At 69.8% G+C, this 56331-nt stretch carries 51 protein-coding genes and 1 pseudogene (2 of these 52 only partly in view); 23 read left to right on the top strand and 29 right to left on the bottom strand.

From position 1 onward, the window contains the following. On the top strand, positions 1-3906 hold the 3' portion of the coding sequence (locus ACFYZ8_RS21425; RefSeq protein ID WP_388537640.1) for an AAA family ATPase. Its footprint begins 84 nt before the window's first position; only the last 3906 of its 3990 coding nucleotides appear in the window; the start codon falls outside the window, past its left edge; it ends in the stop codon at positions 3904-3906. Positions 3907-4093: 187 nt separating this feature from the next. Beyond that, entirely contained in the window at positions 4094-4831 is a 738-nt protein-coding gene (locus ACFYZ8_RS21430; RefSeq protein WP_359034118.1) for a glycosyltransferase family 2 protein, read from the top strand. A gap of 20 nt (positions 4832-4851) precedes the next feature. On the opposite strand, the gene ACFYZ8_RS21435 is transcribed toward ACFYZ8_RS21430, so the two are convergent. Next, a complete protein-coding gene (locus ACFYZ8_RS21435; protein ID WP_388537642.1) occupies positions 4852-6087 on the bottom strand; it encodes an amidohydrolase family protein in 1236 nt (411 codons plus the stop codon). A gap of 240 nt (positions 6088-6327) precedes the next feature. Here ACFYZ8_RS21435 and ACFYZ8_RS21440 point away from each other — a divergent pair, with 240 nt between their 5' ends. From ACFYZ8_RS21440 to ACFYZ8_RS21455, 4 genes are all read left to right on the top strand, one after another. Next, positions 6328-6666: a hypothetical protein gene (locus ACFYZ8_RS21440; RefSeq protein ID WP_388537644.1), complete on the top strand. Its 339-nt coding sequence runs from the start codon at positions 6328-6330 to the stop codon at positions 6664-6666. Between the two features lie 56 nt (positions 6667-6722). After that, positions 6723-8981 (top strand): hypothetical protein, encoded by a 2259-nt coding sequence (locus ACFYZ8_RS21445; protein WP_388537646.1) that lies wholly within the window; start codon positions 6723-6725, stop codon positions 8979-8981. Positions 8982-9286: 305 nt separating this feature from the next. Further along, positions 9287-9628: a hypothetical protein gene (locus ACFYZ8_RS21450; protein WP_388537648.1), complete on the top strand. Its 342-nt coding sequence runs from the start codon at positions 9287-9289 to the stop codon at positions 9626-9628. A gap of 76 nt (positions 9629-9704) precedes the next feature. Then, entirely contained in the window at positions 9705-10907 is a 1203-nt protein-coding gene (locus ACFYZ8_RS21455; RefSeq protein ID WP_388537650.1) for a hypothetical protein, read from the top strand. 197 nt (positions 10908-11104) lie between these two features. On the opposite strand, the gene ACFYZ8_RS21460 is transcribed toward ACFYZ8_RS21455, so the two are convergent. Beyond that, positions 11105-11383, bottom strand: coding sequence for a GntR family transcriptional regulator (locus ACFYZ8_RS21460; RefSeq protein WP_359034106.1), 279 nt, complete (start codon positions 11381-11383; stop codon positions 11105-11107). 161 nt (positions 11384-11544) lie between these two features. On the opposite strand from ACFYZ8_RS21460, the gene ACFYZ8_RS21465 reads away from it, so the two are divergent. Continuing rightward, complete coding sequence (locus ACFYZ8_RS21465; protein WP_388537652.1) at positions 11545-11904, top strand: hypothetical protein; 360 nt, start codon at positions 11545-11547, stop codon at positions 11902-11904. A 461-nt stretch (positions 11905-12365) separates the two neighbouring features. Here the strand turns inward: ACFYZ8_RS21465 and ACFYZ8_RS21470 are convergent, their stop codons facing one another. The 5 genes from ACFYZ8_RS21470 to ACFYZ8_RS21490 all read right to left on the bottom strand — a co-directional run bounded on the left by ACFYZ8_RS21470 (position 12366) and on the right by ACFYZ8_RS21490 (position 17617). After that, positions 12366-13706 carry a S8 family serine peptidase gene (locus tag ACFYZ8_RS21470; protein WP_388537654.1) on the bottom strand — a complete coding sequence of 447 codons (1341 nt, stop codon included), beginning with the start codon at positions 13704-13706 and terminating at the stop codon, positions 12366-12368. Between the two features lie 86 nt (positions 13707-13792). Then, positions 13793-15202, bottom strand: a complete 1410-nt coding sequence (locus tag ACFYZ8_RS21475; protein WP_389050074.1) for a hypothetical protein — start codon at positions 15200-15202, stop codon at positions 13793-13795. A 50-nt stretch (positions 15203-15252) separates the two neighbouring features. Next, the gene (locus ACFYZ8_RS21480) at positions 15253-15567 is read right to left on the bottom strand and encodes a hypothetical protein (protein WP_359034098.1); all 315 of its coding nucleotides are present in this window, start codon (positions 15565-15567) and stop codon (positions 15253-15255) included. A gap of 224 nt (positions 15568-15791) precedes the next feature. Continuing rightward, on the bottom strand, positions 15792-16595 hold the full coding sequence (locus ACFYZ8_RS21485; RefSeq protein WP_388537658.1) for a TIGR03943 family putative permease subunit: 804 nt from the start codon (positions 16593-16595) through the stop codon (positions 15792-15794). Then, a complete protein-coding gene (locus ACFYZ8_RS21490) occupies positions 16592-17617 on the bottom strand; it encodes a permease (protein ID WP_388537660.1) in 1026 nt (341 codons plus the stop codon). Before ACFYZ8_RS21490 ends, ACFYZ8_RS21485 begins: the two co-directional genes overlap by 4 nt. Positions 17618-17836: 219 nt before the next feature. Between ACFYZ8_RS21490 and ACFYZ8_RS21495 the strand changes: the two genes are divergently transcribed. Further along, positions 17837-19675, top strand: a complete 1839-nt coding sequence (locus ACFYZ8_RS21495; RefSeq protein ID WP_388537761.1) for an NAD-binding protein — start codon at positions 17837-17839, stop codon at positions 19673-19675. Positions 19676-19797: 122 nt separating this feature from the next. Here the strand turns inward: ACFYZ8_RS21495 and ACFYZ8_RS21500 are convergent, their stop codons facing one another. Beyond that, on the bottom strand, positions 19798-21612 hold the full coding sequence (locus ACFYZ8_RS21500) for a prolyl oligopeptidase family serine peptidase (protein WP_388537662.1): 1815 nt from the start codon (positions 21610-21612) through the stop codon (positions 19798-19800). Between the two features lie 150 nt (positions 21613-21762). On the opposite strand from ACFYZ8_RS21500, the gene ACFYZ8_RS21505 reads away from it, so the two are divergent. After that, positions 21763-22137 (top strand): nuclear transport factor 2 family protein, encoded by a 375-nt coding sequence (locus tag ACFYZ8_RS21505; RefSeq protein WP_359034091.1) that lies wholly within the window; start codon positions 21763-21765, stop codon positions 22135-22137. A gap of 166 nt (positions 22138-22303) precedes the next feature. Continuing rightward, positions 22304-23155 carry an SURF1 family protein gene (locus ACFYZ8_RS21510; RefSeq protein ID WP_388537664.1) on the top strand — a complete coding sequence of 284 codons (852 nt, stop codon included), beginning with the start codon at positions 22304-22306 and terminating at the stop codon, positions 23153-23155. Between the two features lie 39 nt (positions 23156-23194). Here ACFYZ8_RS21510 and ACFYZ8_RS21515 read toward each other — a convergent pair whose 3' ends face one another. The 4 genes from ACFYZ8_RS21515 to ACFYZ8_RS21530 form a co-directional block, all read right to left on the bottom strand. After that, the gene (locus tag ACFYZ8_RS21515; RefSeq protein WP_388537666.1) at positions 23195-24223 is read right to left on the bottom strand and encodes a hypothetical protein; all 1029 of its coding nucleotides are present in this window, start codon (positions 24221-24223) and stop codon (positions 23195-23197) included. 131 nt (positions 24224-24354) lie between these two features. After that, on the bottom strand, positions 24355-24930 hold the full coding sequence (locus ACFYZ8_RS21520; protein WP_355749191.1) for a SigE family RNA polymerase sigma factor: 576 nt from the start codon (positions 24928-24930) through the stop codon (positions 24355-24357). Positions 24931-25386: 456 nt separating this feature from the next. Next, positions 25387-26439, bottom strand: coding sequence for an aspartate-semialdehyde dehydrogenase (locus tag ACFYZ8_RS21525; protein ID WP_388537668.1), 1053 nt, complete (start codon positions 26437-26439; stop codon positions 25387-25389). After that, the gene (locus tag ACFYZ8_RS21530) at positions 26436-27713 is read right to left on the bottom strand and encodes an aspartate kinase (RefSeq protein WP_355749197.1); all 1278 of its coding nucleotides are present in this window, start codon (positions 27711-27713) and stop codon (positions 26436-26438) included. Before ACFYZ8_RS21530 ends, ACFYZ8_RS21525 begins: the two co-directional genes overlap by 4 nt. A 203-nt stretch (positions 27714-27916) precedes the next feature. On the opposite strand from ACFYZ8_RS21530, the gene ACFYZ8_RS21535 reads away from it, so the two are divergent. Both ACFYZ8_RS21535 and ACFYZ8_RS21540 read left to right on the top strand, forming a co-directional pair. Further along, entirely contained in the window at positions 27917-28603 is a 687-nt protein-coding gene (locus tag ACFYZ8_RS21535) for a response regulator transcription factor (protein ID WP_359034082.1), read from the top strand. After that, complete coding sequence (locus ACFYZ8_RS21540; RefSeq protein ID WP_359034080.1) at positions 28600-29940, top strand: HAMP domain-containing sensor histidine kinase; 1341 nt, start codon at positions 28600-28602, stop codon at positions 29938-29940. The genes ACFYZ8_RS21535 and ACFYZ8_RS21540 overlap by 4 nt, the downstream gene beginning before the upstream one ends. On the opposite strand, the gene ACFYZ8_RS21545 is transcribed toward ACFYZ8_RS21540, so the two are convergent. The 6 genes from ACFYZ8_RS21545 to ACFYZ8_RS21570 all read right to left on the bottom strand — a co-directional run bounded on the left by ACFYZ8_RS21545 (position 29906) and on the right by ACFYZ8_RS21570 (position 33052). Beyond that, positions 29906-30406: an SgcJ/EcaC family oxidoreductase gene (locus ACFYZ8_RS21545; RefSeq protein ID WP_359034078.1), complete on the bottom strand. Its 501-nt coding sequence runs from the start codon at positions 30404-30406 to the stop codon at positions 29906-29908. The genes ACFYZ8_RS21540 and ACFYZ8_RS21545 overlap by 35 nt on opposite strands. A gap of 173 nt (positions 30407-30579) precedes the next feature. Further along, a complete protein-coding gene (locus tag ACFYZ8_RS21550; protein ID WP_359034075.1) occupies positions 30580-30831 on the bottom strand; it encodes a helix-turn-helix domain-containing protein in 252 nt (83 codons plus the stop codon). Beyond that, positions 30828-31244, bottom strand: coding sequence for an SsgA family sporulation/cell division regulator (locus ACFYZ8_RS21555; RefSeq protein ID WP_359034073.1), 417 nt, complete (start codon positions 31242-31244; stop codon positions 30828-30830). The genes ACFYZ8_RS21550 and ACFYZ8_RS21555 overlap by 4 nt, the downstream gene beginning before the upstream one ends. A 123-nt stretch (positions 31245-31367) precedes the next feature. Continuing rightward, positions 31368-32024, bottom strand: a complete 657-nt coding sequence (locus ACFYZ8_RS21560; protein ID WP_359034071.1) for a DUF5063 domain-containing protein — start codon at positions 32022-32024, stop codon at positions 31368-31370. Beyond that, entirely contained in the window at positions 32017-32616 is a 600-nt protein-coding gene (recR, locus tag ACFYZ8_RS21565; protein WP_007383602.1) for a recombination mediator RecR, read from the bottom strand. Before recR ends, ACFYZ8_RS21560 begins: the two co-directional genes overlap by 8 nt. An 88-nt stretch (positions 32617-32704) precedes the next feature. Next, entirely contained in the window at positions 32705-33052 is a 348-nt protein-coding gene (locus ACFYZ8_RS21570; RefSeq protein ID WP_028809102.1) for a YbaB/EbfC family nucleoid-associated protein, read from the bottom strand. 253 nt (positions 33053-33305) lie between these two features. On the opposite strand from ACFYZ8_RS21570, the gene ACFYZ8_RS21575 reads away from it, so the two are divergent. Beyond that, positions 33306-34031: an SLATT domain-containing protein gene (locus ACFYZ8_RS21575; RefSeq protein ID WP_359034068.1), complete on the top strand. Its 726-nt coding sequence runs from the start codon at positions 33306-33308 to the stop codon at positions 34029-34031. Positions 34032-34061: 30 nt separating this feature from the next. On the opposite strand, the gene ACFYZ8_RS21580 is transcribed toward ACFYZ8_RS21575, so the two are convergent. Beyond that, positions 34062-35624 (bottom strand): substrate-binding domain-containing protein, encoded by a 1563-nt coding sequence (locus tag ACFYZ8_RS21580; RefSeq protein WP_388537671.1) that lies wholly within the window; start codon positions 35622-35624, stop codon positions 34062-34064. 129 nt (positions 35625-35753) lie between these two features. Further along, positions 35754-36011, bottom strand: coding sequence for a hypothetical protein (locus ACFYZ8_RS21585; RefSeq protein ID WP_359034064.1), 258 nt, complete (start codon positions 36009-36011; stop codon positions 35754-35756). Positions 36012-36554: 543 nt separating this feature from the next. Here ACFYZ8_RS21585 and ACFYZ8_RS21590 point away from each other — a divergent pair. The 3 genes and pseudogenes from ACFYZ8_RS21590 to ACFYZ8_RS21600 all read left to right on the top strand — a co-directional run bounded on the left by ACFYZ8_RS21590 (position 36555) and on the right by ACFYZ8_RS21600 (position 37838). Next, positions 36555-36713 (top strand): DUF397 domain-containing protein, encoded by a 159-nt coding sequence (locus tag ACFYZ8_RS21590; protein ID WP_388537764.1) that lies wholly within the window; start codon positions 36555-36557, stop codon positions 36711-36713. Positions 36714-36787: 74 nt separating this feature from the next. Then, positions 36788-37132, top strand: coding sequence for a hypothetical protein (locus tag ACFYZ8_RS21595; protein ID WP_388537673.1), 345 nt, complete (start codon positions 36788-36790; stop codon positions 37130-37132). A gap of 7 nt (positions 37133-37139) precedes the next feature. Continuing rightward, positions 37140-37838: pseudogene (locus tag ACFYZ8_RS21600) on the top strand (transposase family protein). A gap of 85 nt (positions 37839-37923) precedes the next feature. Here the strand turns inward: ACFYZ8_RS21600 and ACFYZ8_RS21605 are convergent. Next, positions 37924-38847: a helix-turn-helix domain-containing protein gene (locus ACFYZ8_RS21605; protein ID WP_388537675.1), complete on the bottom strand. Its 924-nt coding sequence runs from the start codon at positions 38845-38847 to the stop codon at positions 37924-37926. Positions 38848-39116: 269 nt separating this feature from the next. Between ACFYZ8_RS21605 and ACFYZ8_RS21610 the strand changes: the two genes are divergently transcribed. The 3 genes from ACFYZ8_RS21610 (at position 39117) to ACFYZ8_RS21620 (ending at position 42035) form a co-directional block, all read left to right on the top strand. Continuing rightward, a complete protein-coding gene (locus ACFYZ8_RS21610) occupies positions 39117-40472 on the top strand; it encodes an aspartate aminotransferase family protein (protein WP_388537677.1) in 1356 nt (451 codons plus the stop codon). A 91-nt stretch (positions 40473-40563) separates the two neighbouring features. Further along, on the top strand, positions 40564-41265 hold the full coding sequence (locus tag ACFYZ8_RS21615) for a GntR family transcriptional regulator (RefSeq protein ID WP_388537679.1): 702 nt from the start codon (positions 40564-40566) through the stop codon (positions 41263-41265). Between the two features lie 119 nt (positions 41266-41384). After that, positions 41385-42035: a hypothetical protein gene (locus ACFYZ8_RS21620; protein ID WP_359034054.1), complete on the top strand. Its 651-nt coding sequence runs from the start codon at positions 41385-41387 to the stop codon at positions 42033-42035. A gap of 4 nt (positions 42036-42039) precedes the next feature. Here the strand turns inward: ACFYZ8_RS21620 and ACFYZ8_RS21625 are convergent, their stop codons facing one another. From ACFYZ8_RS21625 to ACFYZ8_RS21645, 5 genes are all read right to left on the bottom strand, one after another. After that, on the bottom strand, positions 42040-42333 hold the full coding sequence (locus tag ACFYZ8_RS21625) for a hypothetical protein (RefSeq protein WP_306978460.1): 294 nt from the start codon (positions 42331-42333) through the stop codon (positions 42040-42042). Between the two features lie 121 nt (positions 42334-42454). After that, positions 42455-43798 (bottom strand): HupE/UreJ family protein, encoded by a 1344-nt coding sequence (locus tag ACFYZ8_RS21630; RefSeq protein WP_388537681.1) that lies wholly within the window; start codon positions 43796-43798, stop codon positions 42455-42457. Then, positions 43795-45078 (bottom strand): DUF3500 domain-containing protein, encoded by a 1284-nt coding sequence (locus ACFYZ8_RS21635; RefSeq protein ID WP_388537682.1) that lies wholly within the window; start codon positions 45076-45078, stop codon positions 43795-43797. Before ACFYZ8_RS21635 ends, ACFYZ8_RS21630 begins: the two co-directional genes overlap by 4 nt. Before the next feature lie 199 nt (positions 45079-45277). Further along, positions 45278-47089 carry a bifunctional metallophosphatase/5'-nucleotidase gene (locus tag ACFYZ8_RS21640; RefSeq protein ID WP_388537684.1) on the bottom strand — a complete coding sequence of 604 codons (1812 nt, stop codon included), beginning with the start codon at positions 47087-47089 and terminating at the stop codon, positions 45278-45280. A gap of 169 nt (positions 47090-47258) precedes the next feature. Further along, the gene (locus ACFYZ8_RS21645; protein WP_356595437.1) at positions 47259-48542 is read right to left on the bottom strand and encodes an adenylosuccinate synthase; all 1284 of its coding nucleotides are present in this window, start codon (positions 48540-48542) and stop codon (positions 47259-47261) included. A 188-nt stretch (positions 48543-48730) separates the two neighbouring features. On the opposite strand from ACFYZ8_RS21645, the gene ACFYZ8_RS21650 reads away from it, so the two are divergent. After that, positions 48731-49576 (top strand): diacylglycerol kinase, encoded by an 846-nt coding sequence (locus ACFYZ8_RS21650; protein ID WP_359034043.1) that lies wholly within the window; start codon positions 48731-48733, stop codon positions 49574-49576. On the opposite strand, the gene eutC is transcribed toward ACFYZ8_RS21650, so the two are convergent. Together eutC and ACFYZ8_RS21660 are read right to left on the bottom strand one after the other, a co-directional pair. Further along, positions 49560-50348, bottom strand: coding sequence for an ethanolamine ammonia-lyase subunit EutC (gene eutC, locus ACFYZ8_RS21655; protein WP_359034040.1), 789 nt, complete (start codon positions 50346-50348; stop codon positions 49560-49562). The two genes, ACFYZ8_RS21650 and eutC, sit on opposite strands and share 17 nt — an antisense overlap. After that, a complete protein-coding gene (locus tag ACFYZ8_RS21660) occupies positions 50345-51730 on the bottom strand; it encodes an ethanolamine ammonia-lyase subunit EutB (protein ID WP_359034038.1) in 1386 nt (461 codons plus the stop codon). The genes eutC and ACFYZ8_RS21660 overlap by 4 nt, the downstream gene beginning before the upstream one ends. 148 nt (positions 51731-51878) lie before the next feature. Here ACFYZ8_RS21660 and ACFYZ8_RS21665 point away from each other — a divergent pair, with 148 nt between their 5' ends. After that, the gene (locus ACFYZ8_RS21665) at positions 51879-53387 is read left to right on the top strand and encodes an APC family permease (RefSeq protein WP_359034036.1); all 1509 of its coding nucleotides are present in this window, start codon (positions 51879-51881) and stop codon (positions 53385-53387) included. Here ACFYZ8_RS21665 and ACFYZ8_RS21670 read toward each other — a convergent pair. Beyond that, positions 53384-53875 carry a MarR family transcriptional regulator gene (locus ACFYZ8_RS21670; RefSeq protein WP_359034034.1) on the bottom strand — a complete coding sequence of 164 codons (492 nt, stop codon included), beginning with the start codon at positions 53873-53875 and terminating at the stop codon, positions 53384-53386. The genes ACFYZ8_RS21665 and ACFYZ8_RS21670 overlap by 4 nt on opposite strands. A 74-nt stretch (positions 53876-53949) precedes the next feature. Between ACFYZ8_RS21670 and ACFYZ8_RS21675 the strand changes: the two genes are divergently transcribed. Beyond that, positions 53950-54846: an ATP-binding cassette domain-containing protein gene (locus ACFYZ8_RS21675; RefSeq protein ID WP_388537687.1), complete on the top strand. Its 897-nt coding sequence runs from the start codon at positions 53950-53952 to the stop codon at positions 54844-54846. After that, positions 54843-56331, top strand: the 5' portion of a protein-coding gene (locus ACFYZ8_RS21680) for an ABC transporter permease (RefSeq protein WP_388537689.1). It continues 80 nt past the right edge of the window; the window shows 1489 of its 1569 coding nt (coding positions 1-1489); it begins with the start codon at positions 54843-54845; the stop codon falls past the right edge of the window. Before ACFYZ8_RS21675 ends, ACFYZ8_RS21680 begins: the two co-directional genes overlap by 4 nt.

Genomic DNA, 56331 nt, shown 5'->3' on the forward strand with positions numbered 1-56331 from the left:
CGGGTCTCCGAGGGAGTCGGCCGACTCCAGCGTGTGGACGAGCGCGGTCGGCCCGTCCGGGTGTCCGCGCAGCGGATCAGCGACTGGCGGCGGGCCCGGAACGTGCCCGCTCAGTTCACCGCTCTCGCGGCCGTGCTGCACATCCTCATTCCCGAAGCCCGGCGGATCAGTCCCACCCCCGTCTCGGCCGGTCTGTACGACCTGGCCCAGTGGCAGCGGCTGTGGGAGCGCGCGCTGGCGCCGGACGAGGACGAAGGCCCCCAGCCGGAGGCCCCCGCCGGGGTCTGCCCGTACCGGGGTCTGGCCTCCTACCGGCAGGAGGACGCCCGATGGTTCTTCGGCCGGGAACGGAGCACGGAGACCCTCCTCGGGCTGCTCGCCTCCGCGACCGGCACCGGCGGCCTCGTGATGCTCGTGGGGGCCTCGGGCGCGGGCAAGTCCTCGTTGCTCAACGCCGGTCTGGTGACCGCCCTCAAGGAGGGCGCGCTCGACGGTGACGGCGGGGCGGGCGGCCGTACGATCCTCCAGCTCGTGCCGGGCGCCGATCCGCTCACGGAACTGACCGCCCGGATACCCGAGCTGGAGCCCGTCGTCTCCGCCGCGCGGGCCGAGGGGCCGGACATCGACCATCCCCCCGAATTCGCGGACGCCGTCCGGGAAGCGGTCTCCTCGTGGGCTCAGCGCGAGGCGGCCGCCGCCCGGCCCGTCGTGATCGTCGACCAGTTCGAGGAGGCGTTCACGCTCTGCGCGGACGAGACGGTCCGGCGTACCTTCGTCCGGCTGCTGCACGCCGCGTGCACACCGGCCGACCCGGGGAAGCCCGCGCCCGCCCTGGTCCTCCTCGGCATCCGCGCCGACTTCTACGAGCGCTGCCTGGACCATCCCGAGCTGGCCGACGCGCTCCAGCACCGGCACATGGTGCTCGGGCCGCTCACCGTAGGGGAACTGCGCGAGGCCGTGACCGGCCCGGCCCGGGCCGTGGGCCTGGAGCTGGAGCCGGGCCTCGCGGAGCTGATCCTGCGCGAGGTCGGCGCCGACGGTCCGCGCGGTGGGGGCGCCTCCCCTGCCTTCCGGACCAGGGGGGAGCACGACGCGGGCGTACTGCCGCTGCTCTCGCACGCCCTGCTCGCGACCTGGCAGCGGCGCAAGGCGGGCCGGTTGACCGTGGCCGGCTACCGCGCGGCCGGGGGTATCCAGGGCGCGGTGGCGGCGACCGCCGAGCGGGCCTGGTCGGGGCTGGACCCGGCGGCGCGCACGGCGGCCCGGCTGCTCCTGCTGCGCCTGGTGCGCCTCGGCGAGGACACCCAGGCCACCCGCCGACGCGGCATCCGGCGCCAGCTGGCCGCCGAGTCGACGGACCCCGACAAGACCGAGGAGTCCCTCGAGGCGCTGGTGCGCGCCCGGCTGGTGACGCTGGACGCGGAGACGGTGGAGATCACCCACGAGGCGCTGCTGACGGCGTGGCCGCGGCTGCGCGAGTGGATCGACGAGGACCGCAGCGACCATCTGCTGCGCCAGCGCATCGAGGAGGACGGCCGCTTCTGGGAGGGCTCGAACCGCGACACCTCGCTGCTGTACCGGGGCTCACGGCTGGAACAGGCGCGCGCCTGGGCGAAGTCCGCCGGGGACACCTATCTGACCCGCAGCGCGGTGGAGTTCCTGGCGGCCTCGGTCCGGCTGCGCCGGCGTACCGTCCTGATCGCCCGGGGCGCGGTGTCGGCGCTGGTCGTCCTCGCGATGGTGGCCGTGGGTTCGGCGGTGGTGGCCTGGCAGCAGCGCAACGACGCCGTGTTCGAGCAGGTCGTCGCGGAGGCGGACCGCGTCCAGTACACGGACCCCTCGCTGTCCGCCCGGATCGACCTGGTCGCGCACGACCTCAGGCCCGACGACGAGGGCACCAACACCCGGCTGATCTCCATCGTCAACGCGCCCCTGGCCACCCCGCTCACCGGCCACACCGGAGCCGTCTACCTCACCTCGTTCAGCCCGGACGGCAAGCTCCTCGCCACCGCGAGCTACGACCGGACCGTACGGCTGTGGGACGTCGCCGACCGCAGTCACCCCAAGCCGCTGGGCGCACCCCTCGCCGGCGGCACGAGCTGGGTGAGCAGCGCGGTCTTCAGCCCGGACGGCAGGACACTGGCCAGTGCCGGCGACGACGGGCGGATCCGGCTCTGGGACCTGAGGGACCCCCGGCGCCCCACCCCTCTCGGCGCTCCCCTGACCGGCCATCGTGGCACGATCTACCTGATCGCGTTCAGCCCGGACGGGCGCACCCTGGCCTCCGCCGGTGAGGACAGGACCGTACGCCTGTGGGACATGCGTGACCGGGAACGGCCTCCCACCGAACTCACGGGTGCCGGGGCCGCCGTGCGGTCCGTGGCGTGGAGCCCCGACGGGCGCACGCTGGCCGCGGGGGGCGACGACACCACGGTCCGGCTGTGGAACGTCACCGACCCGCGTCGTCCGCAGCGGTACGGGACCCCGCTGAGCGGCCACACCGCCCTGGTGCACTCCGTCGCCTTCAGCCCGGACGGCCGGACCCTGGCCAGTGGCAGCGCCGACGACACCGTACGGCTGTGGGACGTGAGCGACCCCGGGCGGCCGAGCGCGATCGGCTCGGCCCTCACCGGTCACACCGGTCCCATCTGGTCCGTGGCCTTCAACTCCGCCGGGACCATGCTCGCCGCCGCCAGCGCGGACAGCACGGCGAGCCTGTGGAACGTGACCGACCCGGCGTACCCCTCGCAGATCGGCGAGCCCCTCGCCGGGAGCAGCGGTGAGATGTACGCGCTGGGCTTCAGCCCCGACGGCCGGACGCTCGCCACCGGCAGCGGCGACAGCAAGGTGCGGCTGTGGTCGATCCCGACGGGAGACGTGGTGGGCGGCAGCGGGGCGTTCCGGCGGGACGGCAAGGTGCTGGCCACGGCCGGGCGGGACGGCCGTATCCGGCTGTGGAACGTGGCGGACCCGGCCCGGCCCGTGGCCCTCGGCCGGCCGTTCACCCCCGAGACCCGCTCCCCGGACTCCCAGGTGCTGTTCTCCCCCGACGGCCGCACCCTCGCCGTGCTCACCACCGGCCGGGTCCACCTGTGGAACGTCAGCGACCCGGCCCACCCCGTGCCCTACGGTCCTGAACTCGTCCTGCGCTCCCGGTTCATGGGCCCGGCGGCACTGGCGTTCAGCCCGGACGGGCGCACCCTGGCCACCGCGTACGACGACCGCAGCCTCCAGCTGTGGGACGTCACCGACCCGGCCCACCCGGCCTCCCACGGCCCGATCGCCGGACACAAGGGGTACATCGACGCCCTCGTCTTCAGCCCGGACGGCCGGACCCTGGCCAGTGGCAGCGCGGACGGCACGATCCGGCTGTGGAAGGTGACGGACCCGGCCCGTCCGGCCCCGCTCGGCAAGCCCCTCACCGGACACACCGGGCCCGTCAACGTGCTGGTCTTCAGCCCGGACGGGCACACCCTGGCCAGTGGCGGCGACGACGACACGGTCCGGCTGTGGAACGTGGCCGACCCCGCGCACGCCGCACGGACGGGCGCCGCGCTCACCGGGCACACCGAGGCGGTCGTGTCGCTGACGTACAGCAGCGACGGCTCCACCCTGGCCAGCGGCGGCAACGACAACACGGTCCGGCTCTGGGACGTGGCCGACCCGGCCGCGGCCGCCCCGATAGGGCAGTCGATGAGCCCCAGCGCCAAGACCGGCAGCTTCCTCTCCTACAGCCCCGACAGCCGCATGCTCGGGGTCTCCAGCGGCGCGGACACCGTCCGGCTGTGGGACCTGGACGTCGACGACGCGATCAGCCGCATCTGCGCCACGACCTCGAACGTCCTGACCCGCCAGGCATGGAAGGAGTACCTGCCGCGGCTCTCGTACGATCCTCCGTGCGACTGAGGCGTATGACGTGATCCCGCTCACAACTTCTCCCCGCAGCGGAGGAGTCCGCTCCCGTCGTTCCTGCGGCCTTGTTACTGTTGGCCATAGCCCGACCGCTGGTGCATCCCCCGTCGCCAGCGGTCGGGTTTTTTCGTGCACCGTTCGGGCTTCAGTCCGTGCATGGTTCACGCATTAGGGTGAGGCGGTGCGCATCACGATCATCACGGCCGTCCATGCCCCGTCCGCCCGTTTCCTTCCGGAGGCCTACGCCTCGGTGCGCGCCCAGGAACTGCCCGGCGGCTGGGAGTGGCGCTGGGTGATACAGGAGGACGGCCAGACGGACGAGGTACGCCCGTACGTCCCCGACGACCCCCGTGTGACCTTCCGTCAGGGCCGCGCCGGCGGGCCCGGCGTCGCCCGGACCGTCGCACTCGCGCACGCGACGGGGCCGTACGTGAAGGTGCTGGACGCCGACGACCTGCTCACTCCGGGCGCGCTCGCCCGGGACCTGGCCGTGCTGGAGGCCGATCCCGCGCTCGGCTGGGTGACCTGCCGCGCCCTGGACCGGCTCCCCGACGGCTCCACGGTCGGCTTCCCCGGCGACCCGGACGAGGGCCTCCTCCCGCCCGGCGCGCTGCTCGCGCACTGGAAGGCCCACGCCCTCCCGCTGGTCGTCCCGGGAACCCTCTTCGTCCGCCGTGAGCTGCTGCTCGCCCTCGGCGGCTGGATGGCCCTGCCCGCCTCCGAGGACACCGGCCTGCTGCTGGCCCTGGACGCGGTGAGCCGCGGCTGGTTCATCGCCGAGCCCGGTCTCCTCTACCGGAAGTGGGAGGGCCAGGTGACCGGGCAGGCGGCGCATGTGGACACGGCGGAGCGGGCGGCCCGAATAGCCGTGACGGAGGCGCGGGCGCGGGCGCTGGCCGCCCTCGACTGGAGCCACTGACACGGCTGCCGGGCGCCGGACTACCTGTCGAAATCGAGGTCCAGCATCCGGATCGCGTTCCCCCGCAGCAGCTTGTAGGTCACCTCCGCGGACAGCCCGGCCACATGCTCCTCGGCGACCTTCTTGGTGTGCGGCCAGGTCGAGTCGACGTGCGGGTAGTCGGTCTCGAAGGTCGCGTTGTCGACGCCGACGGTCTCGATGGCCTCGATGCCGTGCCGGTCGCGGAAGAAGCAGCAGAAGATCTGCCGGTAGTAGTACGTCGACGGCGGTTCCGGGATCAGGTCCTTGACCCCGCCCCAGGCCCGGTGCTCCTCCCAGACGTCGTCGGCGCGTTCCAGGGCGTACGGGATCCAGCCCATCTGGCCCTCGCTGTACGCCAGTTTGAGCCGCGGGAACTTCACCAGGACCCCGGAGAACAGGAAGTCCATCATCGAGGCCATGGCGTTGTTGAAGCTCAGCGACGCCTGCACGGCGGGCGGCGCGTCCGGCGAGGCGGCCGGCATCTGCGAACTGCTGCCGATGTGCATGTTGACGACCGTCCCGGTCTCCTCGCACGCGGCGAAGAACGGGTCCCAGTAGCCGGAGTGGATCGACGGCAGCCCCAGATAGGTCGGGATCTCGCTGAACGTGACGGCCCTGACGCCCCGTTGGGCGTTGCGCCGGATCTCCTGGACGGCCAGCCCGACGTCCCACAGCGGAATGAGACACAGCGGGATCAGCCGGCCGCCGCTGTCCCCGCACCACTCCTCGACCATCCAGTCGTTGTAGGCCCGCACACAGGCGAGCCCGACCTCCTTGTCCTTGGCCTCGGCGAAGGTCTGCCCGCAGAAACGGGGGAAGGTAGGGAAGCACAGGGAGGCCTCGACATGGTTGATGTCCATGTCCTCCAGCCGCGCCTTGGGATCCCAGCAGCCCCGCCGCATCTGCTCGCGGGTGATCCCGTCGAGGGTCATCTCGTCCCGCGAGAACCCGACGGCCGCGATGATCCGCTTGTACGGGAAGAGCTCGCCCTCGTACTCCCACCAGTCCGTGAGCTGCCCTTCCGGATCGGTGGTGAACCGGTACTTCCCGCCGACGTACGCGAGGTCCCCGATACCGGCGGTGAGCGGTTTCGGCCCCCTGTCCCGGTACTTCGCCGGGAGCCAGGTCTCGAAGAGGTGCGCGGGTTCGATCACGTGATCGTCCACGCTGATGACTTTGGGGATGTCCCTGGTGCCCGGTCCGGGTCCGGTCCCGCTCTCGGTGGTGACGGCCATTGCCTGCCCCTTAGCCGGTATCTGATGGGTCGTCAGATCGAAGGCTAGGGGGAGGGGGGTGGGACGGCAAGAGAGGGAGGCTTTCCGGCGGGGTCGACACTCCACACGGAAGGCGATGAACGCCTGGGGCGGCGTCGTGACGCGGTGATAGTTTTTGCTTACTGATCGTTGGTTCACGTGCTCGCACGCCAACAGATTCCGCGCTTCGCGGGGCGGACATGGACACATGGGGAGTGGGGTATGTCGGGCGGAACGGACATCGACGATCCGGCGGCGTTGAACCGTGCAGGCAGCGGCTCGAGCGAAATGGCGGGCCGGACACGTACCACCGGCGCGTACCCGGTGGACGAAACCCGGTCGGCGTCCCGGGACTTCGGCGGCGGCAGCTGGGACGGCGGGCTGGGCGAGGCGCTCGGCGGGCTGGCGGAGACATGGTCGAGTCAGGTCTCGTCGCTGGCCGGAAAATGCGACAGCCTCTCCCGGCAGTGCGGCGGCTCGGGCCTGCTGTTCCAGAGCACCGAGGCGGCCAACACGCAAACCATGCGCTCCGTGTCCGGCGAGTCGTCGCCCTTCGGGTAATCCGGCTCAGCCACCCACCGCACCGCCTGAATCGACACGGGGGATTCACCACAGCCATGCCGACCTACGAGCAGCTCTACCACCTCAGCCTCAGCAACCTCAAAGCGGCAGCGGACCGTTGGCAGGAGACGGCCACGAAGTTCCAGGGCCTGCACACCGCGTTCGGTGACGAGGTCGCCCGGCCGTTCAAGCAGGCGGGCTGGAGGCAGCCGGTGCTGACGGCGGCCAAGGCGGAGAGCGACGTACGCGCCACCCACCAGGAGTTCGAGGACGCCCAGAAGGAGGCGGAGGGCATCGCCGGTGTCCTCACCACCCTGCACAGCGCGCTGCAGAAGGCGAAGAGCGACCTCCACGTGCTGGCCGACGTCGAGGCCAAGAAGCAGGACCTCCACGTCGATGCCACCGGTGTGGTCACCCCGCGCAACGACCTCTCCCACGGCGCCGCCCGCCACGACCCCGACGGCCAGGCCCTCATCCGCGAGCAGCAGCAGGCCTGCGACGCCCTGGTCAGCCGTATCGAAGCGGTCCTCCAGCAGGCCGCCGACGCCGACGAGAGCGCCTGCTGGGCGCTGCGCCGCGATCTGGGCGGCCGTTCGGACGACTTCAACTCCAAGGTCGTCACGTCCCTCGACGCCGCCGACGCCACCCACGCGGCCGAGCTGATGAAGAAGGGCGCCGAGCTCACCGACACCGAACTGACCGAGCTGAACCACCTGTTGAAGGCCAACCGGGGAGACGCGGAGTTCTCCACCGACTTCTACCAGCAGCTCGGCCAGAAGGGCAGCCTCCAGCTCTACGGCCAACTCGCCCTGCAGACCTCCGACGCGAGCGACGAACGCAAGGAGCTGCTAAGGGAGATGCAGCGCAACATGGGCAACACCCTGGCCACCGCGACCGACCCGGACAAGAAGCCACACCTGTCCGCGCAGTGGGCCGCGGAGTTCCGCAAGCTCGGCACGCAGCACGTCAAGCTGTACCCCGACAGCATGAGCGAGGGCCCCTACGGCTACCAGCTCCTCGGCGGCATCCTTCGCTACGGCACCTACGACTCGAGCTTCCTCACCCCCATCGCGGAACACGTCACCCAACTCCACGCCGACAACCCGATGTTCTTCGCGAACACCAAGGCCGACTTCGGCGACTCCATGTACGGCTTCAACCCCTCGGGCAAGAACGGCGCCGGCTACGACCCGATGAACAGCGTCCTGGAGGCACTGGGGCACAGCCCGCAGGCCGCCGTCGACTACTTCTCGCCGCCCATGGAGGCCTACGCCGAGAACGGCACCCACAAGGGCGAGCTGTCCGAGATCGACGGTGCCACCAATTACCTGGACTACCTCACGAGCAAGGACTACGACTCCTTCCCCGACATCACCGGCCACGACCCCGACGCCGCGCAGAAGTCCATGAACGACTTCCCCGACTCCTTGGGCCACGCCCTCGAATCCGCGGTCTCCGGCCAGCTGTACGACGAGCACGGGGAACCTGTGACGGGACACTCGGCGGAACAGGCCACGCTCATGCACCAGGTGGTCGACAAGTTCGGCAGTGACCCGTCCCTGATCAGCGAGAAGGACAACGGACCACTGGCGCCGCTGGCCGACAGCCTGGGGAACATGACGGCCGAGTACATGTACGACGTGCAGAAGGCGCTGGCCGGCGACAGCTCCAACGTTCCGACCAACGGCGTGGACGCCGGACTGAAGGACCTCAACAACGGCGACCTGTCAGTCTTCCTGGGAGCAGTCGGCAAGGACCCCGACGCCTACGGTGCCATCAGCAACGCCCAACAGACAGTCACCACCCAGCTCATCAGAGACACCCTGGCCGACCATTCCAGTGGCGATACCAGGACGAGGGCCGTCGAAACGATGGTGGCCCCGGGCGCACTGCTCAGCGGGATCATGGAAGAGTCCCGCTCGCAGGCCGTCTACGTCGAAGGAATCGCCAAGGACGAGGATTTCAACAAGAGTCTCGCTACCGCCGACAAATGGGTCGGACGAATGATCGACGTGGGGGCGAGCAAGTTCCCCGTCGCCGGAGATGCCATCGGTTGGGTCACGGAGGACATCCGCGAAGCGACCGTAGAGCACTTCACGCGCGATTCGGGAGATGAATTGAGCGACAAGGAAATGCGCCAGCTGGAGCTGCAGAGAGAAACCGGCGCCCAAGCGGCGAAGGCGGCGGCCCTGACAGCAGCTCAAGAAGCGGGCCTCGGTTCAGATGAGACAAGCCGACTCGCGGACGCCGTGTACGACCAGGCCAACAAGAGTTACAGCGATGGCCGCAGCCGCGCTGACGGTATCGACAGCTGATCGAGGTGTGCCGCGTGAGCAGTTCCAGCAGCGCCCAGTTTTCTCGCCGTTCAGGTCACCGAGGGGCTTGGTCAGCAGTCGTTGCACTCGGCCTGGTCGCAGCGGCTGGCGTCGGGTGGTGGGTATGGCAGTCATCCGGGGAACCGGCTGTCTCGGTGCCGGCGAAAGTTTGCGGAGGTTCGGTTTCAGGGAGTCCGGTTTCTTCCATACTCCCCAAAAGCGGATCCGAGTTCAAGGAGAAGTATCGGAGCTTCGGCAGCGCAAGCGCTGATACCACAGGATCATGCTTCCTGCGCGGAGGGGGGATGACCATCGAAATCAATTATGGAGTGCGCCTCGGCAGCGAGTTCAGCGAGGCGACCATTGAGAAGATGGCGACCGCGGCTGGCAGGTCCCCTTTGTCGGTAGGCAGGGCGAAGGGGTACGTGAGTGACACTGGCGGCGTGCTCTTCGTGTCCTGCCCATCCGAGGAGGACCCCAAGTCTCTCGTCAGAATCGAGGCATATTACTTGCACCATCCGAATGACGTGCAAAGCGCTTGGCGCAAGCCCTTCCAGGATCTGACGGTTTCAGCGGCTCGCTACGTCGCCCAGGATGCCTTGAAGTGCGAAGGCGCCGAGAATCTAGGCCGCGACGGAAATGAGTGACGTTGTCCAGAACTGCCCGGTGAACGCCGAAGGGAGAGCGGCGAGGATCCCGGACCGTGTACGCAAGTCGGTCAACGTGCTGCTGTGCGTGGTCGCCGTAGCAGGGATCGGGGTGAGTGGCACTGTCCTGTGGCAGAACCTGAATGCCCGGCACCAGATCAACGAGGCCTGCGCGGGACTCGTTCCGGCGGGGCGCGTACTCGCACTCTCACCGGCGGGCGGCACCATCTCGCACCGGGTGGCCGACGAAGGCACGATCGAACTCGATGCCGGACTGCCGCAGGACTGCGAGATCTTCAGTACGGAGGCCGGGGAGAATCAGGGGTCGTCCAGCGGCGAACGCTGGTTCTTCACGGGCGCGGTGGGTGTCCTGCCCTCGCCCGACCCCTACGTGCCCGAAGAGCCTGTGGAGTTCCTCATCACCCCGTACTCCCACCACACGTACCCCGTCGAACCGCTCGGCGGAGGAATGGCCGGCATGGTCACTGCCTCCAGCGTCACCGTGCAACTCCCCTGCACAGCAGTGACGTCGTATGGCGAGCCGGTCAAGGCCCTGTGGGCGCGGGCCTCGCTGATGGATCCCGGCCCGGCGTTCACCGAGAACGGTCAGATGACCTCGCACGACCGGAACGTCCTTGCCGAAACGGCCGTAATCACCGCCAACAACTTCGCGGAACATTTGGGCTGCGACGACCGGCTACCCGAACCTCCGCGGAACATCCCCGCTCTGAAAGAGGGCCCAACCGCGGCGACTCGTGCTGACGGCACCTGCGGGTGGTATCGCGAGAGCGGCTTCACGCACCAGGAAGACCTTCCGGACCAGGTGCTGGAGAGTCGCACGGACGACAAGGTGTGGGACGAGGAATGCGCTCTCGTGTTCAGCAAGGCCCGTGCGAGCGACGTCTGGCAGTCCCAAGTTGACCATGGCAAGGACGTCGACAGCGTCGAGCAGCCATCGCGCCCGGGAGAGTGGTGGGTCGCGTACCACACCTACTCCGGCGAGGCTGCGAAGAACGTCAACCTGCCCACCGACTACGACGGTCTCCCGTTCGTCGCCGAGCAGGGCAAGGCTGGCCGCAGTGACAAAGCGGCCTGGTGGGCTTCCTCGGTCTGTGACGGCAAACCACAGGTCCACACGATGTCCGTCGCCTACGGCTACAACAAACTGATGCCACCCGCGCTGGAGAAGATGTTCCACGCGTACGTCACCGACGTCGTCGAGCGTCGCGGTTGCACGGACGCCAAGTTTCCCTCCCACTCGACATTCCGCGCCGACTGAGCCTGAAGCGTGGCGGGCGGACTGGTTCTGGCGCGAGATCGCCTCCGCGGACACACATGCGCTGGGCTGCAATTGTCCCGCTCGGCTCCTCGCCTCGATGTGCTCGGCCTCGGCGTGTGGATGAGCCAGGACCACCTGCCGGTTGTGGAGCCGGGCCCCTCTTGCGGTGCGCTTGAGTCCGTTGAGGGGTGTGGCCGTCAGTCGCCGGACGAATCGTCTTCGGGAACGTCGACGGGGACCGCGATGACGAACACGCCCTTGCCCTGCACCCCTTGAACGATTCCCTCGGCCTGCAGCGCATCGATGGCGGACTTGATGGTTCGGCGGCTGACCACTCCACCGGTTTCCTGTTCCAGTTCATGGTGAGAGGGAATGCGCCGACCGACCGGGATCTCCCCGCGTCGGATGCGCTCACGCAGGGCTGACGCGAGCTGCATGTACATCGGGGTGATGCTCTCCCGCTCGATCTCTATCATGCCCTGGAGCGTAAAAGGCCACCTCAGGACATCATAGGCCGACTTATCACGTGAGAAGACGTACCAAGACGTACCAAGTTGTCGTACAGTCGGTACCGACAGAAGACCCCCGCGACGGTGGGCGCCGTCCGGGGGCACGGCCACCAGCCTCTGAGGAGCTGATGACAGTGAGCATTATCCATGCGCTGCTGCGCTGGATCCTGGACACATGCGCGCCCGGTACCGGCACGCGGAGGGCGGGTGCGCGCCCGGTCGTGCCGGTTTCCGCCGTCGATCCGGCGATGCCTGGCCGCCTCGCGGTGCAGCTGCCCGCCCACCGCTCGCCGTACGGACTGTCCACTCCGCTGGACGGCCGGACGGCGGCCTCTGTTCGCCCGTATGTGCTCGCGGCGGAGTGGGCTTGTCAGGTACGGGAGCATGAGCGGGCGCGGCAGGCGCGGCGTCGGGTGGCCCTGGTCCTCGCGGCCGACTTCGGCATCGACCTCGACCGTCACGTCATCGGTGCGGTAGGGGCTGCGTGATGGGAACGCGAAACGAGCGGGCCGACGAGGGATCATCCCCGGAACAGGATCTGGTGGCACCGAAGACACCACAAGCGGGAGCCCGTAAGCCAGTACGGATGTGTGTCCGCTGTCATGTGACCACCGAGACCCCGGTCGTGGTGGCCGTGGTGCACCAGAACTCCGGGCCTGGCTTCGTCGTGTACGCGTGCCGGGCATGCGCTCCGCACTGCCCGCCACAGCCGGACGCCCTCACCGCAATCCCGCCGTCCCGTCGGCCCCGGGGCGAGCGGTGAGCGCGCCGCCTGTCGATACACCAAGTGCCCCGTATTGCGGGACGTCCCAGGCTCCTCGCGACTGACCGCTGAGCCCATCGGGAGTTCAGCTGCCGTCGAACGTCCGGGCCTCATGTATCAACTCGCCCCTGCTCTCACACTCCTCTGAGTACGGAGAGCAGGGGCTGACGAGCCAGCACCTGGCAGTTACTGCTGCGGCGGCCACTGGCCGTGGGGCGGGGTGGGCGGCTGCTGGTACGGATTCTGCTGCGGCGGGACAGGCTGCTGCTGGTACGGGTACTGCTGCGGCGGGACGGGCTGCTGGCCGTACTGCGGGTAGCCTGCCGGGCCGCCGGGGCCGCCGTTGTTGTTGTTCTTGTTGCGCCGGGAACGCTTGACCATCAGGAACACGACGAGGGCGAGCACAGTCAGGGCCACGACGCCGGCGATGACGAGAAACAGCATCTGCTTCTGGTCTGCCTGTTCGGCCTCTGCTGCGTAGTCGGCGTCGGACTTGCTACCAGCGCTCGGAGCGGCGGAGGGGCTCGCATTCGCAGACGCCGACGTCGGAGCCTTGAGGGGGCCGTACTTCGAGCCCGCAGGGATGTCTTCCGTCAGGGCGGCGAGCGGGCGGATTTCACCGTAGCCGTACTTCTCGTCGGGGAGGGAAAGCCCCTTGGCGGAAGCTGGCAGCACGGCCGTCTTGGTGAGGCGGTTGGCGATCTGACCTGCGGTGAGGTCAGGGAACTTCGATCGGAGCAAGGCGGCAGCTCCGGACACCAGTGCCGTTGAGTCCGACGTGCCGGTCCCCATGCGCAACCTGTTACCAGGAGAACTCGCACTCACGATACGTGTAGCGGGAGCGGTGAGTAGAACTTCTGGCCCGGAGTTGGAATTGGACCAGACGACGCCGGTGTTATCGACGCCCCCGACCGTTAGAACACCCGGATACTTTGCCGGAAAATCGATCCTGTTCACGCCTTCATTTCCGGCTGCCACCGTTATCAGGACATCGTGGCCTAGTGCGTAGGCCACTGCCTCGCGATCTTCGGGGAGATCCAAATGATTTGAGACGGAGATATTGATGATGGAAGCACCATGGTCCACTGCAAAGCGAATTTCATCCGAGAAACCGGCTTCGCCATTCATGTCCCATCGGATGGGAAGGATCTTAGCTTCTGGGGCAAGTCCAATGACTCCGTCAGCGGCGCCCGCTCCGTGCCCGTGTGCAGCAATCAGCGACGCCATGGCCGTACCGTGGTCGTCTCCAGACGCAGGAGACGGATCGTCGTCGCCGTCCCAAAAGTCCTTACCCTCGAGCACATTCCCCTTCAGGTCCTGGTGCTCGGCATTGACGCCGTCATCGATGACCGCGACTGTGACACCTTCGCCTTTGGAGTAGTGCCATGCGGATTCTGCCTGCAGGGTGTCCAGTGCCCACTGGGCGCTTCTGGTCTGGTCGGCGGAAGCGGCAGGGGCCGCCGCCAGGATCAGCGCGCCCGTCAGTGCCGTGGCGCCCAGCACTCGCACCGTTCGCGTGAAGGCCATTCCGTTTCCCTCTCCCATCGCAGACGTGGGCGTGACCCGAAGGCCACGCCCACGCATCCTGTCATGTGCCGGTGAGGACCCTGCGGTTACTCGATGACCCGCGGCGCCGCATTGGTCTGCGGGGTCCAGGTCTCTTCGTCCTCGACGAGGTAGTCGGGACGCTCGCCCTCGCGCTGCTCATCGTCCTTGCGGCGACCAGTACGGGAGCCCGGGGCACCTGCGACACCGCCCTTGCGGACCGCGCTGGCCCCTCCCCGTCCTGCGGCACCACGGCTACTGTGCAGGCCCGAACCACCGGCCGTGCCCCGGCCCGCGCCCGCCCCGGCACCAGCACCGGCCTTGGGTGTGCCACCGACCACACCGCCACTTCGGCCAGCCACGCCTCCGGCACGCGCGGCACCACCCCTGGCAGCAGCACCCGCGCCGGCAGCGCCACCAATGCCCCCGGCACGCCCCGTCATACCGCGAGCGGCACCGGCTCCAGCCGCCCCGCCCACGGCACCACCGACGAAGCCGGCACCGCCACCGATACCACCACCAGCAGCAGTTCCGCCGCCGACCGGGCCGACGCCGCCTGCAGGGGCCCCCGTGCGGCCACCGGAGATTCCGTCAATCGCCGTGCCGACCTGGGGCTGCGACACGGTCGGCTTGTGCGCGCCTCCGGTGACACCAGACGGGGGTGCCACGGGCTTCGACGAGCTGATCGCGCCGACCTGGCCACCACGGGCGGTACTGGAGGTTGTGGCCTTCGGGCTTCGAGGAGCAAGCTCCATCGGAACCACCACGGGAGCGGGGGCAATACCGCCCGGATCACCGGGAAAGTCCTCGCGGTGGTCGTACTTGTCCGGAGGCAAAGGCGTCTTCTGCTTCCAAGACCCAATCTCCGCAGCCCGACTGTTATAAGCCGCCCCCAGAATCTCCATCTTCGCAGCCATCTTCAGCTGCGCCTCCCGCCCCTCCGACAAGCTGGTCCCGTACTTGTCGAGGGCATCCTGCGAACCGACCCCGCTCTTGATGGCGTCGTCCGCGGCCTTGCCGCCGCTCCGGTCACCGGCGTTGACGACGAAGTCCACCGCGCTGGAGACCTTGCCCGGCTTCTCCATCGCCAGGACCTCCGGCCGGACCTGGTCGAGAATCACGGCGGCGCCCGTGAGGGACTTCGAGACGTTGTGGGCGTACTTGGAGCTGTCGGTGAGCTTCTTGCTGATGATCTGGGCCTGTTCCCGGAACAGATCCGCGCTCTGGCCCTCCCAGTGGGCCATCACATGCTCCACGGCGTGGTCCAGGATCTCCTTCACACCGCCGGGCCCCACCAGAGCCTTCTCGAGCCGGGCCCAGCCCGCCGCGACCGCCTTCACCGTTCCCGGGTCCGCGTCGCGGACCATCTCCTTCATCTGGTCCATGTCGGAGTCGACGCCGAACTGCGTGGTGTGCTTCTCCGCGAAGCACTGGTTCGCCGGGACGTACTCGAAGTTGTCGATACCCTCATCGGCCACAGCTGCCGTCCCCCATCCTCATGTGACTCTCCGCGCGGCAGAACACCGGCTCACTTCCTGTTGAACGCGGCGAGGTTCTCCGCCTCGGCGTCGGCGTACGCGTCATGTGTCTTCTTCGTCTTCTGGCCGAAGGAGTCCAGCACCCGCTCCAGGTGCGCGACGATCTCGTAGAGGCGTTCCTTCATCTGGTCGTGGGCCTGGTGCAACGCCTCGGCCTCACCGAAGTTCTTGCCCAGCGCCCCGGCGGGCAGGTACGTCGAGTTCCTCGCGTCCGAGCCCGACGACCCCATCTCCCTGATGGCCTGGTTCAGCTTCGTGATCGTGCCTTCGATCTCACTCAGATCGACCTTGTACTGCTCGGCCATACCCAACTCCCCGTTGGCTCCCCGTGGTTACTCATCTTCGCTCACGCCCTGCCCGCGTCGCCAGTCACTCAGGACCCGACCGCCCGCCGCGGACAGGGAGTTCACGGCGCATCAGGTGATCATCTCAGTCCTCGGCCATGTGTGATCACGGGGGACTGGGCAGCGGCAAGGCAGCGCCCGGGGGTGGCACGCCGGTGCCCCCCCCCGGCGCCCGGTAAAGAACCTCAGTTGTTCCAGGTCTCGTCGTACGGGTCGCGCGGCGTCGGGACCGGCTTGGCCTCCGTGACGTCGAGGTACGGGATCGGGCCGCCGTTCACCGTGTCCTTGGTGCGCTTGGGTGTGTACGTGCCGGTGACCTGGAGCCAGCCGTCCGGTTTGAGGACCGGTGGGATCCGGCCGGTGAGGCCGACCTTGACCGGCTGGGCGTCCGCCGCGCAGCAGTTGAGGGCCATGCGGACCAGGTAGGGCGCGCCGGAGCGGTCCAGGGCGACGAAGCCGGTGATGGTGATCCGCCGGCCGGACAGACCCCGGCCGTGCTCGTAGACCGCGCGGCCCGCGTAGTCGGCGAGGCCGAGCCGCAGGGGTCCGCTCTCCGGGAGCTTCATATAGCCGTACGACTGCTGCAAGGCCGTACCCGTACGCATGGCGCTGTAGGAGCCGAGGGCGGGCGGGGCGACGAGGATCAGGGCGAAGAGGGGGAGGACGAGGAGCCAGGAGACTCGGGGTTCGCGGTGAGCGTGCTCCCGCTCTTCCTCCCGCTCCCCCTCCCGCTCCCCCGCCCCCTCTTCCTCCCGCTCCCCTGCCCCCTCTTCCTCGCGCTCCCCCGCACGCTCCCCCTTCTCCTTGCCCCTGGAACGCCACTCGTACCACGCCGTCGCCAGCGCCGTCGCGATCAGGACGACACCGGCCGCGAGGACCAGCGGACGCAGGCCCGCCTTGACGTAACGCAGGTAGAGGTCGGTGAGGCCCGCGTGCAGGAGGGCCGCGCCGAGGACGAACAGGACCGCCGACTGTGCCTGCCGGTTCACAGCATCACCCACCCGGTCAGGACCGAGACCACGATCGCCAGGGCGAGGGTCGCGGGCGCGAAGCGCAGGGCGAAGGCACGCCCGAAGGTGCCCGTCTGCATCGCGAACAGCTTGAGGTCGATCATCGGGCCGACGACCAGGAACGTCAGCCGCGCGGTGAGCGAGAACTGGGTGAGCGAGGCGGCCACGAACGCGTCCGCCTCCGAGCAGATCGACAGCACCACGGCCAGGGCGGCGAGCGCCAGCACGGCGATCACCGGGTTCTCCGCCGCCGTACGCAGCCAGGTCTGCGGGACCACGGCCTTCAACGTCGCCGCCGCCATCGCGCCCACGACCAGGAAGCCGCCCGCGTGCATCACGTCATGCCGGACCGAGCCCCAGAAGGCGGCGCCCTTGCCCTGGCCGTCGTAGGAGTGACGGGTCGGTTCCTTCAGCAGGTCGGTGCGGCCGAGGCGCAGCCACAGCCAGCCCATCGCGCAGGCCACCAGCAGGCTCGCGACGAGCCGGGCCACGACCATCTCGGGGTTCCGCGGGAAGGCCACGGCGGTCGCCGTCAGCACGATCGGGTTGATCGCCGGAGCGGAGAGCAGGAAGGCGAGGGCCGCGGCCGGGGTGACACCGCGCCGGACCAGGGCGCCCGCCACCGGCACGGACGCGCACTCGCAGCCGGGCAGCACCACGCCCGCGGCCCCCGCCACCGGCACCGCGAGAGCGGGGTTCTTCGGCAGGGCGCGGGCGAAGAACGACGGCGGCACGAACACCGCGATCGCCGCCGACAGCAGCACCCCGAGCACCAGGAAGGGCAGCGCCTGGACGAGCACGGCGACGAACACCGTCATCCAGCTCTGCATGACCGGCGCGCCCAGCGCCCCGCGGATCGGGCCCTGGAGCAGCACCACCAGCAGCATCAGCAGGGTCAGCACGAGAGGGGAGTTCAGGCGCCGGTCGGCCTCGTCCCTCGGTGCCGGGCGCGGGTCCTCGCCGGCGTCCCGCGTGCGCGGAGGTGCTTTGGTGACGGACACGGCCGGGGTCCCTCCGGAGGTGGGCTGCTGGTTTCCCTGTCCGTGCGTACGGCAGAGAAGGTCCGATTGCTCAGTGTGCGCGACGGTTTGGGGATTTCTTGACAGAGGGTCGCCTCACCTGTCCGACGTGGCGACATCCGTCCCGGTGAGGCAGTCTTCTCCCTCGTGGGGAGCCTTCCGAACCAGAGTCCCGGGCCGCCGGGCGACGCGGCCGCGCACATGGTGGTGTGCGGGGACGACGGACTCGCGCACCGGCTGGCGGCCGAGCTCACAGGTGTCTACGGCGAGCAGGTCACGCTCGTCGTCCCGGCCTCCGAACGGACCGTGCGGCCACCGGTGGTGGTGCGGGCCCGGTCCGCGTCCGCGCTGCTCGACCGGGTGGTGACCGCCGCCGTCGGCCTCACCGGCAACGGCAACGGCGTGGTCACCGCCACCGGTGAACCCGCCAGCGGCATACGGCTGATGGAGGCCGCCGAGCCCAACGAGGCGGCGCTCGCCGAGGCGGGCGTGGAACGCGCGGACGCGCTCGCCCTCGTGTACGACGACGACGAGACCAACATCCGCGCCGCCCTCACCGCCCGCCGCCTCAACCCCCGGCTGCGGCTCGTCCTGCGGCTCTACAACCGGCGCCTGGGCCAGCACATCGAGGAACTCCTCGACCAGGCCTCCGCGTTGGCCTCCGGTGACCCGGCCGACAGCACCGGTTTCGACGCCTCCACGACCGTGCTCTCCGACGCCGACACCGCGGCGCCCGCGCTGGCCGCCACCGCCCTCACCGGCACCAGCAAGGTGCTCCAGACCGGCGGCCTGCTGCTGCGGGCGGTGGAACGGCCGCCGGCCGGGGCCGGGGAAAGTCCCGTGCCGGGCCTCGCCACCCTGGCCCTGCTCTCGCCCACCGACAGCTCCGGACCCGGCGGCGACCAGGGACCGACCCTGCTGCCCGACGCGGCGGCGGTACGGGACGGCGGCGGGCGCGCGACCGTCGTGCTGGAGCAGGTGTCGTACGCCGGGCCCGCCCTGCCCGACGGGCGGGGTGTGATGCCGTGGTTCGCCTCGCTGTTCTCGCGGCGGCTGCGGTGGTCGCTGGCCGGGATGGTGGGGTGCGTGGTCGCGCTCGCCGTCGCGCTGTGGCTGGTGACCGGGATCCATCCCCTGCTCGCCTTCTATCTGACGCTGCTCGACCTGTTCGCGATCGACGACCCCGCGATCGGCCAGTCCGTCGGCCGGCAGATCCTCCAGCTGCTGTCCGGATTCGCCGGACTGCTGCTCCTCCCGGTGCTCCTCGCCGCGGTCCTGGAGGTCCTCGGCACCTTCCGCACCGCGTCCTCCCTGCGCAAACCGCCCCGGGGCCTCGGCGGACACGTCGTGCTGCTCGGGCTCGGCAAGATCGGCACCCGGGTGCTGACGCGGCTGCGGGAGCTGAACATCCCTGTGGTGTGCGTCGAGTCCGACCCCGAGGCCCGCGGACTCGCCACGGCACGGCGGCTGCGGGTCCCGGTGGTGCTCGGGGACGTCACCCAGGAGGGGGTCCTGGAGGCCGCCAAGATCCACCGCGCGCACGCACTGCTCGCGGTGACCAGCGCGGACACCACCAACCTGGAGGCCGTGCTGTACGCGCGGGCCGTGCGTCCCGATCTGCGGGTGGTGCTGCGGCTGTACGACGACGACTTCGCGACGGCGGTGTACCGCACCCTGCGGGCCGCGCACCCGCGTGCGTCCACCCGCAGCCGGAGCGTCTCCCACCTCGCGGCTCCCGCCTTCGCCGGGGCGATGATGGGACGCCAGATCCTCGGGGCCTTCCCGGTCGAGCGGCGGGTGCTGCTGTTCGCCGCGGTGGACGTGGGCGGGCACCCGCAACTGGAGGGCAGGACGGTCGGGGAGGCGTTCCGGGCGGGGTCCTGGCGGGTGCTGGCCCGGGAGGAGTCCGGGGACTCACCGGGCCTTGCCTGGGATCTGCCGGACACCTATGTGCTGCAGGCGTCGGACCGGGTGGTGCTGGCGGCGACCCGGCGGGGGCTGGCGGAGCTGCTCGGGCGACGGGGGCGGATGGGGACGTAGCCGTACGCGAACGGGGTGCGCAGTTCCTCGCGCCCCGAAACGACATGGCGTGATCGCCCCTTCAGGGACGCGGGGAACTGCGCGACGAGCCCCCACGCCCCTGCGGACGACAACGCTCCCCCCTACCCCAAATGCCGTTCCGCGAAGTCCAGTTCAAGCCGGACCTGCTTGATCCGCTCGTCCACCACCAGCGAGCCGTGCCCCGCGTCGTACCGGTACACCTCGTGCACCGCGCCCCGGGACTCCAGCCGCTTCACGTAGTTGTCGACCTGCCGGATCGGGCACCGCGGGTCGTTGACGCCCGCCGAGATGTACACCGGCGCCTTGACCTCGTCCACGTACGTCAGAGGCGACGACGCCTCGAAGCGCTCGGGCACCTCCTCCGGCGTACCCCCCAGCAGCGTCCGGTCCATCGCCTTCAGCGCCTCCATCTCGTCGTGGAACGCCGTGACGTAGTCCGCGACCGGCACCGCCGCGATGCCCAGCGCCCACGCGTCCGGCTGGGTGCCCAGGCCCAGGAGGGTGAGGTAGCCGCCCCACGAACCCCCCGTGAGGATCAGCCGGTCGGGGTCGGCGAGGCCGGACGCGATCGCCCATTCCCGCACCGCCGCGATGTCCTCCAGCTCGATCAGGCCGACCCGGTGCTTCAGCGCGTCGGTCCACTCGCGCCCGTAGCCCGTGGAACCGCGGTAGTTGACGCGGACGACCGCGTACCCGTGGTCCACCCACGCCGCCGGGCCCGCCGCGAACGAGTCGCTGTCGTGCCAGGTCGGGCCGCCGTGGATGTCGAAGACCGTGGGCAGCGGCCCCGTCGTCCCGGCCGGCTTCTGCACCAGGGCGTGGATCCGGCCGCCCGGTCCCTCCACCCACACGTCCTCCACGGGCACCGAGCCGGGGGACTTCAGACCCGGCGGGTCCAGGACCACCTCACCGGTCGTCGAGCGCACCGCCGACGGCTCGGCGGCCGAGGACCACAGGTACTCCACGCTGCCGTCGGGGCGGGCCGTCGCCCCGGAGACCGAGCCGGGCGGGGTCGGGACCTTCTCCAGCTTGCCGCTCTCCAGGTCGTACCGGAACAGCTCGCTGCGCGCCTCGAAGCTGTGCACGATGAGCAGACCGGTGCCGTCCGGGTACCACTCGGCGCCCACGTCGCCGGGCAGGTCCAGGGCGAGGTCGCTCTCCACGCCGGTGGCCACGTCCCACACCAGCGGTTCCCAGCGGCCGCGCCGCTGATGGCCGATGAGCAGCCGGGTGTCGCCGTCGACCGGGGCGAAGCCGAGGACCTCCAGGCCCAGTTCCTCGGTGCCGCCCTCGGTGTCGTCCAGTTCGGCGACCGCCCTGCCGTCGGGGCGCACCACGCGCAGCGCCGAGTGCATGGCGTCGCCGTGCTCGGTGTGCTCGATCGCGATGAGCGAGCCGTCGTGGGAGAGGTCGCCGACGCCCGCCGACTCGCGGTGCCGGTAGATCTCCACCGGCTCCTCGCCGTCGCGCACGAGGTGGATGGAGGTGCCCTCGTCGTCGGTCGAGCGGCCCACGACCGCCGTACGGCCGTCCCGGCCCAGGGCCAGGCCCGCGGGGTAGGAGGCGTCGAGACCGGGCGCGGCGAGTTCGTCCGGGCCGCCCTCGAAGGGCTGGCGGCGCCAGACGCCGAACTCGTCGCCGTCCTTGTCGTCGAACCACCAGATCCACGCGCCGTCCGGGGAGAGCACTCCGTCCGTCGTGCCGTTCGGCCGGTCCGTGACCTGGCGCTGGACGCCGGTGGCCCGGTCCCAGGCGTACAGCTCGTACGTCCCCGTGGCGTTGGAGACGAACAGGGAGCGGTCGGGGGCGTCCTCCGCCCAGTCGGGCAGCGACACCCGGGGCGCCCGGAAGCGCTTCTCCCAGTCCGGCATCTCGTCGTTCCGCTCGGCCGCGGCGGACCCGTTGCTCTCAGTCATGACCCCATACTGCCTGCCCTCACAGACAATCCGCAGACGAGGTCCCCAGCCTGTGGACAACTTCTACCAGTCGCTTACCCGAACCCCTTCCGAGCTGGCCCGGAAGGCCGTCCGGGCCCGTTGTCAGTGGCGGGGTGCAGACTCGTCCGCATGACCGATCTGCGCAAGACCGTGGAGCGTTTCTGGGCCTTCGCCGAGGCCCGCGACTGGACCGCGTTCGCGGACACCCTGTCCGAGGACGTCGTCTACACCCTGCCGCAGACCCGCGAGCGCATCAGCGGACGGGAGCGGTACGTCGAGTTCAACCGCGAGTACCCGGGCGACTGGCACCTGCGGATCGAGCGGATCGTCGCCGAGCCGGGCCAGGTCGTCACCTGGGCCCACTTCACGGTGGGCCTGGAGGAGATGTACGCCATCTCCTTCTTCACCGCGGACGAGAGCGGCCGGATATCCACCGTCACGGACTTCTGGCCGGAGCCGTACGAACCCCCGGCGGGCCGGGACCACCTCACGGAGCGCTACTGACCGTTCCTGGAGAGGGAGCGGGAGGGCGGGGTCCCTCCCGCGCGGCCGCACCTCCGTTCCCGCGGGCCCGGCAGCATGCCAGGGGCACTGCGGTCGGCCTGGCCGGAACCCAGCAGTTCCCAACCCCGCGCCCCGGCACCCCCGACGGGCCCCGTACCGTGGGAGTGTGTACCGGTTTCTGCTGACGCCCCGCTGGTTCGGCATCAACGTCTTCGTGCTGCTCGCCATCCCGTTCTGCGTCTTCATGGGGTCGTGGCAGCTGAGCCGGTTCGAGGACCGGATGGCCGAGAGCCGGGACGCGACACAGCAGGTCAGCACGGACGAGCGGGAGCCCGCGCGGCCCCTGGCCGAGATGCTGCCGGTGGACAAGGCGACCTCCGGCAAGCAGGTCACCGCGACCGGCCGGTACGACAGGCAGCTACTCGTCCCCGGCCGGCAACTGGACGACCGCGAGGGCTACTACGTCCTGACGCTGCTGCGCACCGACGGCGGCAAGGCGCTGCCCGTGGTCCGGGGCTGGCTGCCGGGCACCCCCGATCCGGCGAAGGTGCCGGCCGCGCCGAAGGGCGAGGTCACCGTCACCGGGGCGTTGCAGGCGTCGGAGACCCCGGGGGACAACGGCGTCAGTGCGCAGGGCGGGCTCCCGGCCGGGCAGACCGCGGCGATCAGCGCGGCCTCCCTGATCAACCTCGTGCCGTACGACGTGTACGACGCGTGGGTCACCCTGAACACCGGTGACGCGGGGATGAGGGCCGTACCGGCGAGCGCGCCCGCCGACAGCGGGCTGGACCTCAAGGCCTTCCAGAACCTCGGCTACACCGGTGAGTGGTTCGTCTTCGCCGGCTTCGTGGTGTTCATGTGGTTCCGTCTGGTGCGCCGCGAGGTGGAGTTCTTCCGGGACGCGGAACTGGGCATCCTCCCGGACGACGAGCAGCCCTCCGAGGAGCAGCCCTCCGAGGAGCAGCCGGCCCAGGAGCAGTCCGCCCAGGAGCAGCCGCAGGAGAAGACGACCGCCTGATCCCGGGCGTCCCCCGACGCCCGTTCGCCGTCCGTCAGGTCAGGACGACGTGAGCACTCCGGTCCAGTACACGGTCCCCGCGCACGCGTTGGACACCGTGGTCGACACCGACGGTCCGCCGCCCGCCGCCGTGTTCGTCACCAGGACGCTGCCGTCGAGCGTGCCGCCGTCCGTGAGGAGCTGGGTGGAGGTCCCGGTGTCGCCCCCGGTGGAGGAGCCCTCGCCTGCGGAGGCGTCCGGGGAGGTCGTGGGGTCGGGGGTGGGGTCGGTCGAGGGTTCCGAAGTGGGGCAGGTCTCGGACGGCACCCACGCGAACTTCACGTCGTAGGAGGAACCCGGCTGGAGCAGCAGCTGGGAGACCTCCTGGGACGGGTCGGGCAGCCCGGCCGACGCCGCGTCCCCGGACAGGTGCCGGACCGCGCCGATCTTGCTGCTGTCTGCGGCGCCCTGCGCGCTCGCGCTCACGGTGCCGGGACCGGTGACCGTGCAGGCGGTGGTCGAGCCGTTGGTGATGTGGAACGTGCCGTAGACCGTCCCGGAGGCGTCGGGCCCCGCGGTGGTCGCCGTGGGGGTGCCGAGCTCGGCGGCCGTACAGGCCGCGGCGCTCGCGGGGGCCGTGGCGGACGGGCCGGAGCCGCTGCTCGCGCCGGTGGTGGCGCCCGCGGTCTTCCCCTTCCCCTCGCCCTTGGTCTCGCCCTTGCCCTTGTCCTCGGCCTTGCCGGAGGAACCCCCTGAGGTGGACTCGCCGCCGTCCTCCTGCTTGCCCTGGCCGGCGCCGCCCTGCATCTGGGAGGTGTGCCCGGCGTTGGCGGTGTTGGCGTTGGTGTTGGTGGCGGAGACGTGGATGACGGCGGGGATCGCGGTGCCGATGAAGAGGGCCGCGGCGGCCATGCCGACGAGGGCCTGCCGCTTGCGTGCCCGCCGGGCGGGGACCGCCTTGCGCAGATGGTCCAGGGTGCCGTCGCGCGGCTCGATCTCCTGGACCGCCTGCTGCAGCATCCGTCGCAGTGCCAGCTCGTCCGAGTCGAACTCCCCCGTGGAGCTCAGATCTTCGGGGCCGTGGTTCACAGTTCCGTTCCCAGCGTGCGATTGCTTGTGCTCTTGCCGCGCCGCCCAGGTCGGCTCGTGCTTGCCTTCCCCGGTCGGCTCATGCCACGCGTAAGGCTCGTGGCGCAGTCCCTCTGCATCACCTTCGCCGCTCACACCGGTTCCTCCATCGCGACCCGCAGCGCCGCGATCCCCCGGGAGCCGTAGGCCTTCACGGAGCCCAGCGAGATGCCGAGCGTGTCGGCGACCTGGGCCTCGGTCATGTCCGAGAAGTAGCGCAGGACCAGGACCTCGCGCTGGCGGCGCTGGAGGCCCTTCATCGCCTTGATGAGGGAGTCGCGCTCCAGCAGGTCGTAGGCCCCCTCCTCGGCGCTCGCCATGTCGGGCATCGGCTTGGACAGCAGCTTGAGTCCGAGGATGCGCCGGCGCAGGGCCGAGCGGGAGAGGTTGACGACGGTCTGGCGCAGGTAGGCGAGGGTCTTCTCCGGGTCGCGGACGCGTTTGCGTGCCGAGTGGACGCGGATGAAGGCCTCCTGGACGACGTCCTCGCAGGAGGCGGTGTCGTCGAGCAGGAGGGCGGCGAGACCGAGCAGGGAGCGGTAGTGCGCCCGGTAGGTCTCGGTGAGGTGATCGACGGTGGTACCGGCTGCCGTCACGTCCTCGGCGCCGTCACGCTGACTGGGTATGCGGGCGGGCCGCGCTGCGGGCATGGGGGCGATCACCGGCATGCCACCGGGCGCCCCGGGCCTGCGGGGCCGGAGGACAGCCGCGCCGCTCGGCGCGGCAGGGAAGTCGAGTACCTGAGCCACGCCAGTTGGACACGCTCACCCCGGTGAGGGTTGTACGCGGCCGTCCATCTTCTCTCAGGCAGCACAACTGACCGTGCGTCGAACGCGCTCATGCCTACCCGCTCTTCCCCTGTGTCCTGAATGGCCGAGGCGTCCCCACGCCTCGCATGCATCCCCGCACCCCCTGAAAGGGCGTTCGCAAAGACGCTCCCCGCCCTTCGCACGGTTGCGGAGAGCGGGGAGGAAAATCTTCGGACGCCCGGGCGCCGGGATCAAGTGGTACGGACCATTAGCCGCACCACATGTCGTACACAGATCCTACAAAGTGATCCGGCCATGGCCAGGGCTTTTCCCGTAGGCACAACTGCGTACGGGAGATCTGCCACGAGACGGGGGTCACACGAACTCGGCCGCCACCAGCTCCGCGATCTGTGCGGTGTTGAGCGCGGCGCCCTTGCGCAGGTTGTCCCCGCACACGAAGAGTTCGAGCGCGGTGGGGTCGTCGAGGGCCCGCCGGACCCGCCCGACCCAGGTGGGGTCGGTGCCGACGACGTCGGCGGGGGTGGGGAACTCACCGGCCGCCGGATCGTCGAAGAGGACGACCCCGGGGGCGGTGGCGAGGATCTCGCGCGCCTTGCGGACGGTGACCTCGCCCTCGAAGCGGGCGTGGACGGTGAGGGAGTGCACGGTGACCACCGGGACCCGCACACAGGTCACGGCGACCGGCAGTGCGGGAAGGCCGAGGATCTTGCGGGACTCGTCCCGCACCTTCATCTCCTCCGAGGACCAGCCGTCCTCGCGCAGCGACCCGGCCCACGGTACGACGTTGAGCGCGACCGGCTCCGGGAACGGCCCGGTGTTGTCGCCGACGGCCCGCCGCACGTCACCGGGGTGCGTGCCGAGCTCGGTGCCGGCGACCAGGGACAGCTGCTGGCGCAGGGTCTCGACGCCGGCCCGCCCGGCCCCGCTCACGGCCTGGTAGCTCGACACCACCAGCTCCCGCAGCCCGAACTCGGCGTGCAGCGCGCCCAGGGCCACGATCATGGAAAGGGTGGTGCAGTTGGGGTTGGCGATGATCCCGCGCGGCCGCATCCGGGCCATGTGCCCGTTGACCTCGGGCACGACGAGGGGCACGTCCGACTCCATCCGGAAGGCGCCGGAGTTGTCCACGACGACGGCACCGCGCGCGGCGGCGACCGGCGCCCACTGCGCGGCCACCTCGTCGGGGACGTCGAACATGGCGACGTCGACCCCGTCGAAGGCCTCCTCCGACAGGGCCACCACCTCGACCTGCTCCCCCCGCACGGCCAGCTTGCGGCCGGCCGAGCGCGGGGAGGCGATCAGTCGGATCTCGCCCCAGATGTCCGCGTGCTGGGACAGGATCTGGAGCATGACCATGCCGACGGCCCCGGTCGCCCCCACGACCGCGAGCGTCGGACGGGCGGTCATCGGCCGGTGCCCCCGTAGACGACGGCCTCGTCGCTGTCGGAGTCGAGCCCGAAGGCGCTGTGCACGGCACGCACGGCCTCGGTGACGTCGTCGGCACGGGTGACGACCGAGATGCGGATCTCGGAGGTCGAGATCAGCTCGATGTTCACGCCGGCGTCGGACAGGGCGGTGAAGAAGTCGGCCGTGACACCCGGGTTGGTCTTCATGCCCGCGCCCACGAGCGAGATCTTGCCGATCTGGTCGTCGTAGCGCAGCGAGTCGAAGCCGATGCCGGACTTGTTCTTCTCCAGGGCGTCGATGGCCTTGCGGCCCTCGGCCTTGGGGAGCGTGAAGGAGATGTCCGTCAGGCCGGTGGAGGCGGCGGAGACGTTCTGCACGATCATGTCGATGTTGATCTCGGCGTCCGCGATCGTGCGGAAGATGACCGCGGCCTCACCCGGCTTGTCCGGCACGCCGACGACCGTGATCTTGGCCTCGGAGGTGTCGTGCGCGACACCGGAGATGATGGCCTGCTCCACCTTCTTGTCCCCTTGCTCGATCGGCTCACTGCTGACCCATGTGCCCTGGAGTCCGCTGAAGGACGACCGGACGTGGATCGGGATGTTGTAGCGACGGGCGTACTCCACACAGCGGTGGAGGAGTACCTTCGAGCCGGAGGCGGCGAGCTCCAGCATGTCCTCGAAGGAGATCCAGTCGATCTTCTTCGCCTTCTTCACCACGCGCGGGTCGGCGGTGAACACGCCGTCGACGTCGGTGTAGATCTCGCACACCTCGGCGTCGAGCGCCGCGGCGAGCGCGACGGCCGTGGTGTCGGAGCCGCCGCGGCCGAGCGTGGTGATGTCCTTCTTGTCCTGGCTGACGCCCTGGAAGCCGGCGACGATGGCGATGTTGCCCTCGTCGAGGGCCGTACGGATACGGCCCGGCGTGACGTCGATGATCCGGGCTTTGTTGTGGACCGAGTCGGTGATGACGCCGGCCTGGCTGCCGGTGAACGACTGGGCCTCGTGGCCCAGGTTTTTGATCGCCATGGCCAGCAGTGCCATGGAGATCCGCTCTCCGGCGGTCAGCAGCATGTCGAACTCACGCCCGGCAGGCATGGGAGATACCTGCTCGGCGAGATCGATCAGCTCGTCCGTCGTGTCGCCCATCGCGGAAACGACGACGACGACCTGGTGGCCGTTCTTCTTCGCTTCGACGATTCGCTTGGCGACGCGCTTGATGCCCTCGGCATCGGCTACGGAGGAGCCTCCGTACTTCTGCACGACAAGGCCCACGTGCGCTCCTCGCTCAGTCCGTGTGTGTCGGCTCAGTTTAACGAGCGTCCGGTTTCCCCCTCCGCGGTATCGCATCGTGAGATTCGGACGCCCAGGTCAGCGCATGCCCAATCCCGCACGCCGGGAAAAGTGCACCGCGTCACATGGCCCTGTGGGAGCCGTGTGACGACAGTGAATTAAGTTTCAAGGATTAGGGTGCGGCTGTGCGCGTACTCCTGGTGGAAGACGATGAGCCGGTCGCCCAGTCCCTCAGACGCGGCCTGATCCGGTACGGCTTCGAGGTCGAGTGGGTCTCCACCGGCGGGGCCGCCCTCGCCCACGAGGGCCCCTACGACGTCGTACTCCTCGATCTCGGTCTGCCCGACACCGACGGCCTGGACGTGTGCAGGGCGCTGCGCGAGCGCGGTGACGTGCCGATCATCGTGATCAGCGCGCGCAGCGACGAGACGGACCGGGTGGTCGGCCTGGAGCTCGGCGCCGACGACTACGTCTCCAAGCCGTTCGGGGTCCGGGAGGTCATCGCGCGGATACGGGCCGTGATGCGGCGCGCGCGGCCCCGTACCGAAGCAGCCGCGGCGGGCCCCGACGCGTACGGCTCCCGTCTGACCATCGACCGCAAGGCCGCCCGGGTCCGCCTCGACGGCGAGGAGGTGCCCCTCGCGCCCAAGGAGTACGACCTGCTGGCCTTCCTCACCGAGGAGCCGGGCGCGCTGATGTCGCGCGAGCAGATCATGGAGGCGGTCTGGGACGCGAACTGGTTCGGGCCGACCAAGACGCTGGACGTGCACGTGGCGGCGCTGCGGCGCAAGCTCGCCGGGGCGGTCGTCATCGAGGCGGTCCGGGGCGTGGGCTTCCGGCTGGAGATTGCCAAGGACGACGGGGCCTCATGAACCGGCAGCTCATCCGGAGCTACATCCTGCTGGTGGCGGTGGCCATCTTCCTGTTCACCGTCCCGGTCGCCTTCACACTGACCAAGCAGTTGCGGGACGACACCCGGCAGTCGGTCCTGCGCGAGGCCAACACCATGGCGCTGCTGCTGAGCAACGGCACCAGCACCTCGTGCGAGGCGCTGACCCAGGTGGCCACGGCGTACGGCGACGTCCAGGCGACCCGCACCGCCAACTGCGACCCGAAGCTGCCCGTTCCCGCCGCGGACGCGGCGCTCAGGCGGGCCGTGGAGAAGAACGAGTCGACGACCGACTGGGGCTCCGACTTCGTCTGGGGCCGGCATCTGACGGTCACCGTGCCCGCGAAGGGCGACGCGGCCGTGCGGATCGTCTACTCGACCTCGGACATGAGCAGGCGGCTCTGGCAGATCTGGGGCTTCCGGGCCGGACTCGCCGTGCTCGTCCTGGCGGCGGCCGCCGCGATCGGCGCGTTCGCCGCCCGCCGGATCACCGCTCCCCTGCGCGAACTCAACGCCATGGCCAGCAAGTTCAGCGACGGCGACCTCACCGCGCGCTCCCCCGTGACGGGACCGCCGGAGACGCAGACCCTCGCCCGCACCCTGAACCAGGGTGCCGAGCGCCTCGACACGCTGGTGGCCTCGCAGCGCATCTTCGTGGCGGACGCCTCCCATCAACTCCGCACCCCGCTCACCGCGTTGCGGCTGTCGCTGGACAACATCGCGGACGGCGTGGACGACGAGTCCGTACGCGAGGACGTGGAGCAGGCGACGGCGGAGGTGGTCCGGATGAGCCGTCTGGTCAACGGCCTGCTGGTGCTGGCCCGGGCGGAGGCGAAGGTGACCGGCGCGGAACCGCTGCCGCTGCGGGACATCGTGGACGAACGCCTGACGGTGTGGAGGCCGGCCGCCGACGAGCGCGGAGTCACCATCGCGCTCAGGGGGAGTGTTGTCGACGACCGGCCGTCTGTGCTGGCCAGCCCCGGCCATCTGGACCAGGTGCTGGACAACGTGCTCTCGAACGCCCTGGAGGTCTCACCGGACGGCGGCAGGATCACCGTCGAGGTCGGGTCCAGGGCGGACATGGTGGTGCTGTCGGTTCTCGACGAGGGACCCGGCATGTCCGACGCCGACAAGTCCCGCGCCTTCGACCGCTTCTGGCGCGGTCAGGGCCTCACCGGACGCTCCGGTTCCGGCCTCGGCCTCGCCGTCGTCAAGCAGCTGGTGACCGACGACGGCGGGACCGTGACGCTGGCGGACGCTCCGGGGGGCGGGCTGAAGGTGGAGATCAGCCTTCGGGCATCGCCGAGGAGTGGTGGTTGACGATCTTCCACACACCGTTCTCCTTCTCGTACGTGTACGAGTAGCGGGCCTCGACGACCCGCTTGGCGCCGCTCTTCGGGTCGGTGAGCGTGAACTCGTAGACGCCGGTGTCGATCGCGGAGTTCGTGTCGAGGACGTTGACGACCGTCTTGACCTTCTTGCCGACCGGCTTGTTCTGAAGGAAGTGCTCGAAGTAGTCGACGATCTCCGCGTGGTTGGTGCGGACCTTGTTGGAGACGGTCGGCAGGAGAACCGCGTCCTTCGCGTACAGGTTCGCCACCTTGTCGGCGTCGCCGGTCTGCAGGGTCGCGTTCCAGGTGTCGAAGAGGGCCGCGATCTGCTTCTTGGCGGGCTTCTTCGCGTGCTCGGGACCGGCTGTGGCGACGACGGTGCCGACGGTGCCGAGTGCGACGACGGCGGTGGCGGCGACGATGGCTGCGCGCTTGGTTATGGAACGACGGGTCATCGCTGTCTCCAGGGCGGTGAGAGGTGGTGCTGTGAACTGACTCCAGCCTCTCTTTTCGCTGGTTAGGGCCCGTACAGCCGAGATACAGGGCAGAGACAGGGGTTGCCCAATTCACGCTGGGTGATGTTCCCGTGACAGGTGAGATGCTGCTGCCGGGCTCCTGACCGCCGTGGTCACGAACGCCGTAGGCGCGCGGCCCGCGTCCCCCTGATCCGTGCCCCCAGCGCGCGGGCGTACTCCCGCATGGTTTCCAGGTCGTGGACCTCGCCGCCCTCGATCTGCGTGACCCATGCCGGGAAGAGATCCGCCGCGAGGGCCACCTGACCCCGCGTCAGGCCCTGTTCCTCGCGGACCGCGCGCAGTTGGTGGCCGAGGGCGTACGCGTGCGGGGCGGACAGCGGGCCCCGGAGGCCGGCGCGGATCACACCCGCCCCCCGAACAACGCCACCAGCCCGTGGTCGAGTTCGGCGCCCACGGTCTCCTCGCCCGCGGTGACGACCGTGTAGGTGCGGGCCAGGAAGCGGGTCAGGTCGGCGGAGGCGAAGCGCAGAACGGCGACGCCCTGCGCCGCGTGGAACTCCACGTACGTGTGGGCCGGACCGGCCGGGCGGACCCGGACGTTGCCGATGCCGGCCGGTGCCCGCAGCCCCTCGCCCAGCAGGACGCGGGCGAACGTCCACGTCGCGACCTCGCCGTCGACCGTGACATGCGGCGGGAAGTCGAGGTGCACGGCCAGCGGGTCGCCGGAGGTGTAGCGCAGGGTCGCGGGGATCGCGATCTCCTGGTCCGTGGCCGTGATCAGGCGGGCGCCTGTCGGCTGCTGGAGGGTGACGTGCATACGGGGCTCCAAGTCGGCGGGGGGCACGGGCCGGGTGTGGCCGTTGTGCAGTCAGACCACCCCAGGTGCCCGCGCATTACGCCGTTCCGGAAGCCTTCTCGTATGACACGCGTCACATGGACGCTACTGCGAGGACCGCAGGCCCAGCGGACCCGCGATCTCCTCCACCATCACCTTGCCCGCCTCGAACTCCAGCGTCTCGTCGCCCATCGCCTGGTCGGTGTCGAGGCCGTCCAGTTCCTCCAGCGGCTGGTTCAGGCGGACGTGCGCCACCACCGACTGGAGGGCGCGCAGGGTCGCGGAGGCCGTGGAGCCCCAGTTGGAGAAGTAGGAGAACTGCCACCACCACAGTGCCTCCGAGGTGCGGCCCGCACGGTAGTGGGCCATGCCGTGGCGCAGGTCGGTGATGACGTCGGTCAGGTCGTCGGAGATACGGGCCGGGACCGGGGCCTTGCGCGGCTCGTAGGGGTCGAAGACCTCGGAGTAGACGTCGATCGGTTCCAGCAGCCGGGCCAGGTTCTCGCGCAGTTCGTCCACGTCGGCGTCCGGGCCCGTGTCGGGCTCGTAGCGCTCGTCGGGGACGATGTCCTCGTGGGCGCCCAGGCGGCCGCCGGCCAGCATGAGCTGGGAGACCTCCAGGAGGAGGAAGGGGACGGCCGAGTCGGGTTCGTCGCCCTTCGCCACCTCCATGACGGCCACCAGGAAGCTCTCGACCTGGTCGGCGATCTGGACCGCGAAGTCGTCGGGGTCCTGGGCAGCGTGCAGTGTGGCGTCAGACATCTAGGAGTCGTCTCCCCTCGAAGGCGCGGCCGAGGGTCACCTCGTCCGCGTATTCCAGGTCGCCACCCACCGGGAGGCCGCTGGCCAGGCGGGTGACCTTGAGGCCCATGGGCTTGATCATGCGGGCGAGGTACGTCGCCGTGGCCTCGCCCTCCAGGTTCGGGTCGGTGGCGAGGATCAGCTCCGTGACCGTCCCGTCGGCCAGCCGGGCCAACAGCTCTCGTATGCGCAGATCATCGGGTCCTACACCCTCGATGGGGCTGATCGCGCCGCCCAGGACGTGGTACTTGCCACGGAACTCCCGGGTGCGCTCGATCGCGACCACGTCCTTCGGCTCCTCCACCACGCAGATGACGGAGAGGTCGCGGCGGGGATCGCGGCAGATGTTGCACAGCTCTTCCTGCGCGACATTGCCGCAGGTCGCGCAGAAGCGGACCTTCGCCTTGACCTCCATCAGGCACTGCGCGAGCCGACGTACGTCCGTCGGCTCCGCCTGGAGGATGTGGAAGGCGATCCGCTGGGCGCTCTTGGGACCGACGCCGGGCAGCCGCCCCAGTTCGTCGATGAGGTCCTGGACCACGCCTTCGTACAACGGACTGCCGTCCTTCCTGGGTTCCTTGCGATACGTACGCTAGTTGGCCGACACCCGTCTTAGAAAGACAGGCCCCCTGACCGGTCCCCTAGAAGGGCAGTCCGGGGATACCGCTTCCGCCGCCCCCGAGGCCCTGGGCGAGCGGGCCGAGCTTCTGCTGCTGGAGCGTCTGCGCGTTCTCGTTCGCCGCCTGTACGGCCGCCACGATCAGGTCGGCGAGGGTCTCGGTGTCCTCCGGGTCCACCGCCTTCGGGTCGATCTTCAGCGCGCGCAGCTCGCCGGCGCCGGTGACGGTGGCCCTCACCAGCCCGCCGCCCGCCTGGCCGTCGACCTCGGTCCTGGCGAGTTCCTCCTGCGCGTTCGCCAGGTCCTGCTGCATCTTCTGGGCCTGCTGGAGCAGCTGCTGCATGTTGGGCTGGCCACCACCGGGGATCACGATCAGCTCCTGTGTCGGTACGGCTGTGCGGGCGAGGTTTTTCCTCCCTGGCACGAGCCTACGTGGTCGGGACGGGCGTCGCCCCAGCACTCTTTCGAGTGAGTCGGCCTGGAGTCCTATACCTGATCAAGGCCCTCTTCCGAGCGGAAAAGCAACCAAAGCACCCCCTTCGCCACCCATTGGGCGGTAGGAAGGATCCCCGCACATCAGCATCAGGCGTCACGCAGGGTGACCGATCAGTAGGGAGCGCCGGGTGGGTCAGCCGGAGATGCAGCCCGAGGGCCCGCCTCAGGACGGACGGGCCGATCTGACCGGGCGGACGTTTCCGCTCGGTGACTGGGGCGAGCCCGCCGTGCAGCTGGACGAGCTGTACCGGTGGGTGGAGCGCGGGGCGCTGGAGACGGCGTCCTGGTATCTCACGGACCGGGTGTGGAAGCGGCGCTGCGCGCGGGCCCTGCGGGGCGGCGCCGCGGCGGGGGCGGTCACCGGGGCCGCGCTGCCGTTGCTGGGGCTGGCGGGGGTGGCCGGGGCCGGGCTCGCGCCCTGGGGCTACCTCGCCCTGCTGCTCGCGGTGGCCTGCGTGGCAGTCGACCGGTACTTCGGCGTGACCTCGGGCTGGATAAGGGACGTGGCCACCGCTCAGGCCGTGCAGCGCCGGCTCCAGGCACTGCAGTTCGACTGGGCCTCGGAGGGCGTGCGGGAGGTGCTGGGCCCTACGGACGGTACGGCCGCGGAGGCCACGGAGCGGTGTCTGGGAGTGCTGCGGCGCTTCTCCGAGGACGTGACGGAGCTGATCCGCGTCGAGACCGCGGACTGGATCGTGGAGTTCCGGAACGGTTCCGCTCCCATGGGGATCCAGGGGGCGGTGACGTCCGGGGGCCGCCAGGACCCGGGCACCGCCCAGGGCCGCTTCCCCCTTCCCCCGGGCCCGCCGGCCCGCCCGAACATGCCCCGGCAGAGGCCACCGGAGCCGAGGTGACCCCCCTTCCCCCCGCTCAGTGGCAGGGGCTCAGCCGCACACCCCCTCCCCCCGCCCGCACGGCAGATGTCCCTGTTCCCGGATCACGTCCTGGCTCGTGCCCTCGTCGAGGTAGGCGAGGAAGGCGGCGGTGAGGGAGCCGGGGGGCGGGGTGCGGTGGGTGTAGGCGTACTCGACGCCTCGGTAGGGGTACCGGCCGAGGTGGTCGACCGAGGCCGCCTCGCCGTTCAGGGGAACCCGTCGGACACCCTTGTGACCGGTGGCCAGGGTGAGTTCGCTGTAGCCGAGGGCACCGGGCTGGGCGGCGACCTTGTCCAGGACGTCCGCCGTGGAGGCGAGTTCGCAGCGGGTGACGGGGGCGCGGGCGGCGGCGGCCACCGCCCGGTTCGTCAGCGGGTCGCAGTCCAGGGAGGTGGTGGGGGTCATCTCCCAGGCGCCCCCGAGGACCTGTTCCTGGAAGATCTGCCGGGTCCCCGAGTACGCGTCCCGGCTGACCAGCACGACCGGCAGGTCGGGCAGGCGCGGGAGGCTGCCCGGGCGGGAGGCGTTCAGGTCGCTCCAGCGTCTGACCTCGCCCCGGTACAGGCGCTCCACCTCGGTCGCGGTCAGGCCGCGCGTGCCGAGGTCGATGCCGTCGTTGACGACGAGCGTGAAGACCGACAGGGCGATCTTCTCGCCGTGCAGGTGCAGCCGGTCGCCCATCGGCCCGTCCGAGAAGGCGATCACGGACCGCGCCTCCTTCGCCGACCGGCCGCCCGTGGCGGCGAGGGAGGCCACCCCCGCCTCGCTGCCGCGCGCCTCGACCTTGATGTCGGCGCCCGGGCAGTCCTTCTCGTACTCCTTGGCGAGCGTCTCGATGACCGGGGCGAAGGCGGTCGAGCCGGCCACCGTGAGGCTGCCCGTCTCGCAGCCGAGCGGGGGCGGGGTGTCGTCGCGGGCGACCACGATCGTGGCGAGGACCAGGACGGAGAGGGTGAGCAGACCCGTGAAGATCCGTGCGGCGGGGCTGAGGAGGGGCGGGATCTCGTCCGGGGTGGCGCTGCGGTTGGGGTGCACCTCGCCCTCCCGGATGCCGCCGGTCATCCGGATCGGCCGGCCCACGTCCCCGCCGGACAGCAGCACGAGCAGCTTGTAGTGCTCGCCGCGGTTGAGCGGGACGCGCGGGATGCGCAGCCGGTTGTTCTCGTAGCCGAAGCCCCGTTCCGGGGTGAAGTGGTCCATGAGGTGGTCGGTGTCGATCGGCTGGGTGACCGACACCCCGCGCACCGTGCGGTCACTGAACACCGCGGTCAGGCCGTGCCGTTCGGGGCCGGTGTAGTCGTCGCGGTCGATGCCCTGCGAGCCGTCGTTCTCGATGCGCAGCAGGACCAGGGTGGCGTCCGACATGTCGGGGGCCTCGTCGAAGAGCCCCAGGCGGACGCCCGCCCGCCCGCGCCGTACGTCGTCGCCGATCGGGTTGTCCATCTGCACGCGGTAGCCGATCCGCTTGCGGCGCGGCACCCGGCGCTCGTACCAGACCATGACCCCGGACGCGACGACACCGAGGACGGCGGTCCCCACCGCGACGACGTTCTCCGCGCTCAACCACTGCACTGTGGGTGCCCCCGCCCCGCAACTCCCGCAGTTCGCTCGTACGACCACCGTACGGCCGTACGAGCGGGCTCGCGGGGGCGGTGGGGCGAAGTTCGCCGGGCGTTCAACCGGCGTACGCGGACGGGGACTTCAGGGCGTGAGGGGCGCCGGGGGAGCGGTCGGCGCCACCTCGGGGCCGTCGTCGTCCAGGACGGAGTGGACCGTGCCGCCGGCACCCACCGCCACCACCAGCGCGACGGCGACGAGGGCGGCCGTGACGGGACGGCTGCGACCCGGGCTCCCGTCGGGCTCCGGGACGTACGGCGTCAGGTACGTGCCGGGCGAGGACCGGTCCCGCGAGTGGTGGTGCTCGGGCTCGGCACAGGCGTGTTCCTCGGGACTCTCCATCGCAGGCCCTCCCACGAGGCCGAGACCGTACCCGCGCGGCACGAGCCCAGTGTCCAGGCCCCCGCCACCCGTCGAGAGCTGGTCGCGAAGGCCGCACAATAAAGGCGGAGGAAGCCCCCTAGGAACGACCTCCGCCTGCCGATCTTACGCGCCGGAGAAACAATTCTCTAATGAAGATAGGCGGCCAAGATTCCAGAGGCCACCACAACGAAAATCATGGTACAGAGACGGAGTGTCTTTTCCCATGTTTCTAACGCCTCACTGACAACCTTGCGCAACTCCTTATACACGCATTCACACCCCTCCGAGCAAGCAGCCACCCCTACGAAATCCGAGTGTGACACGACACCGCACAATTGGCTAGGTGGCAGATAGATAGCCCGCCAAGTGCCGACTGGCGAAATGATCGGCGATCACGAAGCATGAGCAACACACGCTACGTGATGAGGAGTTGCACGCCGTCACTTACCGGTATCAGACTGCATACGGATTCACTTCACCCCTGGAGTGCCATCTATGACCGAGCCGAGAGCAACCTTCCCTATGTGGCGCAAGAGCAGCTTGAGCGCACAAGGAAATTGCGTGGAAATTGCGTTCATTGAGACTGTCTTGGTCCGTGACTCAAAAAAGCCGGATGGACCCTCCTTGACATTCTCCAGAGCAGGCTGGAGCAACTTCCTTGGATCATGTTTGGTCCGGTAGAACTAAAGGCTGTCCCGCAAAAGCCGGCGGGGCCCTCCGCGACTCGGACCTCGCGCCTGTGGCAGCCTGCCGTCATGCCAGCCGAGCTGCGAGAACGTCACTACGCCATCCAGTTCCACTACGCCTTGCCCGACAATGCCTGGGCTGTGGAGCTGAGCGAGGCGGTGCTGGCGCCAGCCGCGTGGGCCGAGAACCCCAACGCCGAGAGGCACCTGCCTGGAGCCGCCTTCTTGGTGGCGTTTGTCCCCGACGAGGATCCAGATCTGGAACCGACCGTCCACGTCCACGTCCACGTCCACGTCCATGATGAACACGTCACCCTCTACGAGATCATGCGCTGGTTCATGGAGCAGGTAGCCGGGCAGGTCGAGCGTTGCCGTACCGCGTTTGAGCAGGACGGGCGGGATGCGGTGGAATGATCTTGCCGTGGCTGGTGTGATCACGGCATCGGAGCCGCCCTGGATAGCCCCGTCACCGGACTGAGCCCACGTGCGTTCAGGAAGCTGGTGACGGCTTTACGGCGCGAGGGCGCGGATGCGGTCCGCAGAGCCCGGCCGTGGGGCCTTGCGTTGGAGGACCGAGCACTGCTGGTGGCCGCTTACTGGCGCGCGAACTTGACGATGCGGCAGCTCGTTCCGCTGTTCGGGGTCTCGAAGTCGGCAGCGGACCGCATCGTCCACCGCCTCGGGCCGATGTTCGCGCTCCAGCCCCGCAAGCGGTTCGCCAGGGGCGCCGTGCTCATCGTGGACGGCACGATGGTTCCCACCCGCGCGACCACTCCGTGGCGGAGCAGTCGAAACACTACCGGTACTCCACCGCCCACCAGATCGTCATCGACGCGGATACCCGTCTCGTCGTGGTCGGCAACACCACCACTATCGCCGACGGCGGCTGCCAGGTCACCGGACTGGTCATCCCGCACCAAAGGGCGAAGGGACAGGCCGAACTCCCGGACTCGAAGGAGGAACACAGCCGGTCCACGAGCAGGTCCGAACATGGGTCGAGCACGTCCATGCCCGCATGAAGACCTGGAAGATCCTCCGCGACTGCCGTCTCAAAGGCGACGGCGTTCACCACGCCCTGCTCGGCATCGCCCGGATGCACAACCTCGCCCTCGCCGGATAGGCAAGCGGACCGCACGGCGGTTCACTATGCCGAAGGCGACCAGCAGATCATTCACGGGACAGCCCTTAGCGGGACCCATCGAACCTCAGTCGGCTGAGGGCAGGCTGGACAGGCGGAATAGGGAGCGATCCAAAATGTCCGAAGTGCCGTCCCTCCGGGCTAGTTGCTCTATGTCAAAGAAACTCTCCAGGAAACGTGCGGGGGCGGGGCCCTCAGCCCAGTCGATTCCCTCACGCACGATGGCCTCATCGTTCGACCGCTCGAGGTACAGGACGATGTCCTCATCCGGATCCTCGAACTCGAAGAGGACGTACGAGTTCCGGAAGTTGCGGTAGAGGCCCGCCTCGAATGGGAGGATCCGTAAGGAGATCTGTGGGTGGTCGGCCAGTTCCTTGAGTCGTCTCACCTGACGGCGCATCACGGCGGGGCCGCCGACCACCCGGCTGACGGTGGTCTCGTCGAGGATGAAGTGCATCTGGGGACCGTCGGGGCGGAGCAAGCGGTCCTGTCGTTCGAACCGAAGTTCTGCTCGCATGTCCACCTGCTCCGGCGGGCTCGTCAGCCGCAGCACCTCGAGGGCGTACTCCTCGGTCTGCAGAAGGCCCGGCACCAGCACGGGCTCGAAGGTGCGGATGATCGAAGCGGCTCCCTCGTAACCGAGGGACAGAAGGAAGGCGGGGTCCGCGCTGTCCCGGTACCGGTCCCACCAGGGGCGCTCCCGCGCCGCCCGGGCCATGGCGATCAACCTGTTCACATGGTCCGGGTCGGTGACCTGGTAGTGGGCAATGAGCGCTCTGAGATCCGTGATGGATATGCCGTTCCGCCCGGACTCGATCCGAATCAGTTTCGAGAGTGACCACTCCATCTCGTTGGCCACGTCTCGCTGAGTGAATCCGGACGACTCGCGCAGTCGGCGCAACTGGTCCCGCAGCTTGCGTCGCTGAAGCGCGGGGTCTGTGAGCGGCACCTGCGTCCCCCCGTCGTCTACATCGCGGTGAAAGGCCTGCACCTAGGCGCCCTGCCAATATGCATGCGGCGATGCGGCAACAGGACTGGTGCACAAAGCCACCTGTAACTCAGCATCGAGCAGACGGCCCCATCGGACAAGCGGCTGGGACAACACGAGTGAGCTGGTGAGGGCGATGGTGCCGATGCTTTCGGATTGCCCGGGGAGGGGGATGCGACAGCGCCGGAATCGACACTGTGTCGTCTTCAGCCCCCGTCCACAGACAGGACGCCGATACCACTTCCGCATCCCGGACACCTACGCTCGATCGCATGACCCCTCAGCCCCACCCCGAGGTCGGCGCCGCCGTGAAGGCCGCGGACCGTGCTCATGTGTTCCACTCCTGGTCCGCGCAGGAGCTCATCGACCCGCTCGCCGTCGCCGGCGCCGAGGGGTCGTACTTCTGGGACTACGACGGGAACCGCTATCTCGACTTCACCAGCGGGCTCGTCTACACCAACATCGGCTACCAGCACCCGAAGGTCGTCGCCGCGATACAGGAGCAGGCGGCGACGATGACGACCTTCGCGCCCGCCTTCGCCGTCGAGGCACGGTCGGAGGCGGCCCGGCTGATCGCCGAGCGGACGCCGGGGGACCTGGACAAGATCTTCTTCACCAATGGCGGCGCCGACGCGGTCGAGCACGCGGTGCGCATGGCCCGGCTGCACACCGGGCGGCCCAAGGTGCTCTCCGCCTACCGGTCGTACCACGGCGGCACGCAGCAGGCCGTCAACATCACCGGTGACCCGCGGCGCTGGGCCTCCGACAGCGCCTCCGCCGGGGTCGTGCACTTCTGGGCGCCCTTCCTGTACCGGTCACGCTTCTACGCCGAGACGGAGGAGCAGGAGACCGCGCGGGCGCTGGAGCACCTGGAGACGACGATCGCCTTCGAGGGGCCCGCCACCGTCGCCGCGATCGTCCTGGAGACCATCCCCGGCACCGCCGGGATCATGGTCCCGCCGCCCGGCTACCTCGCCGGGGTCCGCGAGCTCTGCGACAAGTACGGGATCGTCTTCGTCCTGGACGAGGTCATGGCCGGGTTCGGGCGGACCGGTGAGTGGTTCGCCGCCGACCTGTCCGGGGTCGTACCCGACCTCATGACCTTCGCCAAGGGGGTCAACAGCGGGTACGTGCCGCTCGGCGGTGTCGCCATCTCGGGAGCGATCGCCGACACCTTCGGCAAGCGGCCCTACCCCGGCGGGCTCACCTACTCCGGGCACCCCCTCGCCTGCGCCGCCGCCGTCGCGACCATCAACGTCATGGCGGAGGAGGGCATCGTCGACAACGCCAGGCGGCTCGGTACGGCCGTCCTGGAGCCGGCCCTCAAGGAGCTCGCCGAGCGGCACCCGAGCGTCGGCGAGGTGCGGGGCGTGGGCATGTTCTGGGCCCTGGAGCTGGTGAGGAACAAGGAGACCCGCGAGCCGCTGGTGCCCTACAACGCGGCCGGTGAGGCGAACGCCCCGATGGCCGCGTTCGCGGCCGCCGCGAAGAAGCAGGGCATCTGGCCGTTCGTCAACATGAACCGGACCCATGTGGTGCCGCCGTGCAACGTCAGTGAGGCCGAACTCAAGGAAGGGCTGGCGGCACTGGACTCCGCGCTCTGCGTGGCGGACGAGTACACGGAGTAAATCGCCGGGGCATTCGAACGCGTAAGGTGGCGTGCTCGTAGACATGTGTACGAGCACGCCATTGCACACGCGCGAGGGAGGCGCCCCGACGATGCCCGGCAGCAGCGGCAACGGTGCCGTCACCCGCAGCACGCTGCGGCAGCAGATCGCGGACGCGCTGCGCGACGAGGTACTGGCCGGGCGGCTCCAGCCGGGGCAGGAGTTCACCGTCAAGGAGATCGCCGAGCAGTACGGCGTCTCCGCGACCCCCGTGCGCGAGGCCCTCGTGGACCTGTCGGCGCAGGGGCTGCTGGAGGCCGACCAGCACCGCGGCTTCCATGTGCACGAGTACTCCCTCGACGACTTCCGGAGCATGATCGAGGCCCGCAACCTGGTCACGGACGGCATGTTCCAGGCGCTCGACGCCGGTCACCGCGTCTTCCAGGACCTGGACGAGCCCCGTACCGCCGCGGCCGTGGCGGGCGTACGGCGACGCGGTGACGAGGCTCAGCGGGCCGCCGCCGCGGGCGACCTGACCGTACTGATCGGCTACGACCTGCGCTTCTGGCGCGAGCTGAGCGTCCTGTTCGGCAACCCCTACCTCGCCGACTTCCTGCACCGGCTGCGGGTGCAGACCTGGGTGTGCACGGTCCAGCACCTGCGCCGGCTCACCGATCTGCGCGGCAGCCTGTGGTCCGGGCACCCCGAGGTCGCCGACGCCCTGTACCGGCGGGACACCTCGGCCGCCCGCAAGCTCCTCATCGCCTACAACGGCCACTATCTGACCCTCATCGAGGGCCTGACCGCCGACTGAGCGCGCCGGGCACGGGTACAACGTGCACTACAGGAGCCGTCCGGGGGCCCCACCGACTACCCTGCCTTGACCACCGTATGAGGACATCCGCGCACCGCGAGTATCCGAGGAGCTGTCTTTTGGCCTGTGACCTGTGGCTGGTGCCTCTCGTCGACGTCCTGTGCCACACGCCGGACAACCCGTTCGCCGAGGAACTCGCGCAATACAACAAGGTGCTCGCCGAGGCCGGGGTGCCGCCGGTGCCGGTGTACCAGTACATGCCGGGACTGTCCGGCGAGGTCGCCCCGGTCGCCGGGTTCGACTACGACGCCCTGCACTTCCTGCGCCGCGCCTACCTGCTCCAGGTCTGCGGGCTCCCGGTCACGCCGGTCGACGAACTCGGCGGGGACTACGAGCAGTTGCTGGAGATGTTCGAGGCGACGGCCCAGCAGTCCCATCTGGTCTGGCACTACGACCACGCGGGCGCGTACGTCCCGGTCGACTTCCCGCACCCGCTGGCCAACGACGAACTCCTCGCGGGCGGCGGCCCGTTGGGCTCCTCCCAGGCCCTGCTGCGGGAGCTGGAGTTCGTGGCCCCGGTGATCGGTATCGACCCGGCCAACCCGCCGGCGCCCCCCGAGCCGCCGCGCGCCCCCACGGAACTGGAGGAGCCGGCCGTCCCCGCGCCGTACGACCCCAGTCCCTTCGCCCGCGAACGCCATGTCTGGCTGGGGCTGCACGCGGCGGCGACCCGGAGTCTCGCCCAGGGCTCGATGATCATCTTCAGCTGAGGAGTCACCGCCCCAGCTGGGAGAGCCCCTTCTGCACGTCCTCGTAGTTCATCACCGGGGTGTAGCTGATCTTGGCGCCCAGGTTCATGAAGAACGGCTCGCTGATCACCGGCATCAGCGAGCTGTCCTGCATGTCGAAGACCATGTAGGCGGTGCGCTGGCCGTTCTCGGCGGTGAAGTAGGCCGCTTCGGGCTTGATCTGTTCCATCGACTGCTCGATCAGCTTCGGCAGGGTGCCGTGGCTGATGGCCTCGTTCGCCTTCTCCGTGTCCATGGACACCTTGAGCAGTACGCGCATCGCACTCACCTTCTCCGGATCGACACGCAGAGATGCACCATCCCAGAATATGCCCGAATGCGGCATTCCTCCCGGCTACTCCCGTGGGAGCAGCCGAGCAGGAAGACATCGCTGCCGGTCGTCAGGCCGGCAGGACGGAGTCGGCCTGGACCTCGCGGCGGGCGAACAGCGTCCAAGCCGTGGCGGTCACCGCGGTCACCGCGAGCGTGGCCAGCAGCACCGTCGTATGGGATCCCGCGCTGTCGGCGCCCCGGGCCACGGGGTTGGCCAGGCCGAGGCGGTCGGCCAGCCAGCCGAGAGCGGCCGTGCCGGTGAGGACCGCGCCGGTCAGCCGCAGCACGGGCTGGATCCGCAGGCGGGCGAGGACCAGCAGGGACGGCAGGGCGAGGCAGACCAGCAGGAGCTGGACCAGTTCGATACCGAGGTTGAAGCCGAACAGACTCGTCACCAACTGGCCCGTGTTCAGCTGCATCTCGGCGAGCACGAAGGAGAACGCCATGCCGTGGCCGAGCCCGAACACCCCGGCCACGAGCGCCTCCTTGCCGGGGAACAGGGGCCGGATCGCATGGATCGCGCCGACCAGGATGCTCGCCGCGATGAACGCCTCGACCGGCCGGCCGGGAATGTCCGGGCGGACCAGCGCGGTCGCGGCCAGCGCGACGGAGTGCCCGGCGGTGAAGGCAAGGGTGATGCGGGCGATGCGGGCCAGGGCGCTGCGCGCACCCACCAGGCCGTTCCAGCGTCCCCCGCTCGCCGCCAGCGGGGCGGGCAGCAGCAGGATGAGCAGGAACAGCAGATGGTCGGTGCCGGTGAGGATGTGGTCGCCGCCGAGTTCGGCCATGGCGACGAAGCCCCGCCAGGCGCTGCCCGCGCCGAGGTCGACCTTCAGGGCCGGGACCCTCATCGTCCGGGTGTCGACGCGGATCGTGCCGACCTGTGTGGTGCCCTCACCGTCGACCTGGCCGGCCGACCAGTCCTGACGGACCGTCACCAGAGCGGTGTGCGTGACGACCTGGTGGACGATGACGTCGTAGCCGAACGTGAAGTGCCGTACGTCGGTGCCGGCCGGCGGCGTGAGCAGGGCCCGGACGACCAGCTCGCGGTACCGGCCGGTGTCGGTCTGGACGGCCCGGCTCAGGGCGGGGCGGCCGACGGTGACCTGCCAGGTGCTGCCGTCGGTCGCGGTGGGCCTGATGTGCTGGACCAGGTAGGCGCGGACGGCTCCGGTCCGGGCGCTCAGCGTCTTCTCGGACACCTCGATCCCGCTGGCGCGGGCGAAGTCGTCGAGGGGCAGCTCCAGTCGGGCGGAGACCGAGTGCTCGTGGACGTCGAGCTGCACCACCGAGTGCGGCATCGGATGCGCGGCGGCCGGCGACGCCCCGAGCAGGAGCGTCGCCGGTACCGCGATCGCGATCCCGGCAACCCAGCGCAGCGCTGTGGTCAGCCAGTTTCGCGGTCCGGTCATGAGAAGGAGAACTCGCTGCCGTAGTCGCGGGTGTGGTCGCGGTACACCGAGTGGTAGTGGATCTGGTTCCGGTAGACCACGCCGCTCTGGCAGACGAACTCGATCCACACGCCGGGGCCGTCGATGCGGACGTAGTCGCCCTGGGCGTCCAGGCCGGTGCCGCCGGAGTAGGCGACGTAGGTCTCGCCGAGCTCCTTCGCGTACGTCTTCATGAGCTGCCTCGCGGTGGCGTCATCCACGTCGGCGACCCAGGGGTGGATGGCCGCGAGGACCAGCTTCTGCTGTTTGGGCGACAGCTCGCCGACCTTGATGCCCTCCTTGGTCTCCGGGAACTTGCCGTCCTGGCTGGGGCCGAGGAGGACATCGCTGAAGGACTCCGACAGCTTGGCGGTGGCCAGCTGCTGGGTGGTCAGGCTGCCGGTCAGCTTGAGCAGGCCGTCGCGGAACGCCGCCATGGGGGCGTGCGTGGTGCCCTCGTCGTCCGTCCAGGTGCTGGGCTCGACGCCGGTGAAGAACGGGCTGGAGCCGGCGACCTTGCCGTCCTTGTAGGTGATGTTCACGGCGAGGTGGTGGCCGCCGAAGTGCAGTTGCCAGGTGCCCTTCGCCGAGGGGGTGCCGAGGAACGCCAGGTAGTAGATGCCGCTGCCGTAGCCGCCACCGCCCGGGCCGCCACCGGTGCCGCCGGAGGGCGGGGCGCCCGTGGGGACGTCGGTCGGGGTGCCCGTCGGGGTGTCGGTGGCCGTCGAACTCGCGGTCGCGGACGGGTCCGCCGAGGCGGTGACCGTCGGGGCGTTCGTGGGTACGGCGGAGGCGGAGCCGGTGCCCTGCGCGGAGGCGAGCACGTCGTCGGCCGCCAGCGTCTCCATGACGTGCTTGTAGCCGGTGTCCTTGCCGGACCCCAGGGCCGCCTTCAGCACGTTCTCCAGCGCGGTGAGCTGGGTGTCGCTCAGCGAGCCGGTGGCGATGCCGGGGCGGCAGGAGGAGCCGCACGGCAGGTTCGACCAGGCGGTCGCGTTGGCCTGGGTGAAGTCCAGGACCGTCTCCGCCTGCTGGTCGGAGTCGAGGGTGTTGAGGAACGCGTTGGCGGCGCTGACCACGGCGGCGGTGCCGGTGGCCTTCTTGTCCACCGGGTAGTGCACGCCGGTCTTCTTGGCCTCGCTCGTCGTCGACGCGTTGGCCGCCGCGAAACCGCCACCGACGAGGACGACACCGGCGGCCACGCCGGCGACACCCCGCCAAGTCCGCCGCTTACGCGCCTGACTGGTTCTTTCCCTACTCACGAACACTCCCTGGGGACTGGGGTCGGGATGGACGCGCGCGCTGACGGAGAGGACTATCAGCAAAATCGTTGACAACTCAATGCGCGCGCGCCCGGACCCCATCCCTTTTGGGTGGTGTGCGACGCATATTCAAGAAATAAGCATGGCCTGCTGACAGGCTCCGCTTATCGCGTCCCCAGTGGGCGAAACTTCAACGGCTTCAGGAGAAGACCGGCGTCCCGCCCTGCGTGAGCTTCCAGTTGGTGACGGCGAAGTCCTTCGGGTCCAGCGTCCCCTTGGACGTCACGTAGTCGATCATCAGCTGGCGGATCTCGTTGGTGGAGCTGTAGGCGATGTCGGCGGCCGCGATGTGCGGGTAGCCGGAGCCGCCGTTGGCCCGGTAGTTGTTGACGGCGACGACGAAGACCTGGTCGTCGGTGACCGAAGTCCCGTTGTAGGACAGGTTCTTGATGCGGGAGCCCTCGGCCGCCGCGATGTCGATGTCGTACGAGACGCCGGCCGCGGTGTCGTACATGTAGTCCCAGAAGCTGTTGGCGTTGGTGAGGGTCGCGGTGTCCACGGCCGTGCCGGCCGGCACCTGGTGGTAGTACTTCGCCGCGTACTCCAGGTAGTCCTTGAGCTGGGCGCCGGTGAGCTTCTTGCCGTACAGGGTGTTGTCGTAGATGTAGAGCCCGGCGATGTCCTTGATGGTGACGCTGCCCGCGGGGATGTCGGCGGTGCGGGAGAAGGGCGCGGCGACCGAGATCAGCGGGAGGGCCGCGTCGGAGGTGGAGAGCCCCGCCTTCACCGTGTCCATCTGGACCTGGTGGATGAAGTCCATGATCGGGACGTCCTTCCAGCAGGACTCGGCCGCGGAGAGGTCCTGGGTGCAGGTGCCGACGGCCGTGTTGACGTACTTCACGACCAGCTCGTGGTCGGCCTCCAGGAGCTTCTTGATCTCCGGGTCCTCGTCGACCGTGTTGGGGTTCAGGGTCTGCGCGGTCTTCTTGGTGACCTTCCACTGTCCGCGCACGAGTTCCAGCTCGAAGTCGAAGACGCTGAGCCGGTAGCCCCAGCAGTACGGCTCGGACAGGAGGACGTCCTCGCCGGTCTCGTCGTTCTTCACGGTGTACGACGGCACCTCGACGTGGGTGTGGCCGACCAGGATCGCGTCGATGCCGGGGACCTGCTGGGCGACGAGGTTGGAGGCGTTCTCGACGTACGGGAGCTCGTCGCCGTACGACGAACTGCCGTCCAGGCCCGAGTGGTCGGTCAGGAAGACGACGTCACAGCCGAGGGCGCGCAGCCGGGGCACGTACTTCTTCGCCTGCTCGACCAGGCCGGGGAAGACCATCTTGCCGCTGACGTTGTCCTTGTCCCACAGCGCGATACCGGGGTTGGTGAGGCCGAGGATGCCGACCTTGATGTCGGGGGCGCCCGGCACGCAGATGCGCTTCACGGTGTACGGCTGGAAGGCGGGCTTCAGCGTCTTCGCGTCCAGCGCGTTGGCGCCGAGCAGCGGGAAGTGACACTGGCTCTCGAACTTCCTGAGCACCTCGATGCCGTAGTTGAACTCGTGGTTGCCGAGGGCGGCGGCGTCGTAGCGCATGTGGTTCATGGCGACGGCCATCGGGTGCTTGGGCGCGCCCTTGTCCGTGATGGGCTGCACGCGCGCGAAGTAGTACGCCAGGGAGGTGCCCTGGATGATGTCGCCGGCGTCGACGAGCAGCACGTGCTCCTCGCCCTTGGCCGCGCGCTGCTGCTTGATGAGCGTGGCGACTCTGGCGACGCCGACGGAGTTGCCCTTGCTGTCGGAGTACGCCTTGTCGAGGTAGTAGTCCCAGTCGAAGACGTGGCTGTGCAGGTCGGTGGTGCCGAGGATGGAGAAGGACCAGGTCTTCGGGGCCTTCACGGGCTTGTGCTCGGCGGCCTGGGCGGGCCCCGCCGCGACACTGCCCGCGGCGGCGACGGCCGCACCGGTGACGGCCGACTTCTTGACGAACTGCCGGCGGTTCATGGGACTGACGGGCATGGCAGGGCTCCTGGAAGGGGAGAGGGAGGAGGAACGAACTACCCGCGTAGATAGTTGCGTCCCGCCGGTCGCACGCGAAACCAGGAGCAAGCCATGGGCCGGTCAAGGAAGTCCATGACCGGCCCAACGACAGACGAACAAAGCCCAACGACAGGCGAACAAAAGGGATTTACAGGAACGAGTTGATCTCGATCGTCTCGTCCCGGCCCGGGCCCACGCCGATCGCGGAGATCGGGGCGCCGGACATCTCCTCCAGCGCCTTCACGTAGTCCTGGGCGTTCTTCGGGAGGTCGGCGAAGGTCTTGGCCTTCGTGATGTCCTCGCTCCAGCCCGGCAGGTACTCGTAGACCGGCTTCGCGTGGTGGAAGTCGGTCTGGGAGTACGGGAGTTCCTCGACCCGCCGGCCGTCGATCTCGTACGCGACACAGACCGGGATCTGCTCCCAGCCGGTGAGCACGTCGAGCTTGGTGAGGAAGAAGTCGGTGAGGCCGTTGACGCGGGTCGCGTAGCGGGCGATCACCGCGTCGAACCAGCCGCAGCGGCGGTCACGGCCGGTGGTGACACCCCGCTCACCGCCGATGCGGCGCAGCGCGTCGCCGTCCTCGTCGAAGAGCTCCGTGGGGAAGGGGCCCGAGCCGACACGGGTCGTGTACGCCTTGAGGATGCCGATGACCCGGCTGATCTTCGTGGGGCCGACACCCGCACCCGTGCACGCGCCGCCCGCGGTGGGGTTGCTGGACGTGACGAAGGGGTACGTGCCGTGGTCGATGTCCAGGAGCGTGCCCTGGCCGCCCTCGAACAGGACGACCTTGTCCTGCTCCAGGGCCTGGTTGAGCACCAGGACCGTGTCGGCGACGTAGGGCTTGAGGCGGTCCGCGTAGCCCAGGAGTTCCTCGACGACCTGGCCCACCTCGATGGCCCGGCGGTTGAAGACCTTGGTCAGGAGCTGGTTCTTGCCGTCGAGGGCCGCCTCGACCTTCTGGGTCAGGATCGACTCGTCGTACAGGTCCTGGATGCGGATGCCCACGCGGTTGATCTTGTCGGCGTAGGTGGGGCCGATGCCGCGACCGGTGGTACCGATCTTGCGCTTTCCGAGGAAGCGTTCCGTCACCTTGTCGACGGTGACGTTGTACGGCGTGATGATGTGGGCGTTACCGCTGATCAGGAGCTTGGAGGTGTCGACGCCGCGGTCGTTCAGTCCGTTCAGCTCGGAGAACAGGACCGACGGATCGACGACGACACCGTTGCCGATGACCGGGGTGCACCCCGGAGACAGGATTCCGGAAGGGAGGAGGTGGAGGGCGTACTTCTGATCGCCCACGACTACCGTGTGGCCGGCGTTGTTGCCGCCCTGGTAGCGCACCACATAGTCCACCGAGCCACCGAGCAGGTCGGTTGCCTTTCCCTTGCCTTCGTCACCCCACTGAGCACCGAGCAGCACAAGTGCGGGCACGCGCGTACACCCCTTCCGGGCGGGGCATGTCCAAGGTCGGGGGCGTACGCGTACGGTTCCTCCGTCGCGTGCACCACGGCCGTCGTCGGCCGCTGCCCGTCGGACCCGGTTGCCCCGGAATAGACGAAGCCCCTGGCGCAATAGCGCAAGGGGCTCTTGCACCAAGATGCTACCCGAGGAAGCGAGGCATGGCCGAGGTGGCGACTTCCGCGACTTCCGATCACCTGCTGGTGGTGATCGACCCGGTCGCCCGGCAGACGGACGGCGAGTCCGTCCGGATCGTGAAAGACGTGCTCAGCGCGGGTGCGGCGACGAAGGTGTGTCTGCCGGAGGGACCCGAGGAGTTCGCCCGGGCCCTGGCCCGGCGCGGCTCGCGGCGCCCGGTGCTGGTCGGTGACGACCGTGCGCTGATGCGGGCGGTGGTGCAGTTGCACCGGCAGCGGGAGCTGGCCGAATGTGTGCTGTCGATGGTGCCGGTGGGCCCGGTCCTGGGAGTCGCCCACTCGCTGGGGCTGCCCACGGGGGCGGTGGCTGCCGCGCGGGCGGTCCTGGAGGGGGCCGAGCGGCGCCTCGACATGCTGGTGGACGACAGCGACGGGGTGGTCCTCGGAGCCCTGCGGATCCCCGCGCCGGCCCCGCGAGAGGAGCCGGCGGAGGCGGTGCGGCCCTGGCTGCGGACCTGCCAGTCCCTCGTGCGGACCCTGGTGCCGGCCCGCCCCGCCCGGGAGACCGCGCCCGCCGTCCCCGGGCCCTCGCGGCTGCGGGTGGAGGTCGACGGGGTGACCCTGGTGGACTTGGACCAGCCCCTGGAGGCGGTCTCGGTGACCCCGGGCCACGGCGGCGGCCTGGCCTCGGTGGAGGTGCGCCCCCTGTCGGTGGGGGCGGAGGCGTCCCCGCTGCTGGCGACCGGCCGCACGGTGACCGTCACGGGGGCGGACTTCCGGTACCGGGCGGACGCGGGGGTGGGAGGACCGGTACGGAGGCGGACGTGGACGGTGCGGGAGGGGGCGTTGCGGCTCACTGTGCCGCGGTGAGCCCTTCGGAGCGCTCGGGGCCGGAGCCGGCCACTGCCTCGTGATCGTGGTCGTCCTTGAGCTCCACCCCGGTCCGCCCCAGCTCCCGCGCCCTCCCCATCAGCCCCGCCAGCTTCCCCGCCGCCCCCTCGTACGACAGCCCCAGGGGCGGTCTGATGTTGGACAGGCAGTTGCGGTCGGCGTCGGTCGTCGTCCCCGGCTTCGGCGCGTACGTCAGATACGCGCCCAGCGAGTCCGCCGCCGACATCCCGGGGCGTTCGCCGATCAGCACCACCACCATGGCCACCCCCATCGCGGCCGCCACGTCGTCACCGAGGGCCACGCGGGCCTGTTCGGCGAGGACGACCGGGGCGATCCGCCGGTCGCCGAGCCGTGCCGTCGTCGCGCGCACCACGGCCGCCGCGTGCTCGTGCACCGCCCGGCTGGAGAGCCCGTCGGCGACGACGAACACCACGTCCCAGTCCCCGGTGGGCAGATGCGCCCGGTCGGTGGGGTCGAGGCGGCGGCCCAGGTCGGGGCGCTGGAGGTAGGTGAGCCGGTCGGGGGCCGCGCTGCGGACCCGTACCGTCGGCGTCCCGGGCAGCCCCGCCGCGATCACGTCCGGCTCGAACGGCGAGTGCACCGCGTCCCGCGCGGCCGCGTGCGCCGCCTGGAGTTCGAGGCGGTGCCGGGTGGGGAGGGCTGAGCCGGCCCGGCCGAGGCCGATGCGGGCCTGGGTGCGCTGCCGCAACGCCGACCACAACTCGCCTGTCTGTACCGTCACTTCACTCATGCCGCGAGCTCCTTCCCGATGGCCGTCAGCGGATGCGAGGCCACCTCACGGATCCCGCCCCGCTCGTCCAGCAGCCCCATCGCGTCGAGCCATGCCTCGAACTCCGGTGCCGGGCGCAGGCCCAGGACCTCCCGGAGGTACAAGGCGTCGTGGTACGAGGCCGACTGGTAGTTGAGCATGATGTCGTCGCCGCCCGGAGTGCAGATCACGAAGGACGCGCCGGCCACGCCGAGCATGGTCAGCATGGTGGCGATGTCGTCGTCGTCGGCGTCCGCGTGGTTGGTGTAGCAGATGTCCAGCCCCATGGGCAGGCCGAGGAGTTTGCCGCAGAAGTGGTCCTCCAGCGCGGCCCGCAGGATCTGCCGGCCGTCGTAGAGGTACTCCGGGCCGATGAAGCCGACGACCGTGTTCACCAGCAGCGGGTCGTAGCGCCGGGCCACCGCGTACGCCCGCGCCTCGACCGTCTGCTGGTCGACCCCGTGGTGCGCGGCCGCCGACAGGGCGCTGCCCTGCCCGGTCTCGAAGTACATGACGTTGCGGCCGACGGTTCCCCGCTCCAGCTTCAGCGCCGCCTCGTACGCCTCGTCCAGCAGGCCCAGCGTCACCCCGAAGGAGGCGTTGGCCGCCTGCGTGCCGGCGATCGACTGGAAGACCAGGTCGACGGGGGCACCCTTCGCCATCAGGTCCACGCTCGTGGTGACATGGCTCAGCACGCAGGACTGGGTGGGGATGGCGTACCGCTGGATCACCCCGTCGAGGAGTTCGAGCAGGTCCCGTACGGCCTTCGGGCTGTCCGTCGCCGGGTTGATGCCGATCACCGCGTCGCCGGAGCCCAGCAGCAGTCCGTCGAGCAGGGCCGCGGCCACGCCCGCCGGGTCGTCGGTGGGGTGGTTGGGCTGGAGCCGGGTCGCGAGGCGTCCCGGGAGGCCGATGGTGGAGCGGAAGGCCGTCACCACCCGCACCTTGCGGGCCACGGCGACCAGATCCGCGTTGCCCATGAGCTTGGAGACCGCCGCGACCATCTCGGGCGTGAGCCCGGGCGACACCGCGGCCAGCGCCCCCGCATCGGTACCGGAGGACAGCAGCCACTCCCGGAACCCGCCCACCGTCATCGAGGCCACCGGCGCGAACGCGACGGGGTCGTGCGTGTCGAGGATCAGCCGGGTCACGTCGTCGCTCTCGTACGGGATCAGCGGCTCGGTGAGGAAGTCCGTGAGCGGCACGTCCGCCAGCGCCCAGCGCGCGGCGACCCGCTCCTGTTCGGAGTCGGCCGCGAGTCCCGCCAGCCGGTCCCCCGAGCGCTCGGGGCTCGCGGCGGCGAGCAGTCGGGCAAGGGTGTCGAAGCGGTAGCGGTGACCGCCGAGAACGGACGTGTAGCTCATGCCGGTGACGCTACGAGCCGCATATTGCCGCCAGATTTCTAAAGGTCTGGTTGACAAACATTTAACGCCCCGAGACCCTTGCTCGACTCATTCGGGCTACAGAGTTCCGGTTCGGCACACAGTGAACGGGCAAGAGAGGGGCCACCCGATGGCAGTGGACGAGTCAGTCGCCCCGGCGGCGAAGACGGACGGCGACGGTACGGTCCATCGATTGAAACCCAATGCCATCGGCCTGCTCGGCGTGGTTTTCATGGCCGTGGCGACCGCCGCCCCGATCACCGCGATGACCGGCAACGTGCCCTTCATGGTGTCGGCGGGCAACGGCATCGGCGCCCCCGCGAGCTATCTGGTCGCAATGGTCGTCCTGGCAATCTTTTCCGTCGGCTTCACCTCGATGGCCAAGCACATCACCTCGACGGGCGCCTTCTACGGCTTCATCTCCTACGGCCTCGGCCGCACCGCCGGTCTCGCCTCGGGCCTGCTCGCCACCTTCGCGTACGTCGTCTTCGAGCCGGCCCTCATCGGCATCTTCTCGACGTTCGCGACGGGGACGCTGAAGGACCAGACCGGGTTGCACATCCCCTGGTGGGCGTTCGCGGTCCTGATGCTCGCGGTCAACGCGACGGGCACCTGGTTCGGTGTCTCGGTCGCCGAGAAGCTGCTCGTCGTGCTGCTCGCCACCGAGGTGACGATCCTCGCCGCGATGGCGGTCTCGGTCGCCTTCCACGGCGGCGGTCCGGACGGCTTCAGCCTGGACCCGGTCAACCCGGTCAACGCCTTCAAGGGCACGTCCGCCGGTCTCGGCCTCTTCTTCGCGTTCTGGTCGTGGGTCGGCTTCGAGTCGACGGCGATGTACGGCGAGGAGTCCCGCAACCCGAAGAAGATCATCCCCAAGGCGACGATGATCTCCGTCCTCGGCGTCGGCGTCTTCTACGTCTTCGTCTCCTGGATGGCCATCTCGGGCACCGGCGAGTCGAAGGCCGTCGAGGTCGCCACCGCCAACCCGCTTCAGCTCTTCTTCGGCCCCACCGAGCAGTACGTCGGCCACTGGGCCGTCGACGTCATGCAGTGGCTCATGATCACCGGCTCGCTGGCCTGCGGCATGGCCTTCCACAACTGCGCCGCCCGCTACATGTACGCGCTGGGCCGTGAGGGCGTCCTGCCCTCGCTGAAGAACACGATCGGCCGCACCCACCCCCGGCACGGCTCTCCGCACATCGCGGGCCTGGTGCAGACGCTGGTGACGGCCGTACTCCTGCTGGCGTTCTGGGCGGCCGGCAAGGACCCGTACGACGGCACGTACGTGCTGCTCGCGATCCTCGGCACCATGGCGATCCTGGTCGTGCAGGCCGTGTGCTCCTTCGCGGTGCTGGCGTACTTCCGCACGCACCACCCGGAGAGCCGGCACTGGTTCCGGACCCTCACGGCCCCGCTGGTCGGCGGGCTCGCGATGCTCGCCGTGGTCGTGCTGCTGGTGTCCAACATGAGCGCGGCGGCCGGCAAGGAGTCCGGTTCGCTGGTACTGAAGGCCACGCCGTGGCTGGTGGCGGCGGTCGCGGCGCTGGGCGTCGGGTACGCGCAGTACCTGAAGCGGCGCTCGCCCGAGCGGTATCAGCTGCTGGGCCGGACGGTGCTGGAGGAGACGAAGGAACGCTAAGGGGCGCCGAACAGCCTCTCACGGTGCACCCGCCAGCGCTCCATCATGGCCGCGACCTCGCCCTCGACGAACTCGAAGAAGGCGAGCGTCTCGGCCATGCGGCGTCCGGCGGGAGTGTCGGCACCCAGACTGGCGACACCCTCCCGCAGGGCCCCTTCCCACCGCTTGATGACCGCCTCGCGGTTGGTGAGGGCCTCGTACCACTGGTCGCCGTGCACCCGGTAGCGCTCCCGGCGCGACCCGGGCTCCCGCTCCCGCGAGACCATGTGCGTCTGGGCGAGATAGCGCACCGCCCCGGAGACCGCGGCCGGACTGATCCGGAGCTGCTCCCCCAGCTCGGCGGAGGTCATCGTGCCCGCGTCGGAGGACAGGAGCGCGGCGAAGACCCGGGCCGGCATGCGCTGCATCCCGGCCTCGACGAGCTGGGCCGCGAAGCCCTCCACGAACTTCGAGACCGCGTCCGGGTCCCGCTCCACCGCATCCGTCATGGTCACCACCCTAACGGGGCTTCACACGCTTCCTTAACTTCACAAATTTCTGAAGGAAGCGTAATTTCTGAAGCATGACGAAGGCAATCACGGTCTCCGGGCTCCACAAGTCGTTCGGCAGGACCCACGCCCTCGACGGCCTCGACCTGGACGTCGAGACCGGTGAGGTGCACGGCTTCCTCGGCCCCAACGGCGCCGGCAAGTCCACCGCCATCCGCGTCCTGCTCGGCCTGCTGCGCGCCGACTCCGGCACCGCGCGGATCCTGGGCCGCGACCCGTGGGCCGACGCGGTCGAGGTGCACCGCAGGATCGCCTACGTCCCGGGTGACGTGACACTGTGGCGCAACCTCTCCGGCGGCGAGGTCATCGACCTCTACGGCCGTCTGCGCGGCGGCCTCGATCCCGCCAGGCGCGCCGAACTGATCGAGCGCTTCGAGCTGGACCCCACCAAGAAGGGCCGCACCTACTCCAAGGGCAACCGGCAGAAGGTCGCCCTGGTCGCCGCGTTCGCCTCGGACGTGGACCTGCTGATCCTGGACGAGCCGACCTCGGGCCTGGACCCGCTGATGGAGGAGGTCTTCCAGCGCTGCGTCGAGGAGGAGCGCGAACGCGGCCGTACGGTCCTGCTGTCGTCCCACATCCTCAGCGAGGTCGAGGAGTTGTGCGACCGGGTGAGCATCATCCGGCGCGGCCGCACGGTCGAGACGGGCTCGCTCGCCGACCTGCGCCACCTCACCCGCACCAGCGTCACGGCCGAACTCGCGGGCACGCCCAACGGGTTGGCGCACCTGCCGGGCGTCCACGACCTCGACGTCCAGGGCCACCGGGTCCGGCTCCAGGTGGACACGGACAAACTCGACGCGGTGCTGCGGCAGTTGAGCGCGTCGGGGGTGCGCTCGCTGACGTCGACACCGCCGACGCTGGAGGAACTGTTCCTGCGCCACTACCAGGACGAGGAGGCGACGTCATGACCTCGCTCGTCGGCACCGGCGTACTGCTGCGCTTCAACCTGCGCCGCGACCGGCTGATGATCCCGGTGTGGGTGGCGGTGAACGTCCTGATGGTCCTGTCCATGCCGAACACCCTCAAGGGCCTGTACGGCACCGAGGCCGAACGCACCGACCTGCTGCGCCAGGTGGCCACCAACTCCTCCTTCCGCGCGCTGATCGGCCCGGTCTTCGACGACTCCCTCGGCGCCCTCACCGCCTGGCGCGTCGGCGTCTACGCGGGGGCGCTCGCCGCCGTCACCGGCCTCCTGGTCGTCGTACGCCACACCCGGGACGAGGAGGAGAGCGGACGGCAGGAACTGCTCGCCTCGGGCGTGGTGGGACGACGGGCCTCCCTGACGGCAGCGCTGCTGGCGGCTGCCGTGGCGAGCGGGGTGCCGGCCCTGCTGGTGACGGCGGGTCTGGCGGGCCAGGGAGTGGTGGGCGCGCTGGCCTTCGGGCTCGGGCTCGCCGCCGTGGGCATGCTCTTCGCCACGATGGCCGCGATCGTCGCCCAGCTGACGGAGAGCGCGCGGCTGGCGCGGGGTCTGACGGCGGGGGTGCTGGGCGTGGCCTTCGCGCTGCGGGCGGCGGGCGACTCGGTGTCGACCGACGGGGCGTCTGTCCTGACCTGGCTGTCTCCGCTGGGCTGGCTGTCCCAGCTGCGTCCCTTCGCCGGTGAACGCTGGTGGGTGCTGCTGCTGTTCGCGGCGGCGGTGGCGGGCCAGGGCGCGCTGGCCTACGTGCTCGCGGGCCGCAGGGACGTCGGCATGAGCTTCGTGCCGACGCGCCCCGGACCTGCCGTCGGCCGCCTGGGCACGGCGGGCGCGCTGGCCTGGCGGCTGCAGCGGGGCGGTGTGCTCGGCTGGTCGATCGGCTTCTTCCTGGCCGGGGTGGTCTACGGCGGTCTCACCGACGGCGCGGCCGACCTGGTCGGCGACAACGAGAAGGCCCGGGAGATCTTCGAGCGGATGGGCGGACAGTCCGGGATCACGGACGCCTTCCTCGCCTCGATGACCGGGATGCTGGGACTGGTGGCCGCGCTGTACGTGGTCGCGTCGGTGCTGCGGCTGCACGGCGAGGAGACATCGATGCGGGCGGAACCGCTGCTGGCGAACGCGGTGGGCCGACTGCGCTGGGCCTCGGGCCATCTGGTGATCGCCTTCGGTGGCTCGGCGCTCATCATGCTGCTCGCGGGTCTCGGCTTCGCCGTGGGTTACGGCAAGCAGGTCGGCCCGGTCCTGGGCGCGTGCCTGGTGCAGGTGGCGGGGGTGTGGGTGATCGGCGGTCTCACGGTCCTGCTGTACGGCCTGGCCCCGCGCCTCGCTCCCCTGGCCTGGGGAGTCGCCGGGGCGGTCCTGCTGATCGGCTGGGTCGGCCCGGCCCTCGACGTCCCGCGGAGCGTCCTGGACCTCTCCCCCTTCGGCCACCTGCCGAAGCTGCCGGGCGGGGAGATGGAGTGGGCGCCGG

Origin of the sequence: Streptomyces sp. NPDC001668 (genome assembly GCF_042893155.1) — a bacterium.
In the GTDB taxonomy this organism is placed as follows: domain Bacteria; phylum Actinomycetota; class Actinomycetes; order Streptomycetales; family Streptomycetaceae; genus Streptomyces.

Coding starts and splice junctions, on each gene's coding strand:
- ACFYZ8_RS21435 (WP_388537642.1), bottom strand. CDS start 6,087: ATGGCCGTCACCACCGAGAGCGGGACCGGACCCGGACCGGGCACCAGG.
- ACFYZ8_RS21440 (WP_388537644.1), top strand. CDS start 6,328: ATGTCGGGCGGAACGGACATCGACGATCCGGCGGCGTTGAACCGTGCA.
- ACFYZ8_RS21445 (WP_388537646.1), top strand. CDS start 6,723: ATGCCGACCTACGAGCAGCTCTACCACCTCAGCCTCAGCAACCTCAAA.
- ACFYZ8_RS21450 (WP_388537648.1), top strand. CDS start 9,287: ATGACCATCGAAATCAATTATGGAGTGCGCCTCGGCAGCGAGTTCAGC.
- ACFYZ8_RS21460 (WP_359034106.1), bottom strand. CDS start 11,383: ATGATAGAGATCGAGCGGGAGAGCATCACCCCGATGTACATGCAGCTC.
- ACFYZ8_RS21465 (WP_388537652.1), top strand. CDS start 11,545: ATGACAGTGAGCATTATCCATGCGCTGCTGCGCTGGATCCTGGACACA.
- ACFYZ8_RS21470 (WP_388537654.1), bottom strand. CDS start 13,706: ATGGCCTTCACGCGAACGGTGCGAGTGCTGGGCGCCACGGCACTGACG.
- ACFYZ8_RS21480 (WP_359034098.1), bottom strand. CDS start 15,567: ATGGCCGAGCAGTACAAGGTCGATCTGAGTGAGATCGAAGGCACGATC.
- ACFYZ8_RS21495 (WP_388537761.1), top strand. CDS start 17,837: ATGGTGGTGTGCGGGGACGACGGACTCGCGCACCGGCTGGCGGCCGAG.
- ACFYZ8_RS21500 (WP_388537662.1), bottom strand. CDS start 21,612: ATGACTGAGAGCAACGGGTCCGCCGCGGCCGAGCGGAACGACGAGATG.
- ACFYZ8_RS21505 (WP_359034091.1), top strand. CDS start 21,763: ATGACCGATCTGCGCAAGACCGTGGAGCGTTTCTGGGCCTTCGCCGAG.
- ACFYZ8_RS21520 (WP_355749191.1), bottom strand. CDS start 24,930: ATGCCGGTGATCGCCCCCATGCCCGCAGCGCGGCCCGCCCGCATACCC.
- ACFYZ8_RS21525 (WP_388537668.1), bottom strand. CDS start 26,439: ATGACCGCCCGTCCGACGCTCGCGGTCGTGGGGGCGACCGGGGCCGTC.
- ACFYZ8_RS21540 (WP_359034080.1), top strand. CDS start 28,600: ATGAACCGGCAGCTCATCCGGAGCTACATCCTGCTGGTGGCGGTGGCC.
- ACFYZ8_RS21545 (WP_359034078.1), bottom strand. CDS start 30,406: ATGACCCGTCGTTCCATAACCAAGCGCGCAGCCATCGTCGCCGCCACC.
- ACFYZ8_RS21555 (WP_359034073.1), bottom strand. CDS start 31,244: ATGCACGTCACCCTCCAGCAGCCGACAGGCGCCCGCCTGATCACGGCC.
- ACFYZ8_RS21560 (WP_359034071.1), bottom strand. CDS start 32,024: ATGTCTGACGCCACACTGCACGCTGCCCAGGACCCCGACGACTTCGCG.
- ACFYZ8_RS21585 (WP_359034064.1), bottom strand. CDS start 36,011: ATGGAGAGTCCCGAGGAACACGCCTGTGCCGAGCCCGAGCACCACCAC.
- ACFYZ8_RS21590 (WP_388537764.1), top strand. CDS start 36,555: ATGTGGCGCAAGAGCAGCTTGAGCGCACAAGGAAATTGCGTGGAAATT.
- ACFYZ8_RS21595 (WP_388537673.1), top strand. CDS start 36,788: ATGCCAGCCGAGCTGCGAGAACGTCACTACGCCATCCAGTTCCACTAC.
- ACFYZ8_RS21610 (WP_388537677.1), top strand. CDS start 39,117: ATGACCCCTCAGCCCCACCCCGAGGTCGGCGCCGCCGTGAAGGCCGCG.
- ACFYZ8_RS21615 (WP_388537679.1), top strand. CDS start 40,564: ATGCCCGGCAGCAGCGGCAACGGTGCCGTCACCCGCAGCACGCTGCGG.
- ACFYZ8_RS21625 (WP_306978460.1), bottom strand. CDS start 42,333: ATGCGCGTACTGCTCAAGGTGTCCATGGACACGGAGAAGGCGAACGAG.
- ACFYZ8_RS21630 (WP_388537681.1), bottom strand. CDS start 43,798: ATGACCGGACCGCGAAACTGGCTGACCACAGCGCTGCGCTGGGTTGCC.
- ACFYZ8_RS21640 (WP_388537684.1), bottom strand. CDS start 47,089: ATGCCCGTCAGTCCCATGAACCGCCGGCAGTTCGTCAAGAAGTCGGCC.
- ACFYZ8_RS21650 (WP_359034043.1), top strand. CDS start 48,731: ATGGCCGAGGTGGCGACTTCCGCGACTTCCGATCACCTGCTGGTGGTG.
- eutC (WP_359034040.1), bottom strand. CDS start 50,348: ATGAGTGAAGTGACGGTACAGACAGGCGAGTTGTGGTCGGCGTTGCGG.
- ACFYZ8_RS21660 (WP_359034038.1), bottom strand. CDS start 51,730: ATGAGCTACACGTCCGTTCTCGGCGGTCACCGCTACCGCTTCGACACC.
- ACFYZ8_RS21665 (WP_359034036.1), top strand. CDS start 51,879: ATGGCAGTGGACGAGTCAGTCGCCCCGGCGGCGAAGACGGACGGCGAC.
- ACFYZ8_RS21670 (WP_359034034.1), bottom strand. CDS start 53,875: ATGACGGATGCGGTGGAGCGGGACCCGGACGCGGTCTCGAAGTTCGTG.
- ACFYZ8_RS21675 (WP_388537687.1), top strand. CDS start 53,950: ATGACGAAGGCAATCACGGTCTCCGGGCTCCACAAGTCGTTCGGCAGG.